Source organism: Paraburkholderia sp., from assembly GCF_049581445.1.
In the GTDB taxonomy this organism is placed as follows: domain Bacteria; phylum Pseudomonadota; class Gammaproteobacteria; order Burkholderiales; family Burkholderiaceae; genus Paraburkholderia.
This window is the reverse complement of sequence record NZ_JBAURZ010000080.1, coordinates 1-57,671: the sequence shown is the minus strand read 5'-3', so window position 1 is coordinate 57,671 and position 57,671 is coordinate 1. Positions and strand designations below refer to the sequence as shown.

The 57,671-nt window shown below is 59.4% G+C and carries 46 protein-coding genes and 1 tRNA gene (1 of these 47 running past the window's edge); 31 read left to right on the top strand and 16 right to left on the bottom strand.

Going from position 1 to position 57,671, the window contains the following annotated elements:
* Both WCA85_RS06725 and WCA85_RS06720 read left to right on the top strand, forming a co-directional pair.
* Nucleotides 1-1,265, top strand: the 3' portion of a protein-coding gene (locus WCA85_RS06725; protein ID WP_424062388.1) for a sodium:solute symporter family protein. Its footprint begins 754 nt before the window's first position; 1,265 of the gene's 2,019 nt are visible here — the last part of the coding sequence; its start codon lies off the left edge, out of view; it ends in the stop codon at nucleotides 1,263-1,265.
* Between the two features lie 83 nt (nucleotides 1,266-1,348).
* Nucleotides 1,349-1,439, top strand: a tRNA-Ser gene (locus WCA85_RS06720).
* Between the two features lie 80 nt (nucleotides 1,440-1,519).
* Here WCA85_RS06720 and WCA85_RS06715 read toward each other — a convergent pair.
* Both WCA85_RS06715 and WCA85_RS06710 read right to left on the bottom strand, forming a co-directional pair.
* Entirely contained in the window at nucleotides 1,520-3,079 is a 1,560-nt protein-coding gene (locus WCA85_RS06715; RefSeq protein WP_424062387.1) for a class I SAM-dependent methyltransferase, read from the bottom strand.
* Between the two features lie 750 nt (nucleotides 3,080-3,829).
* The gene (locus tag WCA85_RS06710) at nucleotides 3,830-4,084 is read right to left on the bottom strand and encodes a hypothetical protein (protein ID WP_424062386.1); all 255 of its coding nucleotides are present in this window, start codon (nucleotides 4,082-4,084) and stop codon (nucleotides 3,830-3,832) included.
* Between the two features lie 468 nt (nucleotides 4,085-4,552).
* Here WCA85_RS06710 and WCA85_RS06705 point away from each other — a divergent pair, with 468 nt between their 5' ends.
* Nucleotides 4,553-5,740, top strand: coding sequence for an acyltransferase family protein (locus tag WCA85_RS06705; protein WP_424062385.1), 1,188 nt, complete (start codon nucleotides 4,553-4,555; stop codon nucleotides 5,738-5,740).
* A gap of 84 nt (nucleotides 5,741-5,824) precedes the next feature.
* On the opposite strand, the gene WCA85_RS06700 is transcribed toward WCA85_RS06705, so the two are convergent.
* Entirely contained in the window at nucleotides 5,825-8,137 is a 2,313-nt protein-coding gene (locus WCA85_RS06700) for a hypothetical protein (protein WP_424062384.1), read from the bottom strand.
* Between the two features lie 370 nt (nucleotides 8,138-8,507).
* Nucleotides 8,508-10,508, bottom strand: a complete 2,001-nt coding sequence (locus tag WCA85_RS06695) for an acyltransferase family protein (RefSeq protein WP_424062383.1) — start codon at nucleotides 10,506-10,508, stop codon at nucleotides 8,508-8,510.
* Between the two features lie 700 nt (nucleotides 10,509-11,208).
* On the opposite strand from WCA85_RS06695, the gene WCA85_RS06690 reads away from it, so the two are divergent.
* The 6 genes from WCA85_RS06690 (at nucleotide 11,209) to WCA85_RS06665 (ending at nucleotide 18,178) form a co-directional block, all read left to right on the top strand.
* A complete protein-coding gene (locus tag WCA85_RS06690; RefSeq protein ID WP_424062382.1) occupies nucleotides 11,209-13,452 on the top strand; it encodes a hypothetical protein in 2,244 nt (747 codons plus the stop codon).
* A gap of 282 nt (nucleotides 13,453-13,734) precedes the next feature.
* Entirely contained in the window at nucleotides 13,735-15,195 is a 1,461-nt protein-coding gene (locus WCA85_RS06685; protein WP_424062381.1) for a hypothetical protein, read from the top strand.
* Nucleotides 15,196-15,214: 19 nt separating this feature from the next.
* Entirely contained in the window at nucleotides 15,215-15,631 is a 417-nt protein-coding gene (locus tag WCA85_RS06680) for a hypothetical protein (RefSeq protein ID WP_424062380.1), read from the top strand.
* 203 nt (nucleotides 15,632-15,834) lie between these two features.
* Entirely contained in the window at nucleotides 15,835-16,389 is a 555-nt protein-coding gene (locus WCA85_RS06675) for an OsmC family protein (protein WP_424062379.1), read from the top strand.
* Between the two features lie 42 nt (nucleotides 16,390-16,431).
* Nucleotides 16,432-16,701: a glutaredoxin 3 gene (gene grxC, locus WCA85_RS06670; protein WP_424062378.1), complete on the top strand. Its 270-nt coding sequence runs from the start codon at nucleotides 16,432-16,434 to the stop codon at nucleotides 16,699-16,701.
* A 292-nt stretch (nucleotides 16,702-16,993) separates the two neighbouring features.
* Nucleotides 16,994-18,178, top strand: a complete 1,185-nt coding sequence (locus WCA85_RS06665) for a thiolase family protein (RefSeq protein ID WP_424062392.1) — start codon at nucleotides 16,994-16,996, stop codon at nucleotides 18,176-18,178.
* A 56-nt stretch (nucleotides 18,179-18,234) separates the two neighbouring features.
* Here WCA85_RS06665 and WCA85_RS06660 read toward each other — a convergent pair whose 3' ends face one another.
* Nucleotides 18,235-19,392: a patatin-like phospholipase family protein gene (locus WCA85_RS06660; RefSeq protein ID WP_424062377.1), complete on the bottom strand. Its 1,158-nt coding sequence runs from the start codon at nucleotides 19,390-19,392 to the stop codon at nucleotides 18,235-18,237.
* Nucleotides 19,393-19,596: 204 nt separating this feature from the next.
* Between WCA85_RS06660 and WCA85_RS06655 the strand changes: the two genes are divergently transcribed.
* The 6 genes from WCA85_RS06655 to WCA85_RS06630 all read left to right on the top strand — a co-directional run bounded on the left by WCA85_RS06655 (nucleotide 19,597) and on the right by WCA85_RS06630 (nucleotide 27,215).
* Entirely contained in the window at nucleotides 19,597-20,508 is a 912-nt protein-coding gene (locus tag WCA85_RS06655) for a LysR family transcriptional regulator (protein ID WP_424062376.1), read from the top strand.
* A gap of 104 nt (nucleotides 20,509-20,612) precedes the next feature.
* A complete protein-coding gene (locus WCA85_RS06650) occupies nucleotides 20,613-21,047 on the top strand; it encodes a MarR family winged helix-turn-helix transcriptional regulator (RefSeq protein WP_424062375.1) in 435 nt (144 codons plus the stop codon).
* 74 nt (nucleotides 21,048-21,121) lie between these two features.
* Nucleotides 21,122-22,225 carry an HlyD family secretion protein gene (locus tag WCA85_RS06645; protein WP_424062374.1) on the top strand — a complete coding sequence of 368 codons (1,104 nt, stop codon included), beginning with the start codon at nucleotides 21,122-21,124 and terminating at the stop codon, nucleotides 22,223-22,225.
* A 20-nt stretch (nucleotides 22,226-22,245) separates the two neighbouring features.
* Nucleotides 22,246-23,820: a DHA2 family efflux MFS transporter permease subunit gene (locus tag WCA85_RS06640; RefSeq protein ID WP_424062373.1), complete on the top strand. Its 1,575-nt coding sequence runs from the start codon at nucleotides 22,246-22,248 to the stop codon at nucleotides 23,818-23,820.
* Between the two features lie 7 nt (nucleotides 23,821-23,827).
* Entirely contained in the window at nucleotides 23,828-25,297 is a 1,470-nt protein-coding gene (locus WCA85_RS06635) for an efflux transporter outer membrane subunit (protein WP_424062372.1), read from the top strand.
* Between the two features lie 385 nt (nucleotides 25,298-25,682).
* On the top strand, nucleotides 25,683-27,215 hold the full coding sequence (locus WCA85_RS06630) for a methyl-accepting chemotaxis protein (RefSeq protein ID WP_424062371.1): 1,533 nt from the start codon (nucleotides 25,683-25,685) through the stop codon (nucleotides 27,213-27,215).
* Nucleotides 27,216-27,237: 22 nt separating this feature from the next.
* Here WCA85_RS06630 and WCA85_RS06625 read toward each other — a convergent pair whose 3' ends face one another.
* A complete protein-coding gene (locus tag WCA85_RS06625; protein ID WP_424062370.1) occupies nucleotides 27,238-28,707 on the bottom strand; it encodes a DUF1254 domain-containing protein in 1,470 nt (489 codons plus the stop codon).
* A gap of 122 nt (nucleotides 28,708-28,829) precedes the next feature.
* Nucleotides 28,830-30,182 (bottom strand): DUF1254 domain-containing protein, encoded by a 1,353-nt coding sequence (locus tag WCA85_RS06620; RefSeq protein WP_424062369.1) that lies wholly within the window; start codon nucleotides 30,180-30,182, stop codon nucleotides 28,830-28,832.
* 245 nt (nucleotides 30,183-30,427) lie between these two features.
* On the opposite strand from WCA85_RS06620, the gene WCA85_RS06615 reads away from it, so the two are divergent.
* A complete protein-coding gene (locus WCA85_RS06615; protein ID WP_424062368.1) occupies nucleotides 30,428-31,366 on the top strand; it encodes a LysR family transcriptional regulator in 939 nt (312 codons plus the stop codon).
* A gap of 48 nt (nucleotides 31,367-31,414) precedes the next feature.
* On the top strand, nucleotides 31,415-31,954 hold the full coding sequence (locus WCA85_RS06610; protein ID WP_424062367.1) for a DUF1003 domain-containing protein: 540 nt from the start codon (nucleotides 31,415-31,417) through the stop codon (nucleotides 31,952-31,954).
* Nucleotides 31,955-31,965: 11 nt separating this feature from the next.
* On the opposite strand, the gene WCA85_RS06605 is transcribed toward WCA85_RS06610, so the two are convergent.
* Nucleotides 31,966-32,925 (bottom strand): LysR family transcriptional regulator, encoded by a 960-nt coding sequence (locus WCA85_RS06605; RefSeq protein ID WP_424062366.1) that lies wholly within the window; start codon nucleotides 32,923-32,925, stop codon nucleotides 31,966-31,968.
* Between the two features lie 119 nt (nucleotides 32,926-33,044).
* Between WCA85_RS06605 and WCA85_RS06600 the strand changes: the two genes are divergently transcribed.
* Nucleotides 33,045-33,902, top strand: coding sequence for an oxidoreductase (locus tag WCA85_RS06600; protein ID WP_424062365.1), 858 nt, complete (start codon nucleotides 33,045-33,047; stop codon nucleotides 33,900-33,902).
* 212 nt (nucleotides 33,903-34,114) lie between these two features.
* Here WCA85_RS06600 and WCA85_RS06595 read toward each other — a convergent pair whose 3' ends face one another.
* On the bottom strand, nucleotides 34,115-34,843 hold the full coding sequence (locus tag WCA85_RS06595) for an alpha/beta hydrolase (protein ID WP_424062364.1): 729 nt from the start codon (nucleotides 34,841-34,843) through the stop codon (nucleotides 34,115-34,117).
* 334 nt (nucleotides 34,844-35,177) lie between these two features.
* Here WCA85_RS06595 and WCA85_RS06590 point away from each other — a divergent pair, with 334 nt between their 5' ends.
* Nucleotides 35,178-35,717 (top strand): YbaK/EbsC family protein, encoded by a 540-nt coding sequence (locus WCA85_RS06590; RefSeq protein WP_424062363.1) that lies wholly within the window; start codon nucleotides 35,178-35,180, stop codon nucleotides 35,715-35,717.
* 26 nt (nucleotides 35,718-35,743) lie between these two features.
* Here WCA85_RS06590 and WCA85_RS06585 read toward each other — a convergent pair whose 3' ends face one another.
* Nucleotides 35,744-36,565, bottom strand: coding sequence for an aldo/keto reductase (locus WCA85_RS06585; protein ID WP_424062362.1), 822 nt, complete (start codon nucleotides 36,563-36,565; stop codon nucleotides 35,744-35,746).
* A 390-nt stretch (nucleotides 36,566-36,955) separates the two neighbouring features.
* Between WCA85_RS06585 and WCA85_RS06580 the strand changes: the two genes are divergently transcribed.
* From WCA85_RS06580 to WCA85_RS06535, 10 genes are all read left to right on the top strand, one after another.
* Nucleotides 36,956-37,651, top strand: a complete 696-nt coding sequence (locus tag WCA85_RS06580; RefSeq protein ID WP_424062361.1) for a GntR family transcriptional regulator — start codon at nucleotides 36,956-36,958, stop codon at nucleotides 37,649-37,651.
* Between the two features lie 27 nt (nucleotides 37,652-37,678).
* A complete protein-coding gene (gene mtnK, locus WCA85_RS06575; protein WP_424062360.1) occupies nucleotides 37,679-38,956 on the top strand; it encodes an S-methyl-5-thioribose kinase in 1,278 nt (425 codons plus the stop codon).
* A 52-nt stretch (nucleotides 38,957-39,008) separates the two neighbouring features.
* Complete coding sequence (gene mtnA / locus WCA85_RS06570) at nucleotides 39,009-40,088, top strand: S-methyl-5-thioribose-1-phosphate isomerase (protein WP_424062359.1); 1,080 nt, start codon at nucleotides 39,009-39,011, stop codon at nucleotides 40,086-40,088.
* Entirely contained in the window at nucleotides 40,085-40,759 is a 675-nt protein-coding gene (locus WCA85_RS06565) for a class II aldolase/adducin family protein (protein WP_424062358.1), read from the top strand. The genes mtnA and WCA85_RS06565 overlap by 4 nt, the downstream gene beginning before the upstream one ends.
* 126 nt (nucleotides 40,760-40,885) lie before the next feature.
* Nucleotides 40,886-41,992 (top strand): sugar ABC transporter substrate-binding protein, encoded by a 1,107-nt coding sequence (locus WCA85_RS06560; RefSeq protein ID WP_424062357.1) that lies wholly within the window; start codon nucleotides 40,886-40,888, stop codon nucleotides 41,990-41,992.
* A 120-nt stretch (nucleotides 41,993-42,112) separates the two neighbouring features.
* On the top strand, nucleotides 42,113-43,642 hold the full coding sequence (locus WCA85_RS06555; RefSeq protein ID WP_424062391.1) for a sugar ABC transporter ATP-binding protein: 1,530 nt from the start codon (nucleotides 42,113-42,115) through the stop codon (nucleotides 43,640-43,642).
* Nucleotides 43,639-44,640, top strand: coding sequence for an ABC transporter permease (locus WCA85_RS06550; protein WP_424062356.1), 1,002 nt, complete (start codon nucleotides 43,639-43,641; stop codon nucleotides 44,638-44,640). Before WCA85_RS06555 ends, WCA85_RS06550 begins: the two co-directional genes overlap by 4 nt.
* A gap of 153 nt (nucleotides 44,641-44,793) precedes the next feature.
* Complete coding sequence (locus tag WCA85_RS06545; protein ID WP_424062355.1) at nucleotides 44,794-45,804, top strand: dihydroxyacetone kinase subunit DhaK; 1,011 nt, start codon at nucleotides 44,794-44,796, stop codon at nucleotides 45,802-45,804.
* Nucleotides 45,805-45,818: 14 nt separating this feature from the next.
* Nucleotides 45,819-46,445 carry a DAK2 domain-containing protein gene (locus tag WCA85_RS06540; protein WP_424062354.1) on the top strand — a complete coding sequence of 209 codons (627 nt, stop codon included), beginning with the start codon at nucleotides 45,819-45,821 and terminating at the stop codon, nucleotides 46,443-46,445.
* A 248-nt stretch (nucleotides 46,446-46,693) separates the two neighbouring features.
* Nucleotides 46,694-47,293 carry a hypothetical protein gene (locus WCA85_RS06535; protein WP_424062353.1) on the top strand — a complete coding sequence of 200 codons (600 nt, stop codon included), beginning with the start codon at nucleotides 46,694-46,696 and terminating at the stop codon, nucleotides 47,291-47,293.
* A gap of 64 nt (nucleotides 47,294-47,357) precedes the next feature.
* On the opposite strand, the gene pstS is transcribed toward WCA85_RS06535, so the two are convergent.
* The 3 genes from pstS to WCA85_RS06520 form a co-directional block, all read right to left on the bottom strand.
* Nucleotides 47,358-48,449, bottom strand: coding sequence for a phosphate ABC transporter substrate-binding protein PstS (gene pstS, locus WCA85_RS06530; protein WP_424062352.1), 1,092 nt, complete (start codon nucleotides 48,447-48,449; stop codon nucleotides 47,358-47,360).
* Between the two features lie 69 nt (nucleotides 48,450-48,518).
* On the bottom strand, nucleotides 48,519-50,006 hold the full coding sequence (locus tag WCA85_RS06525; RefSeq protein WP_424062351.1) for an MFS transporter: 1,488 nt from the start codon (nucleotides 50,004-50,006) through the stop codon (nucleotides 48,519-48,521).
* Between the two features lie 505 nt (nucleotides 50,007-50,511).
* Complete coding sequence (locus WCA85_RS06520; protein ID WP_424062350.1) at nucleotides 50,512-51,909, bottom strand: MFS transporter; 1,398 nt, start codon at nucleotides 51,907-51,909, stop codon at nucleotides 50,512-50,514.
* Between the two features lie 205 nt (nucleotides 51,910-52,114).
* Between WCA85_RS06520 and cls the strand changes: the two genes are divergently transcribed.
* Nucleotides 52,115-53,377 carry a cardiolipin synthase gene (gene cls, locus WCA85_RS06515; RefSeq protein WP_424062349.1) on the top strand — a complete coding sequence of 421 codons (1,263 nt, stop codon included), beginning with the start codon at nucleotides 52,115-52,117 and terminating at the stop codon, nucleotides 53,375-53,377.
* Nucleotides 53,378-53,394: 17 nt separating this feature from the next.
* Here cls and WCA85_RS06510 read toward each other — a convergent pair whose 3' ends face one another.
* A complete protein-coding gene (locus WCA85_RS06510; protein WP_424062348.1) occupies nucleotides 53,395-54,966 on the bottom strand; it encodes an amidase in 1,572 nt (523 codons plus the stop codon).
* A gap of 274 nt (nucleotides 54,967-55,240) precedes the next feature.
* Between WCA85_RS06510 and WCA85_RS06505 the strand changes: the two genes are divergently transcribed.
* On the top strand, nucleotides 55,241-55,705 hold the full coding sequence (locus WCA85_RS06505) for a hypothetical protein (RefSeq protein WP_424062347.1): 465 nt from the start codon (nucleotides 55,241-55,243) through the stop codon (nucleotides 55,703-55,705).
* Nucleotides 55,706-55,778: 73 nt separating this feature from the next.
* On the opposite strand, the gene WCA85_RS06500 is transcribed toward WCA85_RS06505, so the two are convergent.
* The gene (locus WCA85_RS06500; RefSeq protein WP_424062346.1) at nucleotides 55,779-56,582 is read right to left on the bottom strand and encodes a hypothetical protein; all 804 of its coding nucleotides are present in this window, start codon (nucleotides 56,580-56,582) and stop codon (nucleotides 55,779-55,781) included.
* A gap of 191 nt (nucleotides 56,583-56,773) precedes the next feature.
* Nucleotides 56,774-57,671, bottom strand: an 898-nt coding sequence (locus tag WCA85_RS06495) for a LysR substrate-binding domain-containing protein (protein ID WP_424062345.1), incomplete at its 5' end; no start/stop codon positions are given.

The window sequence follows — 57,671 nt, the reverse complement described above, 5'->3', positions numbered from 1 at the left end:
TTGAGCGCCAGGTACGCGACGCGCCGCTCGATCAGAGCGTGCGCGCCAACTACCGGCTGCAGGCCGCGAAGATGCAGGCGCAGATCGACTGGTTACCGCAATCGTTCGTGGACGAGAAACAGCGCTTGACGCAGCAGGTGGTGGATCTGCGGCGGCATAACGGGCCGTTGCGCGACATCAATACGAGCGAACGTGCGCTGGACCTGTTTCCACGTGATGCCGCCGCCGCACGGATCGTCTGGACCCAGCAACGCGAGGCGCTGCTGATGCGGGCTTCATCGCCGGTGCCGATGTCCGAGCCGTTTCCGGCCATCAGCGCCGAAGACCGGCAGACCCATGAGCGGAATTTTCTGTCGTTGTTGCTGTGCCTGTCGCTAGGGACGGCGAGCTTGCCGCATATTCTCACGCGCTACAACACGACCACTTCCGTGGCGTCCACGCGGCGTTCGGTGGGCTGGACGCTGTTCTTCGTGGCGTTGTTTTATCTGACGGTGCCGGTGCTGGCCGTGTTGATCAAGTACGAGATCCTGACGAACCTGGTTGGTCATCCGTTTGCCGATTTGCCGCAATGGCTGACGCAGTGGCTCAGGATCGAGCCGAATCTGATCAGCGTGGCCGACGCGAACCGCGACGGCATTGTGCAATGGAGCGAGATCCAGATGCAGCCGGACATGGTGGTGCTGGCGGCGCCGGAGATTGCGGGCCTGCCGTATGTGATGTCGGGGCTGATTGCAGCGGGGGCGCTGGCGGCGGCGCTCTCTACGGCGGACGGATTGCTGCTGACCATCGCCAATGCGTTATCGCACGATGTCTACTATCACATGGTGGATCCGGCGGCATCGAGCCAGCGGCGTGTGACGATCTCCAAGATTTTGTTGCTGGGGGTGGCGCTGTTTGCGTCGTACGTGGCTTCGCTGAATACGGGGAATATTCTGTTCCTGGTGGGGGCGGCGTTTTCGCTGGCGGCGTCGAGTCTCTTTCCCGTGCTGGTGCTGGGCGTTTTCTGGAAGCGTACGACGCGGCTGGGTGCGGTGGCCGGGATGGTGGCCGGGCTCGCGGTGTGCATCTATTACATCGTCTCGACGTATCCGTTTTTCACGCAGATGACCGGGTTCGCGGGAGAGCGCTGGTTCGGGATCGAGCCGATCAGTTCAGGCGTGTTCGGCGTGCCGGCCGGGTTTCTGGTGACGATCCTGGTGAGTCTGGTGGACCGCAAGCCGGACGCTTATACACGAGCTCTCGTGGACTATATCCGGCACCCTTGATGGGCTGCTGGAGAGGGTGTTTGACGGTGTTTTTGGGCAGGGCTGGCGCTGGCCCCAGAGTTTGCTATAATTCGGCTCCCGCCGGAGAGATGGATGAGCGGTTTAAGTCGCACGCCTGGAAAGCGTGTATAGGTTAATAACCTATCCGGGGTTCGAATCCCCGTCTCTCCGCCACCCTTCCAGTAAGCCTTTGCGGCATTCCAAAATTCAACACAGTGCCATAAGACTGGCGCTGTGCTGGTGCCAATACCATCTCAAGCGACACCCAGCGCCTGCAATATCGGTAGGTGAACCTGAGCAAAGCGGTTTGCTTTCGCGACCATATCAGCGCCAGACGAGCCTGCGGCAGACTGCAGCGCAGCAGGTTCTTGCACAAACTGGGAATCCGCGCGCAGCGCAGCCTCGGCGAATTCAGCCCATTGCGCCGGTTGTTGCAGGTGATGCAGTCTCGCCAACAAAAAGAGTTGCGGCAGGCGTGGCACAAATACGCCAGAACCCGAAACCGGGCTCACCAGAAACTGAACTTCCTCATGATGGCGCGCCTGTTCGCAAATCGCCGCGTTCAGCTTCGCCGCCAACGGCTGCGCGGCCCTGATCTGCGCGTCGTCCTGGGCATTCAGCAACACACCCATGCCAACCAGCAGTGTCACAGCCTTGACCATCTGCGCAAATGTGACGCCCCGTGCGCGAACGCAGTTTTCGATCTCGGAGAGGGTTGTAGGGCGATAGCTGGACAGCGCGTCGAGAATAGGTCCGTATATCGCTTCCGGTAGCATCGTCTCACCGAGCGCACCGCGCACCTTCAGCACCACCGAAGCTCTCGGCAGCGCCAGGACCACACGATGTGCGTGCAGCGCGGCCTGCCGTTCATCGTCACTGAGCGTCCGTGGATCCTTCACCCAGTAATCGCGCCGCAACGATCGGTTGACACAGAAATCGCGAGCGGTTTCTCGCAAACCCGTATCTGCAATGTTCACTAACAGATCGCGCTGCGCCGGCGTGAGGTTGATCTCATCGATTTGGTCGCGGTAGTCTGCAGATCCCGCATAAGTCAAACCCGCCGCACCGAGCGAGGATGCAACCTCGAGGAAAGACATGGGGTGCCATTCGCCAGCGAAATACTCATGCGCGAGATAGCTGGGATTCTCTTGGGACAACGCCTCGACGCGCTCGGCAAGCAGTGGGTTAACCAACGCATAGCCCGGCTGCGTCGCAAATACAGCCTGCGCAAAATCGACGGCGGCGCTAATGCGCGTCTGCACTGGCTCTTCGGCGTCCGCGCGATTGCTCGGTTCGGACACCGAACCGAGCTCAAAATGCCGCTGCATCAATTCGCGCACGGGCAGCATCGCAGTCCACCCGGGCTGGGTGTTGTAGCTCAAATACAGCACGCCGCCGGATTTGAGTTTGCGGCGGATGAATTCGACAATCAGCGCACGATTCTCTGAGGAAATCCAGCTCCAGATGCCGTGCATGCCGATGAAATCGAAGTCCGGCAAATCGTCGCGCCGACAGAAATCCGAGAACGACTCGCCGAACAATTGCGCTGACGATTCGGCACTGCGCGTAAGTTGCCGTGCGAAGTTTGCGTGAGATGGATTGAAGTCGGTGCCATACCATCGCGCAGCCGACCCGGCCGCGTGAATATTGACGCTCACACCGTGGCCAAAGCCCAGTTCGCAAGCGTTATGCACGGTCGGCAATACCAGTCCGGCATGGAGCAAAGGAAGTTTCAGGCGTAGTGGATTCAGCTCGTCGCAATAGCCGAATGTGTACTTAACCTCGTCAATGGAACTCGTTTCCCTCTCACTCACGTCTTGGTGCTCGTTCGTTGCGCGATTGCCAGTATTGGCCCCGCAGATTGTCGAACCGGCTGTCCGGCGATGTCCGACACAATACCGGCGAGCGGTATGGAAAGCAAAATTCCTTGGTGGGTCTTGAACCTCGAACATGGCGCGCCCTTCGGGCGACGCGAAAGTGAGATGAATTTGACAAGGTGTTTTGACATCGGCCCACCGTCAGTATTCCTTGAAGCCAAGTAGTCGCTGTCTCGCCAGGTGGATGGCGTGAACTACCGCCGAGCTGTGCGGTCATGGCACGGAACCTTGGTACAGGTTCGTATCGAGCTTTTCGCTCGGAACGACGACGTTGACGTCATCTCCGGGACGGATCTCTTCCCATTTGAGTCCGGTGCCAAGGTCTACGTATTCGACCAAGGCGTGGAGCTTCGCGTACTATGGTTTCATGTTCACGGCCGCGGTGCTCAGCAAGGCTGCGGTAATCTTGAAGATCAACGCGCTCTTTCACCTTGAAGTGGCTATTCGGAGCGATCTCGCAACGATGTTTTCGATGATCGCGTTGGTGAGCGGGGTGATTGCAACGGCCTGCAACTTCGGGAGCAAGCGGAGCGCAAGCCGGATGGTGAGAAGCGAGCTTGAGCAATTGTTCCTACAAGCATTCCTTTTGGCATCCGAAAGCGGCGGGAACGGCGCCCGTGATTGCTGGCGCGTAAAAACGCGCCGCTTCCGAGACCCGGCAGTGCCGCGTCCTTTGACGCCCGACACTCAGCCGACCAGAAACTCGAGCGCGATCGCTTCCCGAACTCGCTCTTCAGCGTCCCTGAACGCACGTGGAGGATCCCCGAAGAGATCTCCTCGCTCGATTTTGTACGTGGCAAAGTTTTCATGCACCGGGGCGTCGTCAAGCCTCGCAATCACCGCACGAGCGTAGTAGCAACCGTCAGGGTGGGGCGCTTCAATTTCGGCTTCAATGACGGCCTTATAAGGCGGGATTTCAATCTCTTGGTACAAGTCGGACATTGCGAGCTCCTCGGCCACTCAAATTGTGTGTAACCGCCGTCAGCAAGACACGGGCCCGGGCTCCCGGCGTGATGTTCGAGGAACAGTAGCGTGAACAGGATGAGTAAGATTGAGCGGGCGGGCGCTGCGGAAAGATCGGGTAAAAGCTACCGTCAAACAGATCTTCGGTGATAATGCTTGTTGATTAAAACCGCCCGTTTTTACCGAGACCTGCGACGTATTCATCGAATAGCGCATTACGACGTTGCTCGCATCGAACAGCACGACGAGTTCTTTCTTTTGGTTGCTATGGCTGGGGCCTGATCCGCGACCGTGCGACCTTGAACATCGAAGCAGTGATGCAGTCGGTGCACGCGGCGGAGTGGCTCTGGGGCCATTCGGCCCTTCGTATGACCTCTGCGCCGTCTAGCTCGGACAGTGAGGCGGTTAGCTATAATCCCGCTTTGCATAAATCTCCAGGCGCCAGGGATGACGGAACGCGGATCTCGCATCGACGACATTGAAGCCCTGCGGGCTATAGCCGTCGCTTTCACCATATTCGGTCACTTGCGGCGACTCCTTCCTTGGGCCGGCAATCTGACCTACACGACCGATCCCTACGGGGCATGGTGGGCCGGGGTCGATCTCTTCTTTTGCATCTCCGGATTCGTCATAGCGAGGGACCTCCTGCAACGACTTCAGGACGCCGAAAATGCGCATCACTTCTGGAAAAGCACGATCGCGTTTTGGGTAAAGCGCATTTTTCGCATTTGGCCGACCTCGTGGCTCTGGATAACGGTAATTCTTCTCGCGAGCATCGTTTTAAGAAAAACCGGTACCTTCGCACCGTTCCACCAAACCCTGCAGGATTTCACCGCAGTCGCCGTACAAATGCAGAACTTTCATGCATGGCGCTGCGCGGCATCCAACCAGCTGATGCAATGTGACGCTGCAGCACCGTGGTGGAGTCTGTCTCTGGAAGAGCAGTTTTATATTGCTCTGCCGCTGACGATTTTGTTATTCAGAAAGAGATTGCATTGGGTGTTCCTGACGCTTGTTGCCGTACAGTTTTTCGTGCCGCGCACGCCTGGAGCCTTCCTGTACTACATCCGAACCGATGCCATTTCCCTCGGCGTTCTTTTAGCTATGTTTCAGTCGACCGCACTATGGCGAAAGATCGATCCGGTTTTCATGCGCCAGAAGAAGTACGCCATACCTGTGCTATCGGTTTGTCTCCTGTTGTTGTTTACGCTGGCGCGCGGGCAAACGACAATTGATGTGATGCCGAATGCCACCGGGATGATCGCCGTGGTGTCAGTTGTCCTCGTATGTATCGCATCCTACAACCAGAACTATATTGCGCGTGGCGGGCTAGTGCGCAAAGCGCTCCTTTGGCTAGGCTCTCGGTCGTATGCTCTTTATCTTATCCACTGGCCAATGATGGACTTCACCCATGCACTTTGGCGATTCATCGAGCCATTTGCGACGCAGTTCGGATCAAACTATTCGCTGCGGTACGCGTTGGTATGGGGCATCCTTACCGTTGTGTTCTCCGAACTGAATTACCGCTTCGTAGAAAGACCCCTTCGCCAGCGGGGAAAGCAAATCGCGCAGCGAATTGAAGGAGAGCCGCCAGCGTCTGTTCGCCTGCAAAGGGTCGGCTCCAGTTCTTCCTGACGCACAAGCCCAGTTCACCAACGACTATCTGGGCCGGCACCTACCGGCGTTGATCGGAGAGAGGGTGTCACGTTTGCGATGACATCATCGGTCGAGACGCACACCTTTTTCGCAAACGTATCTCTCTGAGCCGCGCTGTTGAATAATCCGGACGTCGACTGGGCCGTGAACTTGACGGATATTCAGAGTGCCTTGAAATCCAGCCATAATCACATCGGGATGGCCGAAGAAACGTCCGACATCAGCGCGCTCCACTTTCTCGACCGGATAGGCGAGCGCTGTTCCGTCATTTGATACCAACGCAACGGCCACTGAGTCATTTGCCACACCGAGCGGCCCCGAGACTATTGCCCATCCTCGCAAACGGAGGACACTGGAATTGTTTGGGACGGGCTTGTCTCCCGGTGCAACGCCATTGATCAGGTCGATGCTGCAGTATGGCGTGCTAGCGTAGCTTGCAATATTTGCGATCTTCTCCGGATCTTTGAAGAGAATGCTGTCTACCGTGTTATCGGACCGGAGATGTACTGCGAAGAGTTTCACGTTGAAAAATCGGCCCCACTCAAGCCGGGTACCACTAGCACCGAAGATGCGGAATGAAACCGGCATTTCACTGCTCAGATAATCTTTCCAATCTGGCGACTGAAGCGCGACGAAATCACTCGCGTTAGAAAGCGTCGGCGCCAACAGAAATCCGGCGCTGGCCATTCCAGGGATAAACCGATAGTCCGCTACTCGTCCATCTGCGTACGTGGTTTCGAGCGTCAGTTGCGCGGACTTGAATGCAATCGACGTGAGCTTTCCGATTAAGGTCGGTTGCAAATCAATCTTCGCGAAAACGGGCTCGTCTATCGAAGGAATCGCTACCGCTTGGCCGGTTTGAACGCGTGCTTCGTAAACTGGCGCGGAAAGATCAATCCGTCTTTGTTCCGTTAGACGATCAAGCACGGCGTAGTTTCCGGCCATCGCCTTTACACGATAAAAATTCAGCAAGGGAACCAGGCTGGGACCGTCTTCCAACGTCGGATATCGACCATCAATTGGTGAGATCGAAAAGAAAACCCGCGCCGCCCCATGCTCGCGAAGATGCGTCTCGTCCATGGCCGCAAGCGTAGGCGTATATGCCGTATAGCTCTGGAGGACCGGCCTTGGCGACCAGTCAATCCTGTTGGCGAAGAGTGCAGCAAGATTAGACGGATACAGGTCAGCAGTTGAAGCATCTGTTGGGAGGGGCTGCTCCGTCCGGATCGTCTCGTCCGCTCGATCGAGCATGTGCTCAAGATATGACGCATCCGTGATGCGATGCCTGATCCCCTGCGCAGACGAGAACACTCTATCGGCGAATCCGTCAGCCACCGCCAGCGGAGAGACGCTGCGGTGCCCTGCTGATATCGCTGCCCACCCCAGTACGCACAACGTAAATGTAACGGCTGAAACGCGCTTAACGTCCTGCATCAGAAGGAACAGTCCGACGAAAACCAGATTGATCGCCGCTTGTTGCACGTGACCTGACTGGCGCACGAAGCCTGACTTAAAGCTCAGAAAAAGTACAACCGCTGTTCCGATCGCCGCAAGTGATTTTGTCCCTTGATCCGCGTGCGCCCATGCTACGTAAGTCAGTGCAGCAGCGCAGATGATGAATGAGGGTACTTCGCTCCATTTACCCGTAGTGGACATTGCGTCTGCGAAGCCTGACGCAAGCGGCATTTGCGACGCAAAGAAATTGGGCAGGTTCAAAAGTGACTGCCCAGCACTTAGCCAAGCCAGTGCGAGTGTTGCTACGAACGCCAGCGACGACCAGAATGCGAGTCTGATCGAATTCCTTCCAACGCCGTTGATGCCAATCGCCCCGGCAAGGAACACTGAAGGGACCGCATTTACCTTTACCAACGAAAGCAGCGCAATCGCTCCGAATCCCAAGATAACTGATACGGTGCGCAAGCGCGACTCGCGTCCTCCGCGAAGGCAGAGCAGCATAAGCAGAAGCGGAAGCGTAATGAGAACAGCATCGGGAAGGTCCTGCTGGCTCAACACGAGAGGGATCGCTAAGACCCCGAAGCGCGCGTTAGCATTCTGTGCCGATACCCAGAATACGAGAAATACGCTTAGCGCGAGCAGCGCCGATCCGAAAATCATCATTCGGTCCGTCGCGGGGAAATAGCGATGCGTGTAAATCGAGGCGAAGGGGCCGTAAGTAAAGACAAAATCGCGCCCAAACTGCATCCTTCTCGCTACCGCTTCATTCATCGCATAGATATACGATGAATCTAGGTCGCCGCCAGGGAAAATCGGCATGAAAGGAACAAAGACAAGCAGCAAAAGAAGAAGCGAAACCGCTGCTAGAAGCGGAGTCCACAATCGGCCAGTTATCCAAGACGTTTGACGTTCGATATTCACTTGCTCTTCGCTCTATAACTCAGTCGAGCGTCATTCTAGCGCCTTGAACCCGCTGGTCCGGAGATTCCCTCACATCAGGAGTTAGCAGGCGCCGCCGACCCGAGACGGCGAGCCGCTTGCTTGGGGCAATGAACCATCCTTGACGAAACGAAGGCACTCGCCAAACGGAGCGGAGAGAACCCGGCGCGGTGACGCGGGCAGCACATCCGTTCAGGCATGCGCCTTCTGTGTATTGGCGTCGGGTCAGAAGATTATCGTGAAGGCATATCAGGGTTCCGGCAGCGCGATCGTTCTCACGACAAGCGGCCAGCAGATCCATCTCAACATCAACCGCGTCCTCTGATGGAACGCCCCTCAGCCTCGCAGCACTTCACTGCACGGCTGCATTCATCTCCGGGGCGAAGTGGCGGGCAAGCATCTCGCTCGCATAATCTGAAACATGATCGCCGTAGCTGTAGAGGAAGTTTCCATTCTGGCTTATCGGACAGGTCCCGTGCGTCTCGTCGCACAGCAGCGGCGCGGGGTCGAGTACCAGTAGCTTCGGGTGCAACGCTTGGAGCTTCGCGATCATCTCTCGATATTGCTGAGTTACTTTCAGATAGTCTCCGTAGTGCAGGGTGCAGGCGGCGAGGTCCGGGCCTCCTAGCATGCGCATGACGCCATATTTCATCGAACTGCGCTCCATGCACTGAGCCGGGTCCGGCAGCGTCGGATTATCGACGATCAGCGCTACGCGCTTCCCGGCCTTCTCCAGTTCGGAGATAGTGGCATCCATCCCGTCAAGCGCGCCGACTTTGTCCGGCTCGCCCGTCTTGGTGTTCACATACTCCGGGCCTTCCAGAATTCGCAGCGCGGCCGCGATGGCCACCATGCGGATCTGTGGGTCGGACTCGGCGCGATCGACTTCCAGTCTCGCAAAATGCGTACAATCGTCTGGATTGTCTCCGGCATAGCTGGATGATCGCACGACGCCCACCAGCGGCGCGCACCCCCCTCGCGCCATACCACTCCATCTGTGTCCGCTCGTCGATTCCTGAACGAATCCCCAGATCATCGCTTCTGCCTTGCTGTCACCTATCATCGCGAAATGCGGAGTATCGCGAGTATCGAAGATGCAAAGCCCCGCATCGGCGTCGGCGCCCCTGAGTCCGCATTCACCGCTGACGAACTTCCTCCCCACCTTGCCATGGGCTGCCGTCGCCACGTCGCCAAACTGGCTATATGGACGACTGGGGGCCTGAGGTGCCGCGGCGAAAATTGCTGCGCCTGCGCTCCCCACGAACAGAAGCATCAAGGACGGCCCGGCTACCGATACCCAGCGGATTTTCATGTGCCGGATCGGTGATTCAATGAGGCGATAGGTGAGCCACGCGAGGAGCGCACTTACCAGCAGGATCAGCACTCGCTGCGACGCACTTGCTTCGCCACCCAACAGAATGGTAGAAAACGACAGGAGGGGCCAGTGCCACAGGTACAGCGGATAGCTGATTTTTCCGATTCCCACCATCAGCGGCTGGGACAGGACAGAGCGATTAATCGCTGCGCCGAATCCGCTGGCGATAAGAAGGGCGGCTCCCAGCGTCGGCAGGAGCGCCCAGGCTCCCGGATAGCCTAGGCGGCTGTTCAGTCCGAATATGGCTACGGCGCACAAGGCTGCACCAAGAAGAGAGCCGATATTTCGCACGGCCCGCGGCACAGGCCGCAGTCTGGCCGAGCCGAGCGCGAGCCCGCTGCCAATCATGAGTTCCCAGAAGCGCGTAAACGGAGAGAAGAACGTCGCGCCCGGGTGGTGCCGGATCAGGGAGACATCGAGGGCAAAGGATGCGACCATGATCACGCACACCGCGCCGATCAGCGCCGCCTTGCGGCGATGGACGAGCGCGAGCACTAGCGGCCACAGGATATAGAACTGTTCCTCGACACCCAACGACCACAAGTGCAAAAGTGGCTTGGAGGCGGCTGCTCGGTCGAAGTAGCCGGTCTCGTTCCACAGAACCAGATTCGAAATAAACCCGGCACCGGCCGCCACGTGCTTGCCTAACTGCTGGAACTCATCCGTGTAGAGCACCGCCCAGCCAATCGCCAGAACCGCCGCGAGCACCGTCGCCAGAGCCGGGAAAATGCGGCGCGCCCGACGCGCATAGAAGGCGGGAATGCTGAATCTGTTTGTGCGCACTTCGTCCGCCAGGATTCCCGTGATTAGATATCCGGAGATAACGAAGAAGATATCGACACCGACAAAGCCGCCCGGGATAGCCGATGGAAACGCGTGGAATAGCAGGACCGACAGGACCGCGACGGCGCGAAGACCGTCGATGTCTTTGCGATAGATCAGGGTGCCCGGGGTCGCCTGGGTGGGGTTATTGGACATTTTCGATGCGTTTCTCGGGGTTCTTCAGGTGACGTATTCACGATTTTCTCTATCGCGAGAATCCCTTGTTTCCTTCGCCGCGACAGGTTGTACCGCGTGTCTCTCGCCTGTCACCTTCATGCGAATTACAAACTGTTAGCAGTTGTTGCAGATGGCTTGCGCGGTGCAACATCCTGTAAGGCGAGAGTATATTACAGGCCGGCCGGGCATCTTGGCGCTGCAACGCTCGGGTGCCTCGCTACAGCTCAATTGTGGGCAGGTTGCTTTTCCAAACGTATCGATAGGCGGCGCTCATGCGCTCCCACTCGACATTAGCGCCGGGCATCGACTTAAGGTGGGCTGCAGGCGAGTTACCGATGTTGAAGGCTAGCGGCGACGTAGTCGGGCATATCCACGCATGGAAATAGAACTATGTGACCCATAGGTCACGCAGCTAATGCAGACAACAGCGTTAGCAGTGGAGACTGTTGCTTGGCATATGCCGAATACAACTGCTTGGATGAAGGTATTTGCACCTCCTCCCGAGGCCAAGGCAGACGAACGCATTCAAACGTCGATGCCCGGAACAATGCCCTAAGCTAGAATGCACGCGAAATGCATCGGCCGCGCACGCAGCCGTAACGAATCTAATGACTGAGGGCGAGGTATGGGCAGCGTTTTATCGGGCGAAAATCGATACTCAGGATGGATAGCTCGGGCTGTGTCGTTCGCGCTGGTCTTTTTGGTATTTGTTCCGTTTTTCCCTTCCTTTCCCGCGGATGGCCTCGACAACTCCTACAGATCTGCGATGAACGTCGCGGTGGAGCAGGGACTGCAATTCGGGGGTGACATCATCTTTACCTACGGGCCTCTTGCCTCAGTTCACAGCGAACTTTATTCGCCGGGCACAGATGGATTGATGCTTGGTGGTTCGTTGCTCGTTACAGCCCTCATATGCATGGTTTTTGGGAAAGCGTCCGTCCGCGCCTCCCGTTTTGCTATCTTGGGCTTGCCCCTCTTAATAAGCGAACGCGGCTATGCAGATGCAATTTTGATCTGCCTTCCGTTGCTCTATCTGCTATGCATTCTGGATGTCAGCAAAAGTCAAATCGCGCACAGAATAGCCGTTCTGTTTGGAGCGGCGACGCTGGCTCTCCTACCGTTGGTTAAGGTAAGTCCGGTCCCGTCCGTCTTGCTTTGCGGTTGCATCACCGTCTTCTGTGTGGGGCGATACGATAAGCGGCTTGCATTCGCAGGCGTGTGCGCTTTTTTTCTGTCAATGTGCGTTGCCTGGCACGTCGCTGGGCAATCAATCCTAAACCTGCCTAGGTTCTTCCTAACGTCCCTCCCGCTTGTGACGGGGTTCGCAGATGGTATGTCGTCCTTTGGCAGCCCGCTCGACATCCTGGCCTTCATCGCATGCGCGTTCATCATTGTTTACGCGTGCTGGCGGACAAGCGCATCGCATCGACTGTTAGCAACGGTGGCAACGGCGGGCACGCTGTTCCTTTGCTTCAAGGCTGGCTTCGTGCGACAAGATGGACATATCGTCGAAGGGACCTATGCACTGATATTTGTCGCCTACTTTCTGGTGCTTCAAAGGCCCGGCAAGGTTACGGTGGTCACTTTGCTCCTTGCGATGGTCACATGGGTTTTCTGTACTTCGCCGTACCGAGACAATCGCCCTGATGCGATAGGAAGGCGTTTGGAAGGGTCGCTTCGGCTTTCTGCCTCCGGGATCAAATTTCGGATTTTCGACCCTAAACATTTTGATCGCATTTACGAAGCACAGCTCGCTGAAATCAGACGTGCCCATCCGTTGCCTGATACGCAAAACAGCGCGGATCTCTATCCGGATGATTTATCGATTCTTTTCGCGAATGGTCTTAATTGGCATCCGCGGCCGGTTCTGCAGAGCTACTCGGCATATGCCCCCGCATTGGCAGTACGCGATGAGAACCACCTGAAGTCCTCTCCGCCAGGCACTGTATTTTTTTCGATTGATCCCATCGATGGTCGTTACCCGTCCTTGGAGGATGGAGCTAGCTGGCTACCGTTGATCGATCACTACAGCATTAAATCTCGGACTGGGCCCTACGCTGTGCTTGATTTTAGGGTGGCTGATAAAGCGTTGTCGCTCGGATCACCCATTCTCTCAACAGCAGCAACATTAGGCTCGCCAGTAGATCTTCCAGACGGAGACGATCCGATCTTTGCGAAAATCGTCGTGAAGCCGACCGTTCTGGGGAGAATCGCGTCCTTGCTCTTCAAGCCATCTCATCTGCAGATTCGCACCAACTACGCAAATGGAAGCGTATCTACATACCGCTATATAGCGGGAATGGGTGAAACTGGGTTCGTCTTGTCACCGACCGTTTCAACAACAACCGATTTCATCCTGCTTCAGTCGCCGCAGTGGAAGGATTATCTTGCATCCAACATTCCCCGTTCGTTCACAATCTACGACGAGGGCAAATCATCTTGGTTTTGGCGAGAGCGCTTCGATGTCATGCTATACAAAGTTCACTTCAACCATGACAGTAAAGCGGACTTCATAGCTTACCCGCCGCCCGGCACCATTCGATCCGTTTCAGATCTCCCGCGGGCAAAAGACTGCAACATCGATAGCGTGAATGGTAGTGCCGCCGGCTCCTTACCTATGGACGTGAAATCTGCGCTGATGGAGGTCGACGGTTGGGCGATGATTGACGGGAATAGTGGCCAGCAGAGCGACGCTGTTTCGGCAGCGCTGATTTTGCCGAACGGAACTGGTTACATTTACCCGCTGCAGAAAGCACTGCGCACGGACATCGCACTCCACTTTGGTCATCCGAAATCCACGATGAATGGCTTCAGAGGGACCATCGCTATCCCGCAAATTCGCGGTCAAGCGGACCTCCGCATCGTGCAACGTGTGGGCTCACAAGATTTTCTCTGTGACAGGGTAGTGAGGATCATGCGCTAGGCCACCTGCGCTGCGTGTTCGCTAGGATTTTGTAGACCAATAGCCGCCCTTTGAGGCGGCTTTTTCGTTTGCCGAGATTCTTGGAAGCGAAGGGTTTCGCCTGCCTTGTGGGCTATGGGTTCCGTGCTCACCTCCTCGGGCACGCTCAATCGCGCGGCGCGGGGCGCGGACTCAAGACCACCTGCGTCTTGGCAACCAAACAACAGTTTCGACCGATCCCCAAATTCAACATGTAAAATGCCGTCAATTTTCTTGTATTTGTCTTACAAAATAACCATCTAGATGAACCGCAATCTCGGGGTACTCGCTGTAGCACTGCTGCTGGCCTTATTAACTACGGTGAAACTATTCGCCATCACCGCTGCGTCGCCGTTAATCGCTTATCCCAACAATTGGGATTTTGCGCGCGTCGAGAGCTGCATGGGTCTATGGCAAGACTACGGCGATCCAAGCATTGAAGCGCACCTGTCAGGTCCGGTGAATCGACTGGTCCTCACACGTAAAACGGACGCCGATATGTGCGCCGTGTCGATCGACACGGTTGTCCCATACCTGGTCACGCGCTTTTTCCACACCGGAGACATTGTCGATTTCCGTTACATCGGCATGCTCCGGGCTTGCATGGTTCTCGTCGCGGCGATTGCTGTATTCCTGGCCGCCCGAACGGCCAACCAGCGGCTCGTGGTCTCCGGAATATACGCATTGGCGTTCGGGGAATTCGGCTATCTCGCGTATATGAACACGCTGTACAACGAATTTATCGTCGTGCTCGGTTCCTTCCTCGCGGTAGCAGCGCTTTGGCTACTCTGGGTGAACGGGAATGGTCGATCCAAGGCCCTGCAACGCCTGACTTTCGCAGCGCTGCTCTGCCTCGGTCTCAGCAAACCCCAATATGCACCTCTCGCGCTAGTCGTCGGCCTCGTGGCAGCCGTCTTGATGTTTCGAAATGGCGAGAGATTGCGCAATTGCGTGTCGGTTGTGTGTTTCAGCCTCGTGCTGGTATTTCTATTCTCTCTCGCCAACTACTCAGACTCAGGTTTCGGGAAGAGGCTGAAGCTGGTCAACATAACGGACACGATTTTCACAGAGGTTTTGCCTAACGCCGAAGACCCAGAGAGCGCTCTGCGAGACCTGCGCCTGCCGCAATCCTGCATGTCGATGATTGGGAAGTCGTTCTATTCCCCGGGCGTGGATCAGCATCATCCATGTCCCGACGTAATCAACGTCAAGCGTACGCGACTGATCCCTCTCTTCTTCAAGCAGCCGTCCGTATTCTTCGGCCCGATTAAGGATGGTATTGCCTATCTGAAACCGTTCCCGGGGACGCGATACGGCTTCTTTGAAGCTCCGCCGTCATCACATTCAGTTCGGTATTACGTTACACGGGCGACGTCGCTCGGAACGTACTTGAACAAAATTCCTGACGACGTGTTTCACGCGATCATCGTTTTCTCGCTTTCAGCATGGATACCCGTCGGTCTCTGGTGTTTGGCCGCCGTCGTTACGGGCCGTCGCTCTCGCTTCGGTGGTGACCTGCTGTTTGCGGCGGGTGGTTTTATCATTTTCTACTCGCTGCTCTCCTCGGTATTTGGAGACGGAAGTAGCGAGGTTCCAAAACACGCATTCCTATGGTGCTTTGGCACAGGCATAGAAGGTGTGGCCATTATCACGATTGTGATTGAGCTTGCGACGTATATCCGAACAGCGACTGCAGGTGACAAACTGAACAGGGCGATGAGCTAGGGGTTCCACGACTCGAAAAATGAAAAAACTTATCGCACTGCTAATCGGGGTAGCAGCCGTATCCGTATTTGCTCAAACACAAAAAGTTTCGTTCGAACCCACGACCGCCGCCGCGAGTTCCACAGCGCGGTCGAGCGTCCACGCTGCGTCTAATGTCTACCTGAATGCAGGTACGCTGTTGTGCAAGAACTGGCGGAACATGCGGTCGGCAGAGGTTGATGCGTTCAAATCACCCGCACCCGACCAAGCCAAGATATTGCAACAGTACGATTGCGAGATCGTCAGCAGCCGCAAAATGGTTGACCTGCTACCTCGCGCGAAAGGTTCCCGCGCCGCAGAGGCTTATGCAGCACGTGAACTCGTCGGCGTGCGGTGGAGCGAATCGAACGGCTCTCTCGACTATGGGTTTGTCGGCGGATCCGCTATCGAACATTAACCGGGATACCTGTCCCGACACATTGAGACGATCGAGCATATATCTGCGCCTCAAAAGCATTACTCGTGCTTCGCAGCGTCTCTACACTGAGCTCCAACGCCGTACAAATCGGTGACCATCACTCGATGGTCTGCGCCAACGCGGTCCCGTGAGTCAACTTTCGCGGACCTGAGCGTTGTCCTTTCCGCTTTCAGGAGCTCGCCTTGAATTCCGCCGTAACCACTCCCCAAGAAACGTCCCCTTATCTCGACCCGATTGACCGCGATGGTCTGAGTGCCTTTGCCGAGAAGGGCCGCAACAACCCAACCAGCCGTGGCAAAAACAATGTGCGCACGGTCATGCTGGGGCGATACCGTTCGTTGAGCTACGTGGGCGACCACGAGCCGGTTGTCGTCGACGAACCGCGGCATCTGTTTGGCGAAAACACTGCGCCGGCACCTGGCGAAATCGTCTTGTCGGGCCTTGGCGGTTGTCTGGCCGTGGGGATCACGGCCGTGGCGACGTGGAAGGAAGTGCGCTTGTCGAAACTCGAAGTGTTGATCGAAGCCGACATTGGCAACCCGGCTGCGTGGGGCGCGGGCGGCGCGCAGATGCAGTCGTCTGAAATGGGTTTCCAGTCGATCCGGGTAAAGGTGCAAATTGAAGGGGATGCAAGCCGCGAGGAACTGGACGAGATTGTCCGCCAGGCAAATTTCTACTCGCCGGTCGCAAACTCACTGCGCAATCCCATTCCAATGACGGTCAGTCTCGCGGACTAACTTCCATCCCGAATCAAGCGGTAACCAGAAAGGAGACTGACCATGAGCACCGTAACGATCTATACCACGGCCACGTGCCCCTATTGCATCGCCGCCAAGGCTTTGCTGCAAAGTAAGGGCGTAGCGTTCGACGAAATCAGCATCGAAGGCGACCGGGCCGCTGCATCCGCGTTGGTCGCACGAACGGGCCGTCGCACCGTACCGCAGATTTTTGTCGGCGCGACGCATGTTGGTGGGTGTGACGATCTGCATGCACTTGAGAAAGCAGGGGGCCTTGACCTACTACTTGAACAGGCAGCCCTGGACGTTTGACCGGTGGGCGAAGGGATCGGGGCCGATGGCACCCGATCATATTGATCGCTCGAGCGCATGGAGCGTGAAAAATGTTCCTGCTGTCTATTGCCCGGAATGCAACAAATTAGTGTGATCGCGGTGACTTGACTAAGTGCGTATGCACATATAGAGTGGTTTACGCGAACCGACTAATTTCATGCGACGAATGCAATTGCTTCGCGCTGCGAGCAAGCATCCAGTATGTGACGCCGATCTAACCAGCTACGGCAGCAGTCAGTTCGTACTACTTAGCTGAAGAGAGACGACGATGATGAACCTGCGAGACGTAGTGATCTGTAATCCGGTGAGAACCCCGATCGGCGCCTATGGCGGCTCACTCAAGGATGTTCCGGCAACTGAACTGGGCGCGGCAGCGGTGCGCGAGACCCTCAAGCGCAGCGGGCTCGATGGGAAGGAGCTGGCGTCGGTCGTGATGGGCAACGTGGTTCAGGCGGGCAACCGGATGAACCCGGCGCGTCAAGCCGCGATCGGTGGCGGCGTTCCGGTGGCGGTGCCGGCGCTGACGGTCAATCGCGTATGCGGATCGGGCGCGCAAGCCATCGTCTCTGCGGCGCAGGAGATCTGGCTGGGACTCGGCGAAGCGGCCGTTGCCGGGGGCATGGAAAATATGGATCGCGCACCTTATCTGCTCGACGGTGGGCGTTGGGGATACCGGATGGGCAACGCGCAGATGTACGACAGCATGTTGCGCGACGGGCTCGTTGATGCATTCTCGAATGAGCACTCCGGCTGGCACACTGAAGATCTGGTGACGAAGCTTTCGATTACTCGCGAAGCGCAGGACCGCTGGGCCGCACGTTCGCAACAGCGATTTGCCGCCGCGCAGGAACGTGGTGTGTTCGACGCGGAGCTGGTCGGCGTGGAAGTCGCCGGGAAAAAGGGAACCGTGCGTTTCGCACGAGACGAAGCGCCGCGTCCCGATACGACAATGGAAACGCTCGCGAAACTGCGACCGGCTTTCAGGCCTGACGGGTCCATCACGGCGGGGAACGCGCCCGGGCTGAACAGCGGCGCCGCGGCCATGTTAGTCGCGCACCGTGGCTTTGCGGAAGCGCACGACATTGAACCATTCGCCCGCCTGGTCGCTTTCGGTGTTGCAGCGGTCGAGCCGGGCATGTTTGGACTCGGGCCAGTTCCCGCCGTGCAGATTGCGCTTGAACGCGCGGGTTGGAAGCTCGGAGATATTGACCGGGTCGAAATCAACGAGGCATTTGCTGCTGTACCGATCGCGGTTGCGCAGGAGCTTGGACTGCCGCACGACATCATTAACGTGGAAGGCGGCGCGATCGCTCACGGCCATCCAATCGGTGCGACGGGCGCCGTGCTGGCGACGCGCCTGATCCATTCGATGCGTCGCGACGGATTGCGCCGCGGTATCGTCACCCTCTGTATTGGCGGCGGCCAGGGCATCGCATTGGCGCTGGAGACAATTTAACCACGGTGCGTATCAATGCGTAGGCGAGGGCGGCGCTGCGACTTCGGCGCCGCTTTTCACATAGATTCATGGGTAACCCGATAGACTGAAATGCCCTCCATCGGGTCTGGGACTTCGTGCCATGGCGCGCGTTTCAGCATGCGTATCGTGTCTTCGTATCCGGCGGCCCAGCGTCGCTCAATTCCGCCCGCCGAGAAGTCAATGTCCCGGTTCAGGTCGTCTCCATCCAGAGGCGGTGCGTCGAGTTCCAGTACCTGTATGGTCGTGCCGCATCCCCAACCCAGAAGCTCCTGAACCTCAGGCGCGTTGCGTTGGGCTTCGGGGATGTGCTGGCCCAGTTCGCGGATCACGTGGCGCAAGCGATGAATCTGCTTCTGTCGTTCAAGATGGCTTTCCGCGCGACTGGAATACTGAATGTCACGCTGCCGGCTCATGACCTGCAAAATGGACTCAGGCTCGGGGCCGGTGGCTGGCCACAATTGCACGGCGAAAATCACCGAATTTCGCCGTGGATGGTCGTCCAGCACCGCTTCGAGGGGCGTGTTGGAGTAAATGCCGCCATCCCAGTACGATTCTCCTTCAACGCGCACCGACGGAAAACCCGGCGGGAACGCTGCCGATGCCATGAGGTGATCAACATCCATGGGCGTGTCGCGATTCGTGAAGTAACGCATGCGGCCGCTGCTGACATTGACCGTGCCTACGGTCAGCCGTGTCGCCTTGTCATTCAGGTACTCGAAGTCAACGAGCGCGGTTAGCGTCTCACGCAACGGACCGGTCGAATAAAATGCCGCGAGGTCGGCGCCAACACGGGTATGAATGCTTGCCCATGACGCCGGGCGAGGGGTAAAGAACGATGGCACGCCTTGTGTGACGATGGACCAGTAGCGCGCGCAGGCTTCGAATCCTGGCAGCCAGCTAGCGGCGACGGATCCACGGTGAGCGACTCCGTTCCAGAACTGTTTCAGTCGCGCTAGTCGCTGTTCGGGCGCATTGCCCGCGATGATGGCGCCGTTTATCGCACCAATCGATGTGCCAATCACCCAATCTGGCTCGATCTTCCAATCGTGAAGCGCCTCATAGACGCCGGCTTGATACGCACCCAGCGCGCCACCCCCTTGAAAGACGAGGACGACTTGTCCGGGGATCTCGTTCTCTGCATCGGAACGGCCGGCTGCGGGAGCGTCAGGTTGACTCTGCGTTGTCTTGGCCATGGCTAATCTCCGGGCCGGGAGGGCCGCGTTGCTGATTTTGCCACGGGACGCTTCGACCTGTCGTGAAGACCGCGCCCTGGGTGACCTTCCGGTCAGACTCGCGGATCGTGTACTTGGCACGGTACATCGGTTTCGTCGCGCTCGACTGGCAACCATCCTGCGCAACTGATAAGTTAAATACCTTGTTGCCTGCGGAGAGTTGATATGGACTACCTGGAGAGCTTGCGGGTCTTTCGCTCGGTTGTTGAGGCGAAGAGCTTTACACGAGCGGCAGACATGCTGGGCCTGACTACACCCATTGTCTCCCGGGCGATTGCAGGCCTTGAGCAACGCCTCGGGAGCCGACTGTTCCACAGAACCACGCGGCAAGTCTCTTTGACGGAGGCCGCCGAGCGCTTTTACGACGGTTGCGCGCGAATACTGGATGAACTCGAAGCGCTTGAGGCCGAAGCCTCCACGCAGTCCCGCGAGCCAGGCGGAGTGCTCCGGCTCGTGGCTCACACGACCGCCACTGTCAACCGGCTCGTGCCGCTCATTTCAAGCTTCAAGCGCAAACACCCCAAGATAAGCCTCGACGTCACGCTGACGGAGAGGCCGGTTGATCTGGTTGCAGACGGCTACGATCTCGGCATTGTGCTGCCGTTCATGTTGAGTACCGACACGACCATTACCCGCCTGCTTGAGCGAATCCCGCTCGCCATCGTCGCCACGCCGGACTATTTGGGTCAGCACGGCTCACCGGCGAATCCCGCAGAGCTTGTCGGGCACGTGTTCGTAGCCATGTCGCCTTCGCTGCGGAAACCAGAACTGACCTTTCGTGTGGCAGATGAGAACCTGACCATTCCGCTGAAGTACGAAGTGGCGTCCAACAACGTCGTTTTTAACAGGGAAATGGTGCTCGAGGGCTTTGGCATCGGCCTGGTGCCCACCGCCGTCGTGCACGAGGAACTAACCTCGGGCCGGCTCGTGTCGATTCTTGAAGACTTCACCATCGTGGACGGCGCGATTGAAATCCGCCTCGCGTATCAATCGCGGACCTTACTGCCGGCCAAAGTCAGGGTGTTTGTCGAACATGCCGCGGCGTTCTTCGAAGCGGTTTCATCAGAAGGAGCATAGAGACGGCGCTTCGCCGTGGCTCGGCGCCTATTGTTCTCCGCGTGACAAGAATCAGATGTGCCGGCGAGATTGATCCCCGGTAAGGCAGTCTCTATTCTGTGCGCATGCACACTTACTCACTCGAAATCGACGACTGCTTCGCAGTCAGACAGGCCGCCAGGCATATTTCTCAGCTTTATGAACGGCACCTGTCGGAAGCAGACGTCACGCCGACGCAATTCAATATTCTGCGGGCGCTTAAAGATGGCGCCAGTCTGACGATGGTCGAACTGGCGAACGCCATGCTGCTGGATCGAACAACATTGGTGCGGGCGCTTCAACCGTTGTTACACAACCGCCTGGTCGCCAACGAGACATCCATGCCTGGCATAAGGCGCCTGCAACTGGTTCTCACCCATGAAGGTCGCACAAGACTGGAGGAGGCCACAATTCATTGGCGCGCTGCACAAGACGAGTTCGAACGCAAATTCGGACCTTCACAGGCCGAATTTCTCCGTCGAGAACTATTTCGCATCAGTCGCGACGTTTCAAAAGCTTAAGTACAAACGTTGGCATTCAACGACCAATAAGCGCGTCACTTTATCCATTTTAGTGCATATACACAGGTGAAACCATGTCGAGTCCTTCAAGTCCTGCTTCAGCGATTCCCACGCCGGTTGCCGAACCGGGGCAGCGGCGCATTCCATGGATGTCGCTCGCGGTAGGGGCGGTCATGGTGGTGCTCGCCGCAGCTGCAGGTTATTGGTTTTTTGTCTTGCGTTTCGAGCAAACAACGGACGACGCGTATGTCGGCGGCAACGTCACGGTCATGGCGCCGAAGGTGAACGGGTTCGTGACGGACATCCTCGTGCAGGACAACCAGCACGTGAAGGCGAATCAGGTACTGGTTCGCCTCGATTCACGCGATTACGACGCAAAACTTGCGCAAGCCACGGCTGAGGTCAATAGTGCGCGAGCGGTTGTAACGGAGTTGCAGGCGAAACAGATACTTCAGGCGGCCGTGATCAATCAGCATCAGGCGGAAGTGCGCGCGTCCTCAGCCGAGTTGACACGCAGCGCAGCCGACCAGGCGCGCTATAGCCAGCTCGTCAAGGACGATGCGGTTTCGAATCAGGTCGTCGAACGCGCCGACGCCGATTTCTACAAGGCACAAGCGGCCGTGCAAAGCAGCGACGCGGCGGTGCTCGCGGCGAAACGCGAACTGGACGTGCTGGGTGCGGAAATCGCCGATGCACAGGCCCGTGTCGGCACGGCTCAGGCTGCGCAGCGAGTGGCGGAATTGAACGTCGAGTACACGACGATTCGCGCGCCGGTCGACGGCTATATTGGCAACCGGACCGCTCGGGTGGGCATGTTGGCCAACACCGGCGTTTCACTGCTGACCGTGGTGCCCTCGACGGATCTCTGGGTAGACGCCAACTTCAAGGAAGACCAGCTAAAGAAAATGCAGATCGGCGACCGGGTCGACGTCACGCTCGATGCTTCAGCCATTCCTCTGCATGGTCATGTTGAAAGTCTCGCCCCGGCGACGGGCGCAACGTTCAGCGTACTGCCGCCGGAGAATGCCACGGGCAACTTTACGAAGATCGTGCAACGGGTGCCGGTGCGGGTCCATCTTGATGTGCCGGCCAGTATGGAATCAGTGCTGCGTCCTGGTCTGTCGGCAACGGTCGTGGTGCATCTCGCCGACGCGTCACAGGTTTCGAGTGCTAACTAAGCGCGCCCCGAGCCACGATCATGACAACCTCAAACTCGCTTGACCCCGCTTCCCAGCCGATACGCCAGCGTGTGTTCGCCTTCGCGCTGATGTGCCTGGGATTCTTCATGGCAACCCTCGATATTCAGATCGTTGCTTCTTCGCTGCGTGACATCGGTGGTGGACTTTCGGCGAGTCAGGACGAGCTGTCATGGGTCCAGACCGCCTACCTGATCGCGGAAATTCTTGTTATCCCGATGTCGGGCTGGCTTTCCAAGGTGTTTTCGACGCGGTGGCTTTTTGTTGCTTCCGCAGTGGGCTTTACGATCACAAGCATGTTGTGCGGGATCGCATGGGACATCAACTCGATCATCACCTTCCGCGCATTGCAAGGCGCGATGGGCGCCGCGATGATTCCCACTGTCTTTACGACAGCGTTTGTTCTGTTTCCCGGCAAACAGCGCTTGATCGCATCGACCACTATCGGCGCGTTGGCTTCGTTGGCACCGGCGATCGGCCCCGTGATAGGTGGCTGGATTACCGATCAATGGTCGTGGCACTGGCTGTTCTATCTGAACCTCGTGCCGGGCGTGGCAGTCGCCGCGCTGGTGCCGAAGTACGTGAACATCGACAAGCCTGATTTGTCGTTGCTGAAGAAAGGCGATTACCTCGGCATTGTTCTGATGTCAGGTTTCCTTGGATGTCTGGAGTACGTGCTCGAAGAAGGGCCGCGCAAAAACTGGTTCGGCGACCACGTGATTGTCGCCTGTACGTGGATCTCCGCAATCTGCGGCTTTCTCTTTCTTGTTCATGCATTGACCGCTAAAGATCCTATCGTCGATCTGCGCGCATTGATGGTCAGAAACTTTGGCATCGGCAGCCTGTTGTCGTTCGTCACCGGCGTCGGCATCTTCGTCACGGTGTTTCTGACTCCGCTGTTCCTGAGTCAGGTGCGAGGCTTCAGTTCTCTGCAGATCGGCATCGCGTTGCTGTCCGTTGGTGTGTTTCAACTGCTTGCGCTCGCCGTGTACGCAGTGGTCTCCCGTTTCGTCGACATGCGCTGGCTGCTGCTCTTCGGCCTCGTGTGCTTTGGTTTGGGATGCTATCTGTATGTGCCTGTGACCCACGATTGGGGCTGGCAACAGCTGCTCCTGCCGCAAGCGCTGCGCGGCATCGGTCAGCAGTTCGCTGTGCCGCCGATCGTCACGATGGCGCTGGGGTCGTTGCCACAGTCACGGCTCAAGTCGGCAAGCGGCCTGTTCAACCTGATGCGTAATCTGGGTGGCGCGATCGGCATCGCGGTGAGCGCCACCATGTTGAACGACCGTCTTAACTTCCACTATCTCCGCCTCAATGAAAGCGTCACCGTGGGGCGCCCGGAAGTGGAGTCGCTGCTGTCCGGACAGACCGCTCACTGGTCCGCAGTCGCGGGCGATGCGCTCGACGCAACCCAGTCGGGACTTGCCAGCCTGCATGCACTAGTCCTGCGGGAATCACTGGTTCTGACGTACTCCGATGTTTTCTACGTGCTGTCGCTGTGCTTCCTTGTGGGCATCGTCAGCGTGTTTTTCGCCAAATCGATCAATAACGCCGCGCCGCCGCCGGACGCACATTGAGGTCATCATGAAAAAGCTTTTCATTGCAGCAATGGTCAGTCTTTCATTGGCGGCGTGCGCTGTGCAACCGGCGACGCACACCGATCTGCCTGACACCGTAAAAACAACCGCCCCGGCAAACTGGAGTGTCGAGGCGCCCAAAGACAGCGTCGACGCCGCGACGTGGTGGTCGCAATTTGGCGACCCTGTGCTCGACGAACTGGTGAGTTCGGTTCTCACTAGCAACCTGGATCTGCAGGCCGCCGCTGAACGCGTCAAACAGGCGAGGGCGATTACCACGCAGAAGCACGCGGCGTTGCTGCCGGAACTCGACGCAACCGCTACCGCGTCGAATAGCCGGATCAACACACCACCTCCGCTCGGTTACGTGCGTGAAGGGGGCGTGGGCCTGGCCCTGAACTGGAGCCCGGACGTCTTTGGCGGAGAGCGGCTCGACCTGCTCGCGGCGCAGTCGCAACTGGTCGGGCAGCAGCACGCGGAGGATGAATTCAGGCTCGCACTCGCCGCCAATACGGCGTCGGCTTATGTCGACTTGCGCTGGGCTCAGTCAGAGTTGAAGATCCTGCAGGACAACGTTGTAATTCGCCAGCGAGCGCTGCAACTGACGCAGGAGCGGCTCAAGTATGGTCTGTCGACGCAACTGGATGTGTCACGTGCGCAGAATCAGTTGAGCGAACTGCTCGCGCGGGTTCCGCGCGCTCAGTCTTCGATCCAGCATCAACTCAGCCTGATCGCCGTGTATTCGGGGCGCACGCCGGAGTCGATCGACAAGCTCGTACTCGCCACTCCCGCTCCGGTCCCGACGCCGGGTGGAGCGGCACCGCAGACGCTTCCGTCTGAAGCCTTGTTGCGTCGTCCGGATGTACTGGCGGCCTACGCGACAGTCCAGCAGCGCGCTGCCGAAGTGGGGGTGGCGCACGCCGAGCGCTATCCGAAGTTCACACTCAACCTGAGCGACGGATTGCTCGCCGCTTCATACCTGGGTATGCCGGCGCTCACGGACAACCTGTTTAGCGCCGCGCTCAATGCGACCAGCCCGATCTTCAACGCGGGACGCATTACCGCCGACATCCAGCAGAGTGAAAGCAAAATGCGCGAGTCACAGTTGGGTTTGCAGCAAACGATGCTCCAGGCACTCAAGGAAGTCGAGGATACGCGTAGCGATCTCGTCAGCACGACAGAATCGACGCAGCGCTTGACTGATGCGCTTGCCGCGTCAGATCAGTCGCTCAAACTGGCGAACCAGTTGTACAAAGGTGGTGCCACCGATTTTCTCGACGTACTTGCCGCTCAGCAGACCTATCTTGAGGATTCCGATCAGTTGAATCAGGCCAAGCGGGAACATGCGCTTTCAGCCGTGGCGCTGTACCGGTCGTTGGGAGGAGGGTGGAGCGAGCATACCGCTGCTGGCGAGGCGCAGAAGCAGGAGCAGAGCCAGGCTTCGGCTGATACGGGCGTGTCGTCGACGCCTCACTGAGCTTGACTGCTCGATTAGGGACGTACGATTTCGATGTTCCGTTGATATCGTACGAACTTGCGCGTCAGTCGGAATCGTCGTCGGGTTGTTCGGTCTGGATCGCGGCCACTCCCATACCGAAGCCCGCCAGGAGTGCCAACGCAACAGCGTAGCGCGCTTTCATGACCTGTCCTCCCATCGCATCGTCGAAGTCGACAAGCGGAATTGTAGGTCTGGCAAGTAGCGGTTACTGGGTATCTTTTGACTTTCTATGGCTCCAGGAGGGTTAATTGTTATCAGAGGTAACCCTTATCAAGGATTTGACTGCGTTGCCGTAATCGAGATGTTGGCTCGCACCGAAGCAGATGCGGTAGGCCCGAAAAAATGTGAACGATCAGGGATTTTCATGAAGGTGTCTACACGGCTGATGGTATTGGCGCTGACTGCGCTCATCGCACTTCTAGCGGTCGGCGCTTACAGTCTTTATAGCGTTAGACAGGCGATGCTCGACGATAAGCGCGCACAGATCACCAATCTGCTTCAGATGGCAGAACATCTGGCGACGTACTACCACGATCAGGAAGTGGCCGGAACGATGACGACCGAGCAGGCACAGTCGGCGACGAAACTGGCGTTGAGTCAGCTCAACTATTCAGACCAAAGTTATTTCTGGGTCCGCCTTCCCGACGGCACAACGCTCGTACACCGCAAGACATCCAGCATCGGTAAGATCAACGTCGGCAAGGCACCGGATGGAAGGCCCGACAGCGATTTGTATCGGGAAATGCTCGACCGCGAGCATATCCCCGTTATGACGACGCTCGCAAAGCATCCTGCAACCGGGGAAATGGTTGAAAAGATGAATGGCATCGTGGAATTCAAGCCCTGGAACTGGTGGATAGGGACCGGAATCTTTACTGATGATATCAACGCGACATTCTGGCGAACCGGCGGTTTTCTCATAGCCTTGATCACCATCGCGATCATCGGCATTGCAGCCTTGGCGTGGCAAATCATTCACAAAGTGACTGGCGCGCTTGGCGGCGAGCCCGCTGACGTTGCTCAGGCCATGCACAGGATGGCGAGCGGTGATCTGAGCGTGCCGATCGTTCTGGCGCGAGGAGACCACAACAGCTTGCTCGCGTCGCTAGCCCGGATGCGCAACGCCTTGCTCGAAATGGTGGTACGCATTGGAGCGAGCTCCGAAGCGGTGACGACCGGAACGACGCAGATTTCAGCCGGTAACACCGACCTGTCTGCGCGCACGGAACAACAGGCCGCATCGCTGCAACAAACTGCCGCCAGCATGGAAGAGCTGACTGCAACGGTTAAACAGAATTCAGAAAACGCCAGACAAGCGAGCGGATTGGCCGACAACGCAAACGGGGTTGCCCTTGAAGGCAGTCAGATTGTGGGGAAGGTGGTGCAGACGATGCAGGGTATTCAGGAGAGCTCGGGAAAGATCGCCGAGATCATCGGCATCATCGAGGGAATCGCGTTTCAGACCAACATTCTTGCTCTCAACGCGGCGGTAGAAGCGGCACGGGCCGGAGAGGAAGGCAGAGGCTTTGCTGTTGTGGCAAGCGAAGTGCGGGGGCTTGCGCAGCGATCTTCAAGTGCCGCCAAGGATATCCGGCTACTCATTGAGGCTTCCGGTTCCCGGGTTGAGGAGGGCGCTGATCTCGTCTCGCGTGCGGGGCAAACAATGGAAAAGGTTGGTGTCGCCATCCAGCGCGTGACCGACATCATGGGCGAGATTGCATCAGCGTCGAACGAACAGAGTCGCGGTATTGAGCAAATCAATCAGGCAATCTCGCAGATGGACACGGTAACCCAGCAGAACGCGGCGCTGGTGGAAGAAGCCGCGGCTGCTGCTGGGTCGCTCGAAGATCAGGCCCAACAGTTGCGCGCGGCAGTGGCGGTTTTCCATATCGCTTGAATTGAGCGCGCGGCAAGCTCGTCTAGTTCACGCGCTGGATTCCCGGCGGAACCCAGTCGCCTTCCAGCACTTCGGCTCTGGGCGAGTACAGCCGCAATGTCGGCCCCAACTGTCCCGATGCTGGCGACGGCAACCAGTTCGATTCCTTTTCAGCCCCGGGCGAATCGTGCTGGATATAAAGGTCGAGCGAGCCGTCGGCGTTGAACGTAAGCTTGTCGTGACTGCCGATCGCGAAACGATGGAGCGAATTCGGCACCTGAAAACCTTGGTTGTCGTACATCGTCAGAGACCAGAATGCGTTCGCGGGCGGTAGTTGACCCTTGGCGAAATGGAGTACATAACGGTTCGCGCCATCGAGCAGCTTACCGTCGCCGTCGCGAAACGCAGTAGGGTACACCGCATCCGCTGGCAGATTCGCGCCGAGTCCGCCCAACGCAATCACGGCGCGATGGCGATATGACGTTCCGTATGTGCCGGTGTCATCCACCAGGATCGACCAGCCATTGACGTGCTGACCGATTTTCTTGATCGCCTTGACCAGGTCGTCTCGAGCGGCGTTCGCACCGGCATTGATTGCGTCGCGCGTCGCGCTATCCAGTCTGGTCGCATCCCACGTTTTGCCCGGTTCCAGGCCGAGCGCGCGAGCGCGCAACAGGATCGGGTAATCATTTGCATGGGCAGGGTAGCGCTGCATCAGTGCCGAGAGGCGAGTGAGCATATCCACACCGGTCAGCCGGTTTGCCTGAACGAGCGGCGGCGTCTTATTGTCAATTTCCGGATCGACGGACGATGCGGCAGCCGCGTTGCCATGTTTGCCCCACAGGTTGAGCGGCGTGAGCTTGAGGCCATCCTGGATCAGATGCACATTCTGATAGTCGTCCGGTCCATTGGTTTGCGTGCGTCCCATCAGCCAGATCATGGATGTCGGTGCGTCGATCCGTTGTACCCCGTCAGGGAGCGTGCCATGCCAATGAGGCGGTACGTATGCATATTCGCCAGCCTGCGTGCCAGTTGTCCGTGAGCCGACCGAGGCGAAGACATCGCTCCACATATCCAGTGACGGCACCAGATAGTAACGGCCATGCGTGTCTGGCACCGTCAAAATGACGGGGCCATGACTCAAGTCGACCCATGCAAGCGAGTACAGCGTATCAAAGTTGAATCGCACCACATCTTTTGCATCGGCGTTCGGATACGTACGGAAGTGGGCGAACTGATTGACGGGGGCGCGCATGGGTACCGATGTTGCGTCAGGCACATTCGTAGCCTGGCGCATCGTGATGTCCATCAGCACGATAGGATAAGCGTAGAAATACAGATCTCGAGCGAGCACCTGGATCTCAGCTGGGGACAACGTGATGTTGTGTTGCTGTGCGATTACCGCTGGCGTCGATGCGCTCGCCGCTCCCGCTCCCGCCATCGAGGTCGCGAGGGCGCCGGCAATCAGAACATTGAGGAGTGCAGGGCGTCGAGTCAGGTTAAGGATTTTCATATGTGTTTAGCAATGAAGATATGAGCGTTAGTCACGATCGGCGTGGGCAACATAACTGCGTGCGCCACGCAGCCGGACTATGCCTGTGGGAGATGCGCGGGCAAGCGGGAGCCCCGCTGTCGCTATTCGCGCGTGATGGGTGGCGGTTGCCAGTCGCCGTTTAACGCCGACAGTTGCGGCGAGTAGAGCCTGAGCATCAGCGAGAAGGGAGCTTGCGCGACGGGCAGCCAGTTGGACTCTTTTGCTGTGCCGGGTGAGTTGGCCTGGACGTAGATGTCAAGTGAGCCATCGTCGTTGAATTTCAGCTTATCCCGGTCACCCAGGGTTTGCCGCTTCAACTCGTTAGGGATGAAATAGCCGTGGCTGTCATATGCGGTGATAGACCAGAAAGCATCGACAGGGGGTATCTGGGACTTGTCGATGTGCCAAACGTATTGATGCGATCCGTCGAGCGGATGTCCGTCGCTATCCGTTGCTGTTGATGGATATAACGCATCCTCGGCGAGGTTTTCTCCTAGGCAGCATGACGCGATCGCGGCGCGATAGAGATAGTTCACGCCATAGGCGCCGCTTTCAGTCGTGTAGGTCCAGCCTTTGCGCCCGATGCCGGATTCCTTTTGCTGCTGCAATGCGACCAGCGCTTTACCCTGTGCCAAACCTGTCTCGAAGGCGACGCGAATTTGCGGTGGGGCGCTGTTGACATCGAACGGCGTGCCGACGTGGATGCCCAGTCGTTCCATGCGCTGAACGATCGGATAATCAAACGGACCCGGTGGGTTGTCTTTCAGCAAAGTGGTGAAGCGCTTGAAGAAGGTCTGTGCGTCCATTCTCTCAACCACGACCGGTGGCAAGGTTTTCATATCCGCGTCAGGATCGACTGTCCATCTCTGCGGCGGCGCACCGGTTTTCCCCCACGCATCGAGCGGCGTTATCTTGTACTCGCTTTGAAGCTGGTGGACATACGCATAGTCAGCCGGTCCGTTTGTTTGGGTGCGTCCGAGAACGCCAACGTAGCGCGTTGGCGCATGAATGAGTTCGAGTCCCGGCGGCACCTGTCCGTGCCAGTTGGGTCCGACCACCAGGAAGTTGGCCGCCCGGTTGCGGCCGGTTGTTCTTGTGCCGGGCACTGCGAATACGTCGCTCCACAAACTCAGCAAGGGCAGCATGAAGTAGCGGTCACTGGCGGGGACGGACAAGACCACAGGTTCGGGGCCCAGATCGAGCCATCCTACGGAGTAGAGCGTGTCGGCGTTGGGCCGAACAAGCACCTTCATGTCGATCGGCGGAAAGGCTGGTGCATGCACGAACTGATTAGGCGGCGCGTCGGGGAATCTCGCCGCAGCCGCGAAGTTCGACGTGTGGACCCGGGTCACGTCCTGAAGCACTAGCGGATAAGCGTAAACGTAGGCATCGCGCGCGATACGTATGGCTTCCGCCTGCGAAACCGCTGCTGCCGTTACTGCATCGTCACTCACTGACGCCCCCCGGCTCGCGGGCACTGACACTGTCGTGCACGCCGACATCGCAATCGCAAGGCCAGGCACCATCGGGTGTTTCCAGATTTGCATGCATATCTCCAATGTTGTTATGAGCTCACCAGGTCTGCGAGCGCGTGAATTTGCGCAGGCATCCTCGTATCCGTCCCAGTTGCGTTCCCGCAATTTCAGTCTAAACTTGGACATAAAGCCAATGCATTGTTGGTATCAGGAGATTGCAACGTATGCATGAGATGAGTGTTCGACGTCTGAGCCACGCGGTTGCGCTCGCCGAGGAGGGCAGCTTTGCGCGGGCTGCGGAGCGGGTGCATCTAAGTCAGCCCGCTCTGAGCCGTAGCATTCAGGCGCTCGAGGAAGAACTTGGTCTGCGCCTGTTCGATCGGGCGACACGGGGTGTTGCAATCACGCAGGTTGGCAAAACGATTGTTGAACGCGCACGTCGTGTTCTGTTCGAGGCAAACAGTCTCGTCAGGGATGCGGAACTGCTCAAGACACATGAAGCGGGAGAGGTGAGAATTGGCCTTGGTCCTTACCCGGCCATGATCTTGTTGCCCGACATGCTGGTGGAGTTTTCGCAGCGTCACCCGCATGTCGAAATCAAGCTGGAGCTACATCACGCGAAAGCAATGATCGATATGCTCGTGGCAGAGCAAATGGATTTTCTCGTGATCGATCGGCGCGTGCTGCCTGATAACCCCGCACTCAATATGCGAGCCCTGCCGCGGCATGAGGGCGGATGGTTTGCCCGTCCGGGTCATCCCTTGCTTGGCGGCACACCCGCAACTGCGAGTTCGCTGCGTAAATATCCCCTCGTCTCCGTGCCGTTGCCCCCTTTTATGCAGGCCGCCATACATCGGATCCTTAAGATAAGGAGTCACGAGAAGGTTCCGTTTCAGCTCGAATGTAATGACGTCCGGATCCTGAAGTCATTTGTCGAACGAACGGACGCGCTGCTGTTTGCCACGCCCTCGGTGGTGCGAAAGGAACTCGCCGCGCAAACACTTGCGCCCGTGCCCGTGAAGGACCTTCCCCGCATGGCACTTGAGTGGGCGACCGTCACGCTCGCTGATCGTACGATGTCGCCGGCTGGAGAGATTGCCCTTGCGCTTGCCGCGCAGTTGATGAACGATGCCAAAAAAGTGACAGCCTGTCATACGGAGTAGTGGCATGGATGTGTACTATCAACTGCTCAACCAAACGACGGCCCAATCATGAACACACCTCTTTCTCCCAACGACAACCCGAAAGACGATGACCGTCACTTACGGTTTCATTTACCACACGCCCACCTTTCATCTGTATTCGGTGACGACTGGTTCGCTCTGAAGGCGGAGAGTTTCGCCCGCTTCTTCGGGACGCCGACGTTTCTGGTTGCCCAAACAATCATAGTCGCCGTCTGGATTGGAATGAACGTCGCTGGGCTAACCAAGTTTGACGTCTATCCTTTCATCCTTCTAAACCTGGCATTCAGTCTGCAGGCGGCCTATGCAGCCCCTTTGATTCTGCTTGCGCAAACGCGACAGGCAGACCGCGACAAGACTAGCTCCGATGCAGATGCGCGTCATCGCGAAGACATCGCCAAGGCAAACGAAGAGCGGCAGGTCCTGACGGTGAAGCAGACTGAGCAACTGGTTATTCTGCTCGCGCAAAATACCAGGTTGACCGAAATCACCAAGGAGATGAGCGAGCGTATCGAAGCGCTGACGCGCGAACTGCATGACAAGTTGGCGCGGATGGATTCCAAGTCGTAGTGCGTTAATGTTTAGCGGGCCCGGCCCCGTTGCGGCAAACGAGCGGCGCGAAGCTCCGACTGATCGAGGAAGAAGTTCCTGTTATCGGTCATGCGTTCGATCATGAAATCGATGAAGGTTTTCACGCGCAACGGCTGCTCGGTTCGATGTCCGTAGTAAATATAGATCGTGCCGTACTCGGTGACGTGTTGCGTCAGCAAGGGAACGAGTCGGCCGCTTCTAATGTGGGCCGTAGCGTTGAAGCTGGCCAACTGCCCAATGCCGAGTCCCGATAGCACGGCCTGCGTTTCCAGCTCCGTATCGTTCACGCAGATGGCCGCGGGGACATCGCGATAGACGACCTCATCGCCGACTCCGAACTGCCACTGCGCCAGCTTGTTTGTGTTGGCGCGTCGGTATCCAGTGCAGCGATGTTGCGCCAGTTCTTCGATGGTTCGCGGCGCGCCGTTGCGCTCGATGTATTCCCGCGAAGCGCAGACAATCAGCTGGATCGGCATGAGCCGACGAGCAATCGAACCACCCGACGGCGGCGGCCCAGCGCGGAATCCCACGTCGGAACGTGCAGTCACGAGATCGGTGAAGTGGTCGTTGAACTGCACGTCGAGTTGCACATTCGGGTGAAGCTGCTGGAATGCCTCGAAGTATGGCCACAGAACCGGAAGTCCCAGTGATCGGGGTGCGCTCACGTGCAGCAGGCCACCAACTTCCTCTTTCGAGCGCCGGGTTTCGTCAAGAGCCGACGACAGAATCGAAAGTGCCGGCTGCACGCTGTCGAAAAGCCGCTGGCCTTCCTCGGTCAGGCTGAGCTTGCGCGTAGTCCGATGAAAGAGCCGCACGCCCAGTTCCTTCTCCAGTTGCATCACTGCATGGCTTGCAGCCTGCGGCGAGACGCCCTGGTCGACCGCTGCACGCCGCAGGCTGCCGAGCGTCGCGGCTCGAACGAAAGTGGTGATTGCACGAATTTCGTTCATGGCGCGCGCCCCGGATTCGCAAATAAAGATTGATTATGAGTCTAGCAATTGACGGCTAGTTTGTGTCAGTCGCAGCCCCTACGATGGCATCACTTCACCCCAAATGTAGGAGATACATCATGGTTGACACCCAACAGGGCGGTTTCAAACGCGTGTGGTTCATCACTGGCGCGTCGCGTGGGATCGGCGCATTGATCGCCGAAGCGGCGCTTGCGGACGGCAACGCGGTAGTGGCTGCAGGGCGCAACGTCAAAGCGATTGTCGAGCGTCTCGGTGAATCGCCGGCTCTGTTGCCTGTTGCGCTGGATGTAACCGACGAGGCACAGGCGAAGGCTGCCGTGCAGGCAGCGGTGGAAAAATTCGGGCGCGTCGACGTGCTGGTGAATAACGCTGGCTTTGGCCTGTTGGGTGCGGTAGAGGAATCTGCCGACAAGGATGTCCGGCGCATGTACGACACCAACGTATTCGGCTTGCTGAACGTAACGCGCGCCGTGCTGCCGACAATGCGCGCGAAGCGCTCGGGTCACGTGATCAACATTTCGTCGATTGGCGGCTATCGGGCCGGGGCGGGATTCGGTGTGTACTCGTCGACGAAGTTCGCGGTTGAAGGTATCACCGAATCGCTATACGCCGAGTTAAAGCCGCTCGGTATCCACGCGACGGTTGTCGAGCCCGGGTACTTCCGCACGGACTTTCTGGATGGATCATCGTTGATTGTGGCGCCAGAGGTGATCGACGACTACGACGAGACCTCGGGCGCGGTGCGTCGCAAAGCCACGCAGATGAATCACAACCAGCCCGGCGACCCGAAGAAGCTGGCGGCAGCGATGCTCAAGCTGGTCGACGCGCCGACCCCGCCACTGCGCCTTCCGCTCGGCACGGATACGCTCGCTGCAATCGCGGCGAAAAATGAGTACGTGACGCAGGAGACCGAAATATGGAAGGAACTGTCGGGCTCGACTGACTTTGCTGATTGAGGGGAGGGAATGGGTAGCCGAGTTACTGGAGTCGGTGGGTTACCGGCCCGGTGTCGATAACTACGCGCTCGATATCACCGACGCTCGCTCTCGCCTGCAGGCGAAATACAAAACAGACTGCACGCCTAATCAGACAACATCAGCGGCGCCGGTAAACAATAGCTGAACAGGCAGCGTACCCATGTGGGCGGTGGGCGCAATCGTGATTGCGCTCAACTCGTCACGCGTGCCATCCACGCGGTGATCTGATCTACTACATTGGATTCGATACCGTCGTAACCATGCGGCGATAGGGACGCGCAGGCGTTCGACGAATGTGTGAGGCCGCCTTGCACGAAAAGTACGGAGACCTGTGTGTTCCGCAGCGCCTGGGCGATCGCTTTGGCCATTGAAGGCGGCGCCACCTTGCAGCGATCGTTCTGGTTGGCGACCACGAGCGCGGGCACATGGACCTGTTCAGGGTGGGCATCAAAGACGGTCTCGTGCGAGCCGCCGGGCAACGAGACGGATTCCGTCAGGATTACCCCCGCGATCTGGGTACGGCTCGCATGCGATGCTGCGTTCATCGCCGCTATCGATCCCTGACTCGTGCCGAGTATCCAGACGGGTGCCGGCGATTGTTGCTGGGCGAACGCGGCGATCTGTCGGGTAACTGCAGCGTAGGCGGCACTGCTGCGCTTGCCGCGCATGGATTGATCGCCGATTGCATCGACGAGTACCACGCCGTAGCCTTTGGCGATCCACAAGGCACGCGAGCGGACCACGAAATTATCGGAGTGTTCGATCTCGCCATTCGTCTGGATACCAAGGTCGTCGGCGCCTCCAGCAAACATCACGATGACACCACGCGCTTTTTGCGGCGGAGCGGCGTAGAGAACGCGCTGAAACGCGCCATTTTCCAGAGGTAAATCGCGCACCAGCACGCCGCTTTGCAGTGACACTCTGGCCGGTTCTTCGTCCGAAAGAGGGCGTTGATTTGCGTAGGCCGAAGACGCGTTCGCTGAGAGCGTCGTCAACGCGATCGCAACAAGACTAGAGCGCAAGCACGCCGCTTTAACTGGGAACAAACCGAGCCTCTGTGTAAAGGTATCTGTGGCGTCGCCGTGGCCGTCGAAATATCAGAACGAGTGGAGGTGACGAGCTAATAGCGGTGAGGATAAGGGACGCAGCACCAGATTGGAAATCACTCACCCTTAAAACGCGTCGCCGCCCCTTTCGCTGCAGCATAAAAAATCAGCCGCTAGAATAGCGTGAATCCCAACTCGCACAGCCGCCATGCACTCACACGAATCTTTCCCGCAGTTAGACATCATCCCGTCGACGGAACTCAGCGCCTATCTCCCGGTGCACGTCATCGCTCACTTGCCACCTAACGAAGTGATCGTGTTTGCAGTCGCAGACGACGCGTCGGATACGGCCGCATTCAGTGCGCGGTACGGCTTCGGTCTGGAAGACTGTGCGAACACCATCGTCATCAAGTACAAGAAGGACGGAGCCGAGCAATATGCCGCGATCGTCACGCTTGGCTCGCTGCGCCTCGATATCAACGGCGCGGTGAAAGCACATCTGGGTGCGCAGCGGCTTTCGTTCGCCAAGCGGGAAGTCGCAGTCGAACATAGCGGCATGGAGTTCGGCGGGATCACAGCGTTTGGTGTGCCGGAAGACTGGCGCGTTCTGGTGGATGCCGCTGTGATGGAGCGCACTCAGGTGGTGATGGGCGCGGGCGTGCGTGCTGCCAAACTGCTTTTGCCGCCCGCAGTGCTGCGCAGCTTGAAAAACTGCGAGGTTGCTGCGCTTACTCTGCCGGCAGAGTAAGTGGCCAGTCCTCAAGACGCATGCGCTCATGCGCTGATCGCGGCGACAATCTGTTTGCGTAACGCCGCGTCCGGATAGGCACCGATTCCCGCGTGTACGTTATCGATCATGTACTCGGGCCTGCCTGTGCCGGGGATGACACAGGTGACGGCGGGATGCGCCAGCACGAATTTCAGAAGCACCTGGGCCCACGACGTGCAGTCAATTTCCGGGGCCCATCCGGGCAATGGCCGGTCGTGCATGCGTCCGAGCAAACTTCCGCCGCCAAAGGGCTGATTGATAATCACGCCAATGCCGCGAAGTGCTGCCAGCGGCAAAATCCGTTCCTCAGCGGCGCGGTCATCTGCTGAATAATCGATCTGCACGAAATCGAGTTGTTCGTTGCGCATGATGGCCTCGACTTCATCGAAGGCGCCCGGCGTGTAGTGGGTAATGCCGAGATAGCGAATCCGGCCACTCGCTTTCCAGTCGCGCAGCGTCGCCAGTTGTGTGCGCCAGTCGAGCAGGTTGTGAATCTGCATGAGATCGATACGCGGCTGCTGCAAGCGCCGCATCGATTCTTCCATCTGCGCAATGCCTGCCTCGCGCCCTTCAGTCCACACCTTGGTGGCAACGAACGCTTTCTGATGAGCCGCGAGCCGGGTCAGCAGCGTGCCCGCTACGGCCTCGGATGAGCCGTACATCGGTGACGAATCAATTACGGAACCGCCTGCGGCGAACAGCACCTTCAAGACCTCGGCGAGGCGCGCCTGCGCAGCGGCGTCGTCGCCCACATCGAACGTGCGCCAGGTGCCGCAGCCTACGACAGGCAGCGGCTCGCCGGTGCTGGGAATAGGGCGCCTGTTCATCGCCGGGGATGCGCTCGGTGAGCGCAAGGGTATCTGCGCATCAGAGGACTGTGCTCCGGCCATGCGACTGAGCGGCCACGCTAGCGAGGCACCGAGTGCGCCACGCAACCAGGTGCGTCGGCTGAGATCATTCACGGTCGATCGGGATGCATTCACGCAGTCCTCCTCTTGATCCGGTGCGCTTTGGCGAGTGCATGCCAGGATGGTCATGCACGTTCCATGCTCGCACGAAATCACGCTTCATTCCTGCTGCACATTGCAGTGCAGCACTAACGGTTTTCAAATCCAACAGTAAGGGTATGCCCCGAAAATATACATCAGACGTCTGATGTATATTGATTTTCGTGCAGACTTCAGCCGCGAACCATGCGCCTTAGCGTCGATCGGTCCATGAGCGAAAAGATTCAGGAATCTCTATTGTCGATGATTCGTGAGCAGGCGCTCAAGCCAGGCGATCAGATCCCCACTGAGCCGGAGCTTTGCGAGTTGTTAGGCGTCGGGCGCTCCAGCTTGCGGGAAGCGGTGGCGCAGATGATTTCGCATGGCCTGTTGACGCGCGTTCAGGGCAGGGGCACCTTCGTCAGACAAATTGCGCTGAAGCTGCAGGGTGGTCTGGATGATCTGATGTCTGTGACGGACATGATCAAGAGCGTGGGCGCGGTGCCGTCGACGAGCCGTATGCAGGTCAAGCCTGTCTCCGCCTCGGAGAGCCTCGCAAACAAGCTGGGTCTGCAGGTGGGCGACCCATGCATGTGGATCGAACGGGTCCGACGTGCTGACGATGCCATTGCGGCCTATTGCATCGACATCGTACCTAAGGCGATCTTCGATGCCACGGAGATCGAGCTTGGCGAGTCGCTGTTTGCGTTCTTTGCGCGCGCCGGGCTGCGCCTGTCGCATACGCATAGTTCGATTCAGCCGACCATCCTGACCTCACGCGACCTGCCTGAACTGCAGGACGGCTTCGGCCTCTTCCTGCTGATCGACGAAGTGGATTTCGATCACACAGGCCGGCCGATCTGTTACAGCAACGACTACTACAACACCAGCATTTTCAAGTTCGACCTGGTACGCAAGCGCAGATAAGCGGTCTTCTATACGTAGAGGAGCACCATGGAATTTGAGGCGTTGACTTCTTCCGAGCTGGCGGCGTACCTGCATCGCATTCCCGCGGTGAACGCCCTGCTCGGCGACGACAGCGAGCTGGAAGTCGTCGAAGTCGGTGACGGTAATCTGAATTACGTGTATTTCGTCAGCAACGTGCAGGTGCCGCAACAAAGCGTGGTCGTCAAGCAGGCGCCCCCGTTCCTGCGTCTCGTGGGTGAAGCCTGGCCGCTGACGCGGCAGCGCATGGAGCACGAAGTCGCAGCATTACGCCGCTTCGGTGCGCTGTGTCCGCAGCATGTGCCGCAGGTGTACCACGCGGACAGCGAGCTGTTTCTGGTGGTGATGCAGCGGCTCGCCTCGCATCGCATCCTGCGCCGTGGCCTGATAGACGGCATCGTCTACCCGAAACTCGCGGGGCATATGGCCACTTACCTCGCGCGCACGTTGTTCTATGGCTCGGATCTGTTCCTCGACGCCGAAGCAAAGAAAGAAGCCGCTCGCGCCGGCATCAATAGCGAACTCTGCAAGATCACCGAAGAGCTCGTGTTCACTTTTCCGTTCGAGGGTCACCCTTCTAACGTCTATAGCGAAGCGCTGCCGAAAGCAGCCATTGAACGGCTTCGACATCACGTGCCTTTGCGTGTCGCGGTAGCGCAGATGAAGTGGGCATTCATGAATCACGCAGAAACGCTACTGCATGGCGATCTGCACACCGGTTCGATCATGGTCAACCAGGACGAGAGCTACGTGATCGACCCGGAATTCGCTTTCTATGGACCGATGGGTTTCGACGTCGGCGCGCTGCTGGCCAATTTTCTGCTCGCCTTCTTTTCGCGCGAATGGCATGGCCGGGTAGACGGCGCGGACCCACGGCCTTACCAAAGCTGGCTCCTCAAGCAGGTGGTCGAGGTCTGGAACGGCTTTGCCGCTCAATTCCTCGGACTGTGGCGCGAACACGAAAACACGGGCGGCGCGAACAGCTGGCACTTTATCGGCGACGACCCAAGCCATGAGTGTGCCGAAGCGTTTCGGGCTGCATTTATACGCAGACTCTTCGCGGACACGCTGGGCTTCACCGGCTGCAAGATGATTCGCCGCATCGTCGGTATGGCGAAAGTAGCAGACATCACGTCGATTCCAGACGCAGCGGCGCGGGCGGCAATTGAAGTGCGTTGCCTGCAATTCGCCGAGACTTTACTGGTGCAGCGCGAGGCGCTGATGGGGATTGAAGAAGTGGTTGAACTGGCTACGGCGACCCAACTTTCACGTGAGGTCGACGCATGAACCACGGCGTGCAGCACGCAGCGAAACAGACCCTACACATATCGGAGAACGCATGGTCTCGTCGTCCCCTTTGCTGACGCTTCCGGCCACGATCGCCTGGAAAGAGGACGCGCTCTACCTGCTGGATCAGACGCGGCTGCCGCACGAGAGCGTGGTCGAGCGGGTGAGGACGGTCGAAGAAGTGTGGCGCGGGATTCATGAATTGCGCGTACGTGGCGCACCGGCTATTGGCGTGGCAGGGGCGTATGGCCTCTGTGTGGCGATGCAGCCCGCGCGTGACGGCTCGCGTGAAGCGTTTTACGCAGCACTCGAGCAGCACGCCGCCTATCTGGATACAGCGCGGCCCACGGCAGTGAACCTGAGCTGGGCTCTGAGGCGTATGACGCAAGCCGCACAGCGCTCCGACGCGGTAGACGCCGAGGCGCTATATCAGGTTATGGTCGCGGAGGCGTCGAAGATTCATCAGGAAGACCAGGCGATTTGTAAAGGAATCGGCGTACATGGCCTGCCGCTGATCACACCCGGTTCTGGCGTGCTCACCCATTGCAACGCAGGGGCGTTGGCGACCACTGGCCTTGGCACGGCCACCGCGCCGCTGTATCTGGCGCATCAAAACGGCGTAGCGTTTCGCGTATTCGCGGACGAGACCCGGCCGCTCTTGCAAGGCGCACGTCTGACCGCGTTTGAATTGCAGCAAGCCGGACTCGATGTCACGCTCATCACGGATGGCATGGCCGCCTCGATGATGGCGCAGGGGCTCGTGGACGTCGTGATCGTCGGCACTGACCGGGTCGCGGCGAACGGCGACTTCGCCAACAAGATCGGCACGTTGGGCGTCGCGGTTGCGGCGCGCTATTTCAACCTGCCGTTTTATGTCGCATGTCCCTCGTCGACGCTGGATCTGCAGACCGCGCGCGGCGCGGACATCGTGATCGAAGAGCGGAGCGATGGCGAGGTCACGCACCTAGGCGGCCGGAGTATCGCGCCACCGGATATCAAGGTACGCAACCCAGCCTTCGATGTAACGCCCAACGAACTGGTGACGGGTTTCATTACGGAGCGCGGCATCGTGCGCGCACCGTTCGGCAAAAACCTGGCCGCGCTGTTTGTTTCCGACGGAGGTGCACTGTGAACACTGCGTCAAACACAGAGGCCGCGTTGCGCAGCGAGGTCATTGAAACGGCCCGCGCGATGGAGCGCCTCGGCATCAACCAGGGAACCTCTGGGAATGTCAGTGTGCGCTGGCGGGATGGTTTGCTGATCACGCCAAGCGGTGTGACCTACGGCGATCTGAAGCCGGGCAATATCGTCTGGTTGCCGCTTGACGTCGAAGATGATGCGGCAGTGTTTCGCACCCAGCGGCCGTCGTCGGAATGGCGCTTTCATCGCGACATCCTGTTCAACCGCCGCGACGTGAACGCAGTGGTCCATACCCATTCGAACGCGGCCACGGCATTAGCGATTCACGGTCGCGAGATCCCCGCGCATCACTACATGGTCGCGGTGGGCGGTGGCAATTCGATTCGCTGCGCAATGTATGCCACCTTCGGCAGCCAGGCCCTATCCGATAACGCCATCGTCGCATTGCGGGATCGCACCGCATGCCTGCTCGCGCACCACGGTGTAATCGCGCTCGGCCGCAACCTTGAGCGCGCGTTGTGGCTCGCCAATGAAGTCGAGGTGCTCGCGCAGCAATATCTGCTGGCGTCGCAACTGGGCCCGCCGCCGACGCTGTCGGATGCGCAGATGAGCGAGGTGATCGAACGGTTCAAGGGATACGGGTTGCGTCAGACGGAAGAGTAACGAAGAGCAAGGCAGCGAAGCGTAGTCGGTTTTGAATTCGATCGTTCGGCTGTGCAGGGCGCAAGCCGGATTCGAAGTGGCAAATCATCACACACTGCTTTCACCACTTATAAAGCGGAGACGGTTATGGCCTGGAATTCAGCAAGATTCGATGTATGGGCGAAGCTTGGCACACCGGCGGCGACCTTGCTGCTGTGCACGGCGGCTGCCTTGAGCGGCTGCTCGAAGAGCGACAACTCATCCAGCACGGCAGCGTCCGATGCCGGTGCCAGTGCGGCCGCGAGTCCCGCTGCGGCAGCGAGCGCGGCGCCGGCGACGGGCAAGGTGAAAGTGGGATTCTCGATCGCCACGCTCAACAACGCGTTCTTCGTCGGCCTCAAGGCAGGCGTGGAAAAAGGCGCGAAGGCTCAGGGCTTCGATCTGGTCCAGACCAACGCCAACGGTGACGCCCAGCAACAGGTGAACGATGCGATCAATCTGCTGAGCCAGGGCGTGACGGCGCTGGTGCTCAATCCGATCGATTCGAAAGCCATCATCCCTGCGGTTGAAAAAGCCAATTCGATGAACGTTCCCGTGTTCATGCTCGACCGGGGTTCGGACGGCGGCAAGGTGACATCGTTCGTTGCTTCGGACAACGTGGCACTCGGCAAAACAGCGGCTGACTGGATCTCCGATCAGCTCAAGGCCCGTTACGGGTCGCCCAAGGGCAATGTGGTCGACCTGATTGGTCTGGTCGGCACGACAGCGGCGACGGATCGCGAGAAGGGCTTTAGCGACGAGATCGCCAAGTTCCCGGACATCAAGGTGGTGGCGCGTCAGGAAGGCGCGTTCGATCAGGAGAAGTCGCTCAACGCAATGACCGATATTCTGCAGAAGTATCCGCAGATTGACGCAGTGTTCGGGGCGAACGACGACAACACGGTGGGCGCGGAAAAGGCCATCGACAACGCAGGCCGTTACAAGCCGCTTGGAGACAAGGCGCACATCATGGTGATCGGCGCGGACGGCACGGCGCAGGCGCTCTCGGCGATTCGGGCAGGCAAGCAGGACGCGACAATTTCGCAGAACCCGATCGAAATGGCGGCCAAGGCGCTGCAGTTCATCTCCGACTACAACAACAAGAAAGATGTTCCGGCGAACTACGCATGGCCGACCTTGTTGATCACGAAGGACAACATCGACTCGGATGCGACCAAGAAATACGGTCTCTGGTCGGAGCAGGTCAGTCAATAAGCAACACGGCGCGCGCTTTGTCTTTTGCACGGTGAGGGGAAGGCGAAGCGCGCGGCGGTATGACGGGACGCAATCATGAACAGTGAAATGAGTGCGCACAGCGACGGCGGGGCGGCCAGGATGGCTGCGCTGCAGGCTGGCGCCACGACGGCCACAGCGGGGCCGCCGTTGTTGCGAATGACCGGAATCGTCAAGCGCTTTCCGGGCGTGGTGGCGCTGCGCGGCGTAAGCCTTGAATTGCAGGCAGGGCAGGTGATGGCGATTGTCGGCGAGAACGGCGCGGGCAAGTCGTCGCTGATCAAAACGCTCTCGGGCGCGTATGAACCGGACGAGGGCACGATCGAGATCGAAGGTGAACCGCTCGCGCGCGGCACGCACGCGGCAATCGATGCCGGCGTGGCCGTGATCTACCAGGAGCTTTCGCTCATCAACGACATGACAGTCGCGGAGAACCTGTTCCTCGGCCGCATGCCGGCACGTCACGGCATGGTCCTGCTCGGCAAGGCCGATGGCCTGGCCCGCGAGGCGCTCGCGCAAGTCGGGCTTGATGGCATCTCGCCGCGTACTCGTCTGGGCGATTTGCCGCTCAACAAACGGCAACTCGTGGAAGTGGCCAAAGCTGTGGCCCGCGACGCGCGCATTCTGGTGATGGATGAACCCACCGCGGCGCTGCAAAGCGGTGACATCGCGAATCTGTATGCGGTCGTGCGGCGGCTGCGCGCGGCGGGCATGGGGATCATTTTTATCTCGCATCATCTCGAAGAGGTGTTCGAACTCGCAGACTCGGCAGTCGTGATGCGCGATGGCGCCACCGTCGGCGCGAGACCGATGTCCGAATGGACCGAGTCCGATCTGGTACAGGCGATGGTCGCGCGCACGCTTGACTCGTTCTATCCATGGGAGCCGCGCGAGTATGGCGAGGTGGTCCTTGAAGCACGCCATCTCGCCAGCCCGCCGGTGCTGCGTGATGCCAGCTTTAGCGTGCGGGCTGGTGAGATCGTCGGTGTCGCAGGCATTGCTGGCGCGGGACGCACGGAGTTGCTGAAGACGATCTTCGGCGCGTTGCCGTTGAGCAGCGGTGAACTGCTGATTCGCGGCAAGAAGGTGACGATCGGCTCGCCCACCGAAGGCGTGCGCAACGGCATCGTCTATACGGCGGAAGATCGCAAGCTGGAAGGTTTGGTGCTGGAGGCGAGCATCGAAGAAAACGTCGCGCTGTCGAGCTTGCGGGCGCTAGCGACAGCGGGCTTCGTCAGCCGCTCAAAAAAACGTGAGCTGGCATTGCAGGCGAGCAAGCGCTTCGGCGTTCGCGCGTCGTCGGTGGCGCAGATGACTGGCGACTTGTCCGGCGGCAACCAGCAGAAGGTGATTCTCGGTCGCGCTACAGCCACGCAGCCGAAAGTGATCATGCTGGACGAACCGACACGCGGCATCGACGTCGGTGCGAAAACCGAAATCTACGCGCACATGGTGGCGATGGCGAGGGCGGGCGCTGCCGTCATCATGGTCAGTTCGGAACTGCCTGAGTTGCTCGGCATGTCCGATCGCGTGCTCGTGATGTATCGAGGCAGCATCGTCACGGAAATTCCGCGCGATCAGGCGGACTCCGAAACGGTGATTCAATGGGCTACCACGGGAGTAGGAGCATGACCTCCACCGCAGCGAAACAATCGGATTCGGAGGCGCTGTCGCGCCGTGTGATCCGGCAATTGCGCAGCGGCATTGGACCGCTGCTGGCGGCGCTGATCGTCATTTGCGTCGTGTTGTCAGTCGCCTCGCCGGAGTTTCTCACCACGAGCACACTCACCAATGTGATGGTGCAGGTGTCGGTGGTGGGGATTGCGGCAGTGGGCGGCACGTTTGTGATCATCACTTCGGGGATCGATCTGTCGGTCGGATCGCTGGTGGCTTTGAGCGGTATGGTCGCGGCTACCGTAATGGCCGGGTCGAGCCCTGGTGCGTTTGCACTTGGCGTGGGCGGCCTTGTCGTGGCGCTTGTAGTGGGTGCGCTGGTGGGCGCGTTGAACGGCATGGCGGTGGCGTGGCTGCGGCTGGTGCCGTTCATCGTCACGCTCGCGATGATGGCAATGGGACGCGGCCTGACGCTCGCCATCTCCGATGGCCGCACCAAGTTCGATTTCCCCAACGCGTTCACCGCCTTCGGCGCGAAGACCTTTATCGGACTGCCCGCGCCGATGATCGTGATGCTGGTCGTGTTCCTGATCGGCCACGTCCTGTTGCGCAAAACGACTTTTGGCCATCAGGTGTTTGCCGTAGGCGGCAACAAGGAAGCGGCGCGTCTTGCCGGGATTCCGGTGAGCCGGGTGATTTTCTTGACCTACACGCTGGCTGGATTCACTGCGGCGATTGCAGGCATCGTGCTGGCAGGGCGGCTTAATTCGGCGTTGCCGTCGGCGGCTAACGGGCTTGAACTGCAGGTGATCGCCGGGATCGTGATCGGCGGGACGTCACTTGCCGGCGGTCGAGGTTCGATTATCGGCACCTTCATCGGCGTGGTGTTGATCGGCGTGATCAACGTGGGACTTTCGCTGCTGGGCGTGAATCCGTTCTGGACGCAGTTCATTCAGGGCGGTGTGATTTTCGCGGCTGTGCTGCTCGACGCCCTCAGTCAGCGGCACAAGCTTTAAGCGTGCGGGTAAGCGCTGCGGTGCGCGCAGACGCGTGCCCGAGCGTCTATATCCGTGCCTGATTTTGGCCAACGTGGCGCCTGGATTGTGACCCGGACGCCGACCGGAACCCCCTGCGACGAGTGAATCGGCGCAAACTTAGGAGAGCAGATCGTGAGGAAAATCATCAATCGTCCGGAAGATTTCGTCGATGAAGTGGTCGATGCGTTGCTGCTGGCTCATCCGCACTGGATCAAGGCCGTCACTGCCGATCGCCGTGCGCTGGTACGCGCCGATGCACCTAAACAAGGGCGCGTGGGTATCGTGACGGGCGGCGGATCAGGGCATATGCCGGGCTTTCTTGGCTATGTGGGCGAAGGGCTGTGCAGTGGCGTGGCAGTGGGTAACGTATTTTCGTCACCTTCGTCCGAGCAGATTTACGAAGCCACCAAGGCCGTGAATGGAGGTGCGGGCGTGCTGTACCTGTACGGCAATTACGGCGGCGATGTGTTCAATTTCGATCTGGCCGCCGACATGGCCGAGCTTGACGGCATCGAGACGAAGACGGTGTTGTTGAGCGACGACGTGGCGTCTGCGCCCGCCGAACGCAGTGCGGACCGGCGCGGTGTTGCCGCGATGGTGTTCGCATTCAAATGCGCAGGGGCGTCAGCCGAACGTGGCGATTCGCTCGCCGACGTGGCGCGCATTGCGGCCAAGGCGAACGCACAGTGCCGGACCATGGGCGTGGGCCTGTCGCCGACAATCCTTCCGGCAGCGGGCAAGCCGACCTTCACGTTGCCCGACGGTGAAATGGAAATTGGCATTGGTATTCACGGCGAGCCGGGCAACCATCGCGGCGCACTGGAGACGGCGGATGAGATTGCGGACCGGCTCACCGGCGCAATCCTGGCCGACCTCGCTGCACCTAAGGGCGCACGTGTCGCGGTGCTGATCAACGGTTTAGGCGCTACGCCGCTGGAAGAACTGTATTTGTTGTATCGGCGCGCGGCGGCGAAGATCGCGGGCGAAGGACTGACCATTGCGCGTTCCTATGTCGGCGAGTACGTGACGAGTCTGGAGATGGCAGGCGCATCGATCACCGTCATGCATCTCGACGACGAACTTGAAGCGCTGCTGCAAGCACCTGCCAGCTCGCCGTTCTTTCGCGAAGGCACGCAGCTCTGAAGGGAGAACATGCGATGAGCATTGCCTGCAAGGAATTCAGGGAGATCGTTACGCGCAGCCTGAGTACGCTGCCGACCCACGCGGACGAGTTGCGCGAACTCGACGCGGCGCTCGGCGATGGCGATCTTGGCATCACGGTGCAAGCGGGCTGCGCTGCGGTTATCAAGGCGCTGGCGGCGTTACCGGGAGAGGCAACGCTTGCCGAGGCGCTGGTCGCCGCCGGCAAGGCATTTTCGACCGCAAACCCGTCGACCTTTGCCGCGTTGATCGGCGGCGGTTTGCTGGCTGCGTCGAAGACGATGGCGGGTAAGGAGGCGATCGGCAAACCCGAGGCGCTCGAAATTGGCCGGGCGGTAGCCGCGAGAATCGCCGAGCGCGGCAAGAGCAAACTGGGCGACAAGACGGTGCTCGACGCGCTGGTGCCAAGCCTCGATACGCTTGAGGCTGCCAACGGCACGGCCGCAGAAACGCTAGCTGCGATGATCGCAACGGCTGAGCAACAGGTTGTCGCCACAACGGATTTGCAATCGCAGAAGGGGCGGGCCGCGTGGGTGCAGGAGCGCAGCGTGGGACATCCTGATCCGGGCGCGACCGCGTATTTGCGGTTCCTGGAGGCCTTGCGGGCGGCTTTGGAGGATTGAGCAGGGCGTGGCTTACGCGGTGTTATTGCGTGCTGGGCCGCGCCCAGATGCGCAGCGCAGACGCGCAGGCCAAATATCCTGTTGCTTCAGCCACTTGATTCAATTGCCCGGGAGTTATCCACATCCTTGCCAACAAAAAGTGGGGATAACTTTTTGTGAATCTGGGCTTGCCCCTCCACCACGGAGACTTATAAAAAACAATATGAACCGTATATACTGTTTATATTGTTTATGACGTGGAGATGACAATGAGTGAAGCCAGCATCAAAAAAGCGGCCAAACGGGCGCCGACTTTGCAGAAGGGCAGCAAGACAAACGTGGTCGCTGAGGACAAGAAATCCGATGCTCCGGTTACTGCAAGCGTGAGCGCAAACGCCAGCGCGGAGCCGAAAGCATCGCGTCGCAAGGCTGCGCCGAAGGCCGAGGCGGCACTGAAAGCCACCCCTGTAGCCAAGGAAAAAGCTGCACCGAAGGCGAAGGCCGCACCCAAGCCACAGACCGCAGCAAAGAAAAAACCCGCAGCGAAGAAGGAAGTCTCAGCAGCAAAACAAGCCGCCCCGACAAACGCCGCTGTAGCCGAAAAGCCCAAGCGCACGAAGAAAGACGTGGTGAAGAAAGAGGTAGAGAAGAAAGAAAAAGTGGTGCGCGACAGTTTCACGATGCCCAAATCAGACTACGCGAAAATCGCCGCGCTCAAGCAAAAGTGCCTGGATGCCGGCGTGTCGGTGAAGAAAAGCGAAGTGTTGCGCGCGGGCCTGCTGATGCTCGAAGGCACCACGCTGGAAAATCTGCTGGCTGCCATTTCGGCGGTTGAGACGGTCAAGACCGGACGTCCTTCAACGACGTAATACGCCAGTGCGATGCGGCGCGTCGGTAACTGAACCGCCTCCCGCGCCACGCCGCACCAGCGGATTATTTGATCGTTTGAATCTGCGCCTGACTCAGCTCCCACGTATGCGGTGGCAGCGGAATGAAGTGGACGGTATCGAGATACGCTTCATTCGTCTCGGACGGGACGATTGACCACAGCAGGAACCGGCGTAGCGCCGCAGCCGTCACGGGATCAGGCTGCTTCGTCGACACCACCGCGTATTCGTAGTTGACGAGCGGGTAAGCACCGGACGCTGGCGCGAACACCAGGCTCAGGCGTTCGTCAGGTGGCGTGCGCGGACCGAGCGAAGCGGCGCCCGCCGTAATCGTGTCCTTGCTGGGCGTGACAAATTCGCCTGCGCCATTCTTGAGCGCTGCCGTGCCGAGTTGGGCGGCCGCCAGCTTGTCGGTGAAGCTGACGCCAACGTAGCCGATCGAATAGGGCGTGTTCTGCAGCGTCTGCACCATGCCCGCATTGCCCACCGCAGTCGCACTGCCAGGCACGCCTGGCCAGGTAATCGTGGTGCCGTATCCATGATCGCTTTCCCATGATGGCGTCGAGTACGACAGGAACTGGGTGAACACGAACGTATCGCCGGAGCCTTCTTGCCGGCGAATCGGCACGATCGCGTGATTCGGCAAGGGCACCCCGGGATTGAGCGCGGCGATCTGTGGCGCATTCCAGTTGCGGACCGTACCCGAGTAGATCGCGGCGAGGAGCGGACCATCCAGCTTCAGATGCGTCGCGTTGAGGCCCGGCAAATTGTAGTTGACGGTCTGCGCCGCAATCGCGAGGGGGACGTTGATGATGTCCGGGTGTTGCCGGATATCGGCGTCGGACATATAGGCATCGGACGCGCCAATGTGTACCCTGCCCGCCAGCACCTGCTGGATGCCGGCCTCCGAGCCGGTCGCGCCAATAGTAATGTGGACGCCGGGATGCGATTTCGTGTACGCATCCACCCACGTCGTGAAGAGCGGGTAGAGCAGGGTTGACCCGGTTTCGTTCAGCGTGAGATCCCCGGCATAGACCCATGTGCTGGTCAGCAGCGTGAGCGCGCTCATGCATAGCACAGCGGCGGCGCGTTGGCCCAGGCGCAGCCGCAGGGCTGGATTTTTTCGGTATTCAGTCATGCATGTCTCCGTGGCAATACTGGGAAACCATCGCGGGTGCGAAAGCATCAGTGAAGTGGATCAACGCGCTTAGCGCCCAATCTCGTCGAGGCTGACACCGTTCGTCTCAATGCGGAACAGCCACGTGACCACTGCTCCGAGAAGCGACGTAGCCACCAGGATGTAGAGGAGCGGGCCGGTACCGATGCTGGTCAGCAAAATCGGGAACAGGAACGCCGTCGCGACCGCGCCGATCTTGCCGACCGCCGCAGCAAACCCCGCACCTGTGCCGCGAATCGCCGTGGGGAACACTTCGCCCGCCAGCAGATAGGTCTGCGCGTTAGGTCCCAGGTTAGTCATGAAGTTGAACAGCATGAAGCCGGCAAAAATAATGACGGTCTTGTTCGAACCGGTGAAACCATCGGAGAACGAAGCAATCAGCAAGCCTGCCGCGCAGCCGATAAAACCGATCACCTGTAGCCAGATCCGTCCGACCTTGTCCGCGAAGATCACGGCAAAGATGATGCCGACGATCAGCAACATGGTGATCAGCGCTGCGCCCTTGGCTGCCAGAATGTCGTTCAGGATCAGGTCGGCGATGCTGCGAACATGGTCAGGCTTGCTGCCGAATGCCGCGCCAAGGATGGTCGGCGTGAAGATGCCGATCCCGTACGTGCCGAGATCCTGCAGAAACCACGGCACCGAAGCGAGAATCGTCGCGCGCAGGTTGCGCTGCGAGAACAGCGCGAGGAAACTCTGCTTGCCGCCGTGGCCGCTCGCGGCCTTATCGATTTCGCGTGACAGGGCGATGCTGGTCGGATACTGCGGACTGCGTACGAGCAGGCGGCGCGCTGCGGCTTCCGCACGATCCACCGCGCCACGGATATGCAGCCAGCTCGGGCTTTCCGTGATGAAGAAACGGCCGATGGTCACCGCCAGCGCCGGAATGATCGCGGTGCCGTACATCCAGCGCCACGCATCGAGGGTGGGTACCGTCGAGAGAACCAGAAAGCCCACGGCCGTGCCGCCGAGGGCGCCCAGCGCCTGGAAGCCGAACGCCGCGAGCACCAGCTTGCCGCGGCTGGTGCTGGGAATGCTCTCCGAGATGATCATGTGGGCGGTCGGGTAATCGCAGCCGAGCGCCACGCCGAGTCCGAACAGGCAGATCACGAGCGAGACGAAGTTGGTGCACATCACCAGCAGCACCAGAAACGCCACGAAGATCACCATCTCCACGATGAACATTCGCTTGCGGCCGAAGTAGTCGGACATGCCGCCCAGACCCACTGCACCGACCAGAATGCCCATCAGGCTGGCGGCGCTGATCAGGCCGTTTTGAGCCGCGCCAATGCCGAACTCGCGCGAGATCAGCGGCAGCGCGACACCTGTCATGAACACAACGAAGCCTTCGAAGAACTTGCCGGCCGCGGCGAGTGACCAGATGCGCCACTGCATGGCTGTCATTGGCACGGAGTGCAGTCGCGTGCCGTCGGGCCACATGGGGTGTTCGTCGATGTATTGCTGGACTGACTTTATGCCAGCGTGCGGTAACCGTTCGGAATCTGCCACGTCGTGCATCACTCGCTCCTTATGGGATTGCCGTTATCGCGCCGGCACAGGAATGCTGGCGGTTTGTCGTTCGTTTGGGTGTGCCGCGGTTCTCAACCTGGACCGCTTGGGCCGCGGGGACCGTTTTGGACGGTTGGACCGCGTGCATCACGTGCTTCAAACTGGCACCGAATTTGCATTCTGCTGGCTGCAATAAGCCGTGCACAGGTCAATAACTCGCCCCCGCGCGGATTTGCGCAGCCAAACCGGTATCGTGTCTTGGCTGGGTGTCGCGCGCGTGACATAAAGCGCAATCGCGCAGCGGTCGCTGCGTAGGACGTCGGTGGGGAGTATTGAAAGATGGCACGCTGCCGGGCAAAATGCCAGCAGAAAAGAGGGGCCGCCCCGGTCAGGATGACGCCAGGCGGCGGCTGGGACGGAGATCCGTCATGCGCGGCTGCTAATCCTCTGACTTGAAATCAGCAAACCGCGAAGCTGCAGAAAATAAGCGCCGGCGTGCACACCCCGACCCGGATCAACCGCGGCTGCCGCGCGAAATCTCTTCGCCCGCGCGATGCGGCAAGCGCCAGGTGACCGGAATCGACGCAAACGAGCACAGCCCCACCACGAGAAAGGCTGGCCAGAAGTCTGTCCACGCAATATGCGAATGACCGTGCAGAACCCGCGAAATTTGCAGCACGATGCCGCCAACCGTTACGCCCAGCCCCAGCGACATCTGCTGAACCACGCTGCCCAGACTCGTGGCGCGGCCTACATCACGGCTTTCGATTTCGGCGTAGGTCAGCGAATTCAGACTGGTGAATTGCAACGCAGGGAAGAAACCACCAAGCAGCACGATGAACCAGATCAGCCATGTCGGCGTGCCCGGGAAGAACGCGCCGCAGATGGCGATCGCAATGCCGGAAAGCGCTGCGTTATAGATAAGCACCGTGCGAAATCCAAAGCGGCGCAATACCGTCGATGCGAGCGTTCGCATGAACATGCCGCCGAACGCCGAGGCGCAGGTGATCAGACCTGATTCGAAAGCGGTCCTGCCGAGCCCTTCCTGCAGCAGCAAGGGCAGCAAAAATGGCAGCGCGCCGAGGCCGATGCGAAACAGCGAGCCGCCGAGCACGCTCGCCTGGAAAGTCGGAATACGCAGAAAGCGCAGATCGAGCAACGGCAACTTGACGCGCATCGAGTAGGGCACATAGATCAGCAACATGAATGCGCCACATACGCACATGCCGACCGCGTTGCCATTCGAAGTCATTTCTCCGCCGATCAGCGACAGTCCCAACAGGAACAGTGCCGCGCCGCCGGCGGACAGAAAGAAGCCGATCCAGTCGAGCGGACCGGGATGCGGTTCGCGCGTGTTGACGATGTGACGGTTGGTCAGATAAATACCGAGAATGCCGATCGGCACGTTGATAAAGAAAATCAGCCGCCAGTGCAGGTAAGTCGTAATAAAGCCGCCTAACAACGGACCCGCCGCTGGTCCGAGCATGGCGGGCACACTCAGGTAGTTCATCGCGCGAATGAACTCGGATTTGGGCACGACCCGGAAGATGATGATCCGCCCAACCGGCACCATCATCGCGCCGCCCACGCCCTGCACGAAACGCGCAAGCGTGAAGGTGGCGAGCGAACTGGATGCAGCGCACAAAAGCGAGCCGGCCACGAAAATGCCGATCGCGGTGCGAAAAATGGTGCGTGCACCGAAGCGGTCCGCGAGCCAGCCGCATACAGGGATGAACACGCCTAGCCCGACCACGTAGCTCGTCACGGCGATCTTCAGCGTGACGGGGTCGCGGCCGAAGTCACGCGCCATCGACGGTAAGGCGGTCACGATTACATTGGCATCGACACTTTCCATGAACATTGCGCACGCAACGATAAGCGGGGCGAGGAGAGCTTTCTGGACAAGTGTCATGGAGTGCAGCGCGCTTACGTGGGACCAGCGGAACCGCGATTATGGCACCGGAATCTTGCGCGATGCGTTGAAGTACTCCCTACACACGCGAATCTGGGGCATTTCGGATGACTATGCGCGGTCGCGGTGTGAGCGCGGCACAAACTCTGCTACCTGTCGGTTGTCTTTCACGCGGCTCGCTTGCCGAGTCATCACGAGGCCACGCATGTTGACGATTTTCATTACCGCTGTGGTCACGCTCATCGTCGTGCTGATCATCTCCAACCTGTCGAGCGGCGAGAAGAAGATCGAGCACAACATCCAGCGGCTCTATCCCAGTGACGATCCGCAATTCGTACGCTCGATGAGCTTGTTGCTCGGGCCGCCGGTCATCTCGGGTAACCGCTTCGAGGTGCTCGTGAATGGCGACGAGATCTTTCCTTCGATGCTCGCCGGCATCCGCTCGGCGCAGAAAACCATTACGTTCGAAACGTTTATCTATTGGTCTGGTGAGATCGGAGAACAGGTGGCCCGTGCGCTCGCCGAGAAGGCACGCGCGGGCGTCGCGGTACATGTGCTGCTCGACTGGGTCGGCTCGTCGAAGATGGATCATCGCTACCTGCAGATGCTGCAGGACGCGGGCGCCGAAGTGTTCCGCTTTCACAAGCCGCACTGGACGGGACTCGGACGCATGAACGACCGTACTCACCGCAAGCTGCTAGTGATCGACGGCCATATTGGCTTTACCGGCGGCGTGGGTATCGCGCCGGAGTGGACCGGCCACGCGCAAGACCCACAGCATTGGCGCGACACGCATTTCCGCGTGGCCGGGCCAGCGGTTGGCCACATGCAGGCGGTGTTCATGGACAACTGGATCAAGGCGAGTGGCAACGTGCTGCACGGGCCGGACTACTTCCCGGAGATAGCGTCATGCGGCGAAGGTGTCGGGCATATGTTCAGCAGTTCGCCCTCGGGCGGCAGTGACGATATGCAGTTGATGTATCTGATGGCGATAACGGCCGCCACTCATACCATTCATCTCGCCAGCGCCTATTTCGTACCGGACAAGCTGACCATCAACGCCATTGTCGAAGCCGCGCGGCGTGGCGTGAAAGTACAGGTTCTCACGCCTGGCAAACGCATCGACACGCATACCGTGCGTGAAGCGTCGCGCGCCTGCTGGGGCGATCTGCTGCGCGCGGGCGTGGAAATGTACGAGTATCAGCCGACCATGTTTCACTGCAAGCTGCTGGTGGTGGATGAATATCTCGTGTCGGTGGGGTCCACCAACTTCGATAGCCGCTCGTTCAAGCTGAACGACGAAGCGAATCTCAACATCTACGATCGCGACTTCGCCCGGCAGCAGACGGCGATTTTTGCCGCCGATCTGCAGAAGTCGCAGCGCATCACGCTCGATGAATGGTTGCGTCGTTCGAGCAAAGAAAAGCTGATCGAAAAACTCGCGGCCTTGCTGGACTCACAGCTTTAATCAAGGCCGCGTCACCTTTAGACAACCAGCGGCGGAATACTCGTTCGCTTCGTAAAGCGCGGCTCGCTGCGCCACTGGGTGGCCTGCTCGAAGGCGTACCCCAGCCCGAGGATGCGCGCTTCACTCCATGCCGGCCCAACAAACGACAAGCCAACCGGCAGACCGCGGACAAGCCCGGCAGGCACTGTCAAATGCGGATAGCCGGCCACCGCCGCGGGCGTGGAAAATCCATCGCCAGCGCTGTCGCCGTTGATGAGGTCGGTGAGCCACGCGGTGCCGCCAGTGGGCGCGACGATCGCATCGAGGCGCTGCTCGCGGATCACGCGATCAATCCCGTTGTCACGCGCGCCCTTACGACAGGCCGCGAGCGCCTGCAAATACACGTCGCTATCGAGCCCGCCCAGCGCCTCTGCCTGGATGAACAACTCCTGGCCAAAATACGGCATCTCGCGGGCGTGCTGCGCTTCGTTGAAGGCAATCAGATCAGCCAGCGTGCGAATCGGCGCGTGCGGGGCGAAGGTCGCAAGCCATAGCGGCAGATCGTTCTTGAACTCGTGCAGCAGCACCGCCTGCTCTTCGGTGTCGTAGCTCACCTTCGGCAGATCGATTGGGTCGATCACCTCGGCGCCCCGTAGCGTCAGTTGGGCAATGGCGCGCTCGATATGCTGATCGACTTCATCGTGCCCAGTGAAAAACTCGCGCGCGACACCAATCCGAGCGCCGCGCAGCGCGTCCTTGTTCAGCGCGCCGAGATAGTCGCCGGGTGCGGGTGCGCCCAGCGTGGCCGGATCGCGCGGATCAGTGCCGGCCAAGGCGGTCAGCAGCAACGCGGCGTCGCTGACTGTGCGGGTGATCGGGCCGGGTGTGTCCTGCGTATGCGAGATCGGGATAATGCCGTCGCGGCTGATGCGCCCAACCGTGGGCTTCAATCCGACGACACCCATGATCGAGGACGGCGAGACAATCGAGCCGTCGGTTTCGGTGCCAATCGCCATGCGCGTCAGGCCGGCCGCGACCGCCGCTGCCGAGCCGGAACTGGAGCCGCTGGTGGAGCGGTCCAAAGCATACGGGTTGCGGGCCAGGCCGCCACGGCCGCTCCAGCCGCTGGCGGAGCGGCTCGAGCGGATATTGGCCCATTCGCTGAGATTGGTCTTGCCGAGAATCACCACGCCGGACGCCCGCAGGCGTTCGACCAGATACGCGTCGCGGGTGGCGCAAATGCCGTCGAGTGCGAGCGAACCGGCCGTCGTCGCCATCTTGTCGCCGGTGGCGATGTTGTCCTTGATAACGACCGGCACGCCATGCAGCGGGCCGCGCACAGTGCCAGCAGCGCGCTCGGCATCGAGCGCATGGGCGATTGGCAGCGCGTCCGGATTGAGTTCGATGATGCTGCGCAGTTGCGGACCCTGGCGGTCCAGTAACGCGATCCGCTCCAGGTAGTGTCGGGCGGTCCGTGTGGCGCTGGCGGCATCTGGAAGTGCTGTTTCGGCCTCAGCGTTGGCCACGCCGGGCGCCTGGGCGCGAGCGTTCTTCATGGCGAAGGCGGAGGCGAGCAAACCCATTGAAGCAAAGAAACGACGTCGTCTCATAGTGTGGTTCTTGTTGAATGTGGACGCATTATCGCAGCGGACGAGCGGGCGGGCAGGGGCCGTGTCCTGTCCTGTCCGGCATGGGCTGCGGCTGCATGGTTCTACCAGATTGCAATCGCGCGAGGGTACCTCAACAAAATTCGCTGCCGGTGTTACCAGTGTCTAAGCTAAACGACGTGCGTGAACCCGAGTGCGATGCCGGGAGCAAATATTGCATCGTCTGCGTGGCCGGGACACGGCAAGGCGTGTCCATTCCTAACCGTGGAGACCTTCGATGTCGATATCGCTAATCTGCCGTGGCATGTTGCGGACGGTGCTGACATCCGCTGTGCTGGCTTTACCTGTTGCTGCCTGGTGTGCAGATCCCGCACCGGCCGCGGCGGCTGCTTTCGAAAGCTCGCCGTCGACCGCTGCCGCGCCTGTCCCCGCCGGTGATGACACCTTCCTGCTGACGATTTTCCTGCGCCACGACGAATCGAAGCCGCTGCCGAAGATCAACGACGAGTTGCGCGCGCAGGGCTTCTTCAAAGCATTTCCGCCGCCGGGAATTGAGGTGGTCTCTTGGTACGTGATGATGGGCATCGGCCAGGTCGTGACCTTACGGGTCCCGGCGAGCCGGCTGCGTGAAGTCAACCGTGCGATCGAAAACACGGCCTGGGGCGGCTATCGCACCGAGTTCTATCCGACCTACGACTACAAGGCGGTTGCGCAGCAGATGCGGGAGACTAATGGCAAGTAGAGCGCGCGCCTTAGTTTCCCTGCCGGCTCGAAGACGCTGCCTACCGGTTCAGCGGGTCGTTGGAGCGGTGCGCTTACGCCTTGGTACTCGCTTCCGCGTCAGGTTCCTCTTTGCGAAAACGCGGCTGGATGGCTACCAGCTGATCATCGGATGTGGCAACGAGCCAATGGCGCGCGCCTTCCACCATCAGCCGGTTGTGATCCTTCAGCGAGCCCATCGACACAGCCGTCTTCCAGACCACCGGCGCGACCCGGCTGGTGCGTCCCGACGGTCCGCCCACCAGCAGGCAATACGGACCCAGCGGTAACGAGACGAGCGGCAACGCTGGCTTGACACGCACGCGCCAGTCGATGAACGGCGCATCGCCGAACAGCAGCGGCCCAGGCAACCCGTATAGCACTGTGAAGTCGTAGAGCGCCAGGTGTTCCCGCATGCCCGCATAGTGCTGCCGGATATCACTCACCACGGCCGCGCGGATCTCGTCGTCGAACATGGCCTCTTGCGCATAGCGCTCCTGCGCTTCGAGCGCCTCCCGCTGATAGGCGCTGAATACAGCCAGTTCCATGCAGTCTTGTGCCGCGCGCTGGACGTCTGCCACGGAGCCGGCTTCTTCCGGCTTGCCCAGTTGCGCGGCCTTCAGGAAACGCGCAAGCGCTGCCTCCTGGATCGCAGGACCCTCGACTTGCGGATCGTCGACTGCGTCCTTGCCGAGTGGAACGTAGAGGTATTTTTCGGCGGCGAAGCGTGACTTCTTGCCGTCGTCGAACTTGATCTCGCCATCGTGGCAGTCCAGGTAACGCGTGCCAATCCGGCCATGCTCCCACACATAGTTCTTGAGGAATGGGCGCGACGGATGCAGCGTCTCGTGGTCAGTCATGGACAACTCCAATGCCTCAGTGGGGTGAAGGAGGGGCGGGCGCGCGGTGGCGTCCACTCATATCCCGTTGGTTCGCATCATGGCATGGCCGTCGCGCTTGCGCTCGGGTGAGTAGGTGAATCCGTGCGAGATTTTCGAGACGGCGGGATTGGTGCACCTTTGGCGCATGCACGCCGACGGTGGAAGCGCAGCTAGCGCGCCCGCATCAGATCCTGTTGCAACCGCTCGGGCAAGTAGGTGCGATCGCCGAGCAGTTCCTCGGTAGCCTGCGCGAAACGTTCGATCAGAAAATCCAGCAGCGCCCGCACACGCGGCGGCATATAGCGATTGCCGTGGAACAGCGCGTGCACGCCCGCCTCGTGGGCACTCCAGTCAGGCAGCAGAATGCGCAGCGCGCCGGCGCGTACGTCGGCGGCGATATCCCAGATCGACTTATGCGCGATGCCATGTCCGGCCAGCGCCCACGCCCGCGACAGCGCGCCGTCGTTGGTCTCCCAGACCCGCTCGGGAGGGGCTGTGTAGGTCATGCGTTCGGCGTCGCGTACAAAGTGAAATTCGTTCAACGGGCCGGTCGAAGTCACCAGCACGACGAACCGGTGCTGGGCGAGGTCGGCGGGGGTTTGTGGTTCGCCGTGGCGCGCCAGATAATCCGGCGATGCACAGAGCACGCGCCGGTTCGGCGCGAGTCGGCGCGCCACGAGGGTGCTGTCGAGCGGCAGGCCGAAACGGATCGCCAGATCGATGTCTTCCTGCAGCAGGTTCGACACCGAGTCTGAAAGGCTCAGCGCGTAGCTCACCTCGGGATGCAGACGGCTGAATTCATCGAGCCAGCGGTACAGCAGATTACGGCCGAAGTCCGAGGTGGCGGAAATCCGCACCTTGCCGCGCACCTGGTTTTGTCCTGCTTGCAAGGCGGCTTCGGCGTCGTCGATGGCTTGTAGCGCGATCTTGCAATGCTGTAGGTAAAGGCGCCCCTCGTCAGTGACGCGCAACTGGCGTGTGGTGCGCTCGAAGAGCCGCGCGTGCAATGCCGCTTCGAGCTTGAGCAGCCGCGCGCTGGCGGCGGCCGGTGACAACCCGAGCTTGCGC

Excerpts from the sequence above, each read along its gene's own strand:
- WCA85_RS06685 (WP_424062381.1), top strand. The coding sequence starts at position 13,735 with ATGAACCGCAATCTCGGGGTACTCGCTGTAGCACTGCTGCTGGCCTTA.
- WCA85_RS06585 (WP_424062362.1), bottom strand. The coding sequence starts at position 36,565 with ATGAACAGGCGCCCTATTCCCAGCACCGGCGAGCCGCTGCCTGTCGTA.
- WCA85_RS06500 (WP_424062346.1), bottom strand. The coding sequence starts at position 56,582 with ATGACTGACCACGAGACGCTGCATCCGTCGCGCCCATTCCTCAAGAAC.
- WCA85_RS06600 (WP_424062365.1), top strand. The coding sequence starts at position 33,045 with ATGGTTGACACCCAACAGGGCGGTTTCAAACGCGTGTGGTTCATCACT.
- WCA85_RS06590 (WP_424062363.1), top strand. The coding sequence starts at position 35,178 with ATGCACTCACACGAATCTTTCCCGCAGTTAGACATCATCCCGTCGACG.
- WCA85_RS06630 (WP_424062371.1), top strand. The coding sequence starts at position 25,683 with ATGAAGGTGTCTACACGGCTGATGGTATTGGCGCTGACTGCGCTCATC.
- cls (WP_424062349.1), top strand. The coding sequence starts at position 52,115 with ATGTTGACGATTTTCATTACCGCTGTGGTCACGCTCATCGTCGTGCTG.
- WCA85_RS06665 (WP_424062392.1), top strand. The coding sequence starts at position 16,994 with ATGAACCTGCGAGACGTAGTGATCTGTAATCCGGTGAGAACCCCGATC.
- grxC (WP_424062378.1), top strand. The coding sequence starts at position 16,432 with ATGAGCACCGTAACGATCTATACCACGGCCACGTGCCCCTATTGCATC.
- WCA85_RS06705 (WP_424062385.1), top strand. The coding sequence starts at position 4,553 with ATGACGGAACGCGGATCTCGCATCGACGACATTGAAGCCCTGCGGGCT.
- WCA85_RS06635 (WP_424062372.1), top strand. The coding sequence starts at position 23,828 with ATGAAAAAGCTTTTCATTGCAGCAATGGTCAGTCTTTCATTGGCGGCG.
- WCA85_RS06510 (WP_424062348.1), bottom strand. The coding sequence starts at position 54,966 with ATGAGACGACGTCGTTTCTTTGCTTCAATGGGTTTGCTCGCCTCCGCC.
- WCA85_RS06710 (WP_424062386.1), bottom strand. The coding sequence starts at position 4,084 with ATGTCCGACTTGTACCAAGAGATTGAAATCCCGCCTTATAAGGCCGTC.
- WCA85_RS06645 (WP_424062374.1), top strand. The coding sequence starts at position 21,122 with ATGTCGAGTCCTTCAAGTCCTGCTTCAGCGATTCCCACGCCGGTTGCC.
- WCA85_RS06555 (WP_424062391.1), top strand. The coding sequence starts at position 42,113 with ATGGCTGCGCTGCAGGCTGGCGCCACGACGGCCACAGCGGGGCCGCCG.
- WCA85_RS06540 (WP_424062354.1), top strand. The coding sequence starts at position 45,819 with ATGAGCATTGCCTGCAAGGAATTCAGGGAGATCGTTACGCGCAGCCTG.
- WCA85_RS06580 (WP_424062361.1), top strand. The coding sequence starts at position 36,956 with ATGAGCGAAAAGATTCAGGAATCTCTATTGTCGATGATTCGTGAGCAG.
- WCA85_RS06625 (WP_424062370.1), bottom strand. The coding sequence starts at position 28,707 with ATGAAAATCCTTAACCTGACTCGACGCCCTGCACTCCTCAATGTTCTG.
- mtnK (WP_424062360.1), top strand. The coding sequence starts at position 37,679 with ATGGAATTTGAGGCGTTGACTTCTTCCGAGCTGGCGGCGTACCTGCAT.
- WCA85_RS06640 (WP_424062373.1), top strand. The coding sequence starts at position 22,246 with ATGACAACCTCAAACTCGCTTGACCCCGCTTCCCAGCCGATACGCCAG.
- WCA85_RS06650 (WP_424062375.1), top strand. The coding sequence starts at position 20,613 with ATGCACACTTACTCACTCGAAATCGACGACTGCTTCGCAGTCAGACAG.
- WCA85_RS06535 (WP_424062353.1), top strand. The coding sequence starts at position 46,694 with ATGAGTGAAGCCAGCATCAAAAAAGCGGCCAAACGGGCGCCGACTTTG.
- mtnA (WP_424062359.1), top strand. The coding sequence starts at position 39,009 with ATGGTCTCGTCGTCCCCTTTGCTGACGCTTCCGGCCACGATCGCCTGG.
- WCA85_RS06680 (WP_424062380.1), top strand. The coding sequence starts at position 15,215 with ATGAAAAAACTTATCGCACTGCTAATCGGGGTAGCAGCCGTATCCGTA.
- WCA85_RS06505 (WP_424062347.1), top strand. The coding sequence starts at position 55,241 with ATGTCGATATCGCTAATCTGCCGTGGCATGTTGCGGACGGTGCTGACA.
- WCA85_RS06550 (WP_424062356.1), top strand. The coding sequence starts at position 43,639 with ATGACCTCCACCGCAGCGAAACAATCGGATTCGGAGGCGCTGTCGCGC.
- pstS (WP_424062352.1), bottom strand. The coding sequence starts at position 48,449 with ATGACTGAATACCGAAAAAATCCAGCCCTGCGGCTGCGCCTGGGCCAA.
- WCA85_RS06560 (WP_424062357.1), top strand. The coding sequence starts at position 40,886 with ATGGCCTGGAATTCAGCAAGATTCGATGTATGGGCGAAGCTTGGCACA.
- WCA85_RS06610 (WP_424062367.1), top strand. The coding sequence starts at position 31,415 with ATGAACACACCTCTTTCTCCCAACGACAACCCGAAAGACGATGACCGT.
- WCA85_RS06615 (WP_424062368.1), top strand. The coding sequence starts at position 30,428 with ATGCATGAGATGAGTGTTCGACGTCTGAGCCACGCGGTTGCGCTCGCC.
- WCA85_RS06605 (WP_424062366.1), bottom strand. The coding sequence starts at position 32,925 with ATGAACGAAATTCGTGCAATCACCACTTTCGTTCGAGCCGCGACGCTC.
- WCA85_RS06520 (WP_424062350.1), bottom strand. The coding sequence starts at position 51,909 with ATGACACTTGTCCAGAAAGCTCTCCTCGCCCCGCTTATCGTTGCGTGC.
- WCA85_RS06525 (WP_424062351.1), bottom strand. The coding sequence starts at position 50,006 with ATGCACGACGTGGCAGATTCCGAACGGTTACCGCACGCTGGCATAAAG.
- WCA85_RS06655 (WP_424062376.1), top strand. The coding sequence starts at position 19,597 with ATGGACTACCTGGAGAGCTTGCGGGTCTTTCGCTCGGTTGTTGAGGCG.
- WCA85_RS06660 (WP_424062377.1), bottom strand. The coding sequence starts at position 19,392 with ATGGCCAAGACAACGCAGAGTCAACCTGACGCTCCCGCAGCCGGCCGT.
- WCA85_RS06695 (WP_424062383.1), bottom strand. The coding sequence starts at position 10,508 with ATGTCCAATAACCCCACCCAGGCGACCCCGGGCACCCTGATCTATCGC.